We start from the raw sequence: 55,438 nt of genomic DNA on the forward strand, positions 1-55,438 counted from the left end.
TTCTCCAGCGCGTGACTGGCCAGTTCGAACATGCGGGTGCCGAGCGAGTACCGGTGGGCGTTGTCGCGCACGACGAAGCGCTCGGCCTGCATCGTCTGGAGCAGTCGCAGCACCGTGGACTTGTGCACGCCGAGCCGCCCGGCCAGCTCGTCGAGGGACTGTGAGTCCTCGCCGAGGGCGATGAGAATGGACAGGGCCCGCGACACGCTTTGACTCATGGCCTGATCGTCCCATCCAGTGCGTCCGGATAGCGCAGCCCGGCCCACGCCGCCGCCGGCAGCTGCGCGAGTCGCCGAATGTCATGTACCGGAGGAATTTTCGCCGCGTCACCGGTGGCGGTGAGGGCGGCGGCGGCACACAGGTGGCCGTAGCGCAGCCGGGTGCGCAGATCCGCCTCGTGCAGGAGCGCGGCGAGGTAGCCGCCGGCGAAAGCGTCACCGGCGCCGATTCTCTCGGTGATCTCGAGTGCCAGCGCGGGCACCTCGACGACGGCGTCGCCGTCGAATCCGGTGACGGTGTGCTTGTCGTTCTTGACGATCAGCTGGGCCGGTTCGGGAAACAGCGCGCGCAGTGCGCCCGGATCGCCGGTGCCGAAGATCTCCTCGGCCTCGTCGGCGCCGAGCAGCGCCACGTCGGCGCCGCGGACGTGCGCGGCGAGTTCGTCGGCGGCCTCGGCGATCCGCGAACCCCACAGCGCCGGGCGGTAATTCAGGTCGAAGCTCACCAGCCGCCCGCGCCGGGGCAGCGCGATCAACGTGCGGGTCAACTGGTTCGCCGACTCCGACAGCGCCGGGGTGATGCCGGTGAAGTGCACCAGGTCGGTGCTGTCGAGCAGGCCGGCCGCCGCCCGGGTCGCGAGATCGGCGGGGGACAGGGCGCTGGCGGCGGACCCGGCGCGGTAGTAGTGCATCCGGCTGGCGTGGGCGGGCAGGTCGTGGGTGGCGCCCGACCCGCTGCCGCGCTCCTTGACGTAGAGGCCGGTCGGCCGGCCCGGATCGACGGCGACCGCGCCGACATCGACCCCCTGGCCCGCCAGCTGCGCGACCAGATAGCGGCCGAAGCCGTCGTCACCCACGCGCGAGAGCCACGCCGCCGCGACCCCGAGTTGGGTGAGCACGGTGGCCACATTGGCCTCGGCGCCGCCGGCGCTCCGGTCGAAAGACGGGGACTGCTCCAGCGGGCCGGGCCGGGCCACGAGCACGGCCAACCCCTCGCCCACGGTGACCGCCCTGGGTGGCGCTGATGTTGCCTGGGTCACCTTTTCTGCCCTTCCGTGGTTGCGGTCACTGCCTCTGGGATGCACAATAACGAGCGGAAACATTCAGTGCAACCAGCGTTGCGCATTATGCAATGTCTACCCGATATGACCGACCGGCCGGGAAACCCGCGGGCGATCGACGGAAAGGGATGCTGTGACGATCGACAACGCCGTCGTGGACGCGCTCGCCGACGAGGCGATCGGCCCGCGCGACAAGAGCGTGCCGCCCGCGGCCTGGGGCCGGACCGTGCGCGAATACCTCGCGGACGCACCGGAACTGGATCGTTGGGAAACGCCACTGCTCACCCTCGACCGCGGTCTGCTGGCGGACAACATCGCGCTGATGGCGCGCTGGACCGCGGCCGCGGGCGTCGCCCTGGCGCCGCACGGCAAGACCACGATGGCGCCCCAGCTCTGGCGCGCCCAGCTCACAGCGGGGTCCTGGGCGATCACGCTGGCCACCGGCTGGCAGGCTCAGCTCGCGCGCTCGTTCGGGGTCGGGAGGATCATGCTGGCCAACGCGCTCGTCGATCCGGCCGCCCTGACCTGGGTCGCCGCCGAATCCGCGCGCGATGCCGGGTTCGAGTTCTACTGCTGGGCCGACAGTGTCGCCACCGTCGAACTGATGGACAAGCTCCTGCGCGACACCCCGCCCAGCCCGCGGGTCCGGGTGCTGGTCGAACTCGGCGGCCCGCACGGGCGCACCGGCGCGCGGTCACGTGCCGAAGCGCACGCCGTCGCGGCCGCGCTGCGGGCCAGTGACCGGCTCGCGCTCGCCGGCGTCGGGGGATACGAGGGCGCGCTGGCCCACGATCGCAGCAGTGCGGGCATCGCCGCCGTGCGCGGCTATCTCGGCGAACTGGCCGCCCTGCACACCGAACTCGTCGCCGCCGGGGCCTACCCCGGCCCGGCGATCGTGACCGCGGGTGGCAGCGCCTATCCCGAACTCGTCGTCGAGGAACTGGCCGGACTGGCCGACGCGACCACCACGGTCGTCCTGCGCAGCGGCGCCTACCTCGTCCACGACGACGGCTTCTACGCCGGCATCTCCCCGCTGGCCGCGCCCGCCGTCGACCCCGGCCTGCGGGCCGCGATGCACGGCTGGGCCCGCGTGGTCTCCCGGCCGGAACCGGAACTGGCGCTGCTCGACGGCGGCAAACGCGACTTCCCCTTCGACGAGGGCCTGCCGGTCCCGCAGCTGGTGGTCGGCGGGGCGCTGCCCGCGGGCGCGCACGTCAGCGCGCTCAACGATCAGCACACCTTCCTGTGCCTGCCCGGCGCCGATGCCGCCGATCTGCCGGTCGGCAGCATCGTGCGGCTCGGGCTGTCGCATCCGTGCACGGCGTTCGACAAGTGGCGGCTCATCCCGGTGATCGACGACGCCGCGGCGCAGCGCCCGCGTGTGGTCGACCTGATCCGTACCTTTTTCTGACCGATGACCATGACCGACTTGCTGTTTCGCGACATCGACATCGTCGACGGCACCGGCGACCCGCACCGCCGCGGCGACGTCCTGGTCCGGGCCGGGCGCATCGCCGAGGTGGCGGCGCCGGGATCGATCGATGCCACCACCGCGCGAGTGATCGCGGTGCGGCCTGGCTCGGTGCTGAGCCCCGGATTCATCGACATGCACGCGCATTCGGACCTCTACCTGCTGACCCACCCCGAGCACTTCCCGAAGATCACCCAGGGCGTCACCACCGAGGTGATCGGCCAGGACGGCCTGTCCTACGCCCCGATCGACGACGCCGCGCTCGCGGTGGTGCGCAAGCAGATCGCCGGGTGGAACGGCAACCCAGCCGACTTCGATTTCTCCTGGCGCACGGTCGGGGAGTACCTGGACCGGCTCGATCAGGGCATCACGCCCAATGCCGCCTACCTGGTGCCGCAGGGCACGCTGCGCCTGCTCGTCGTCGGCAGCGACCGGCGTCCGGCCACCACCGCCGAGATCGACCGGATGTGCGCGCTGCTGGCCCAGAGCCTCGACGAGGGCGCGGTCGGCATGTCCAGCGGGCTCACCTACACCCCCGGCATGTACGCCGACACCGGCGAACTCGCCGCGCTGTGCGCGGTCGTCGCCTCCTACGGCGGCTTCTACGCCCCGCACACCCGCTCCTACGGCGCCGGCGCGCTGGAGGCCTACGCGGAGATGATGGGACTGGCGAAGGCCACCGGCTGCGCGCTGCACCTGACCCACGCCACGATGAACTTCGGCGTGAACCGCGGCCGCGCACCGGAATTCCTCGCGCTGGTCGCCCGGGCCCGGGCCGACGGCTGCGACGTCACCCTCGACACCTATCCCTACCTGCCCGGCTCGACCACGCTGTCGGCGCTGCTGCCGAGCTGGGCGATGTCGGGCGGGCCGGATGCCGCGCTGGCCCGGCTCGACGACCCCGCCGAACGCGCGAGGATCACCGCGGACGTGAACGTCCACGGGTCCGACGGATGCCACGGCGTCACCGTCGAATGGGAGACCATCCAGATCAGCGGCGTCGGCGACGACGCGCTGTCGGCCTACGTCGGACGCACCGTCGACCGGATCGCCGCCGACGAGAACCGGGCGCCGGTCGAGGTCTTCTTCGATCTGTTGCGCCGCGACCAGCTGGCGACCACGATCCTGCAGCACGTCGGCCACGAGGAGAACGTGCGCGCGATCATGGTCGACGCGGGCCACATGGGCGGCAGCGACGGCCTGCTCGTCGGCGCCCGGCCGCACCCGCGCGCCTGGGGTACCTTCCCGCGCTACCTGTCCCGCTATGTCCGCGAGCTCGGCGTGCTCGGGCTGGAGGAGTGTGTGCACCACCTCACCGGCAGGCCCGCCGCCCGGCTGCGACTGGCCGAACGCGGGCTGATCCGTCCCGGGCACGCCGCCGACCTGGTCGTCTTCGACCCGGCGACGATCCACGACACGGCGACCTTCGACCATCCCCGACAACAGGCACGTGGCATCCAGCATGTGCTGGTCAACGGCGAATTCGCGCTGGAGAACGGCAGCGCGACCGGAGTGCGTGCCGGTCGCGCGCTGCGGATGGACGCCACCCGAGAGGAGACCCGATGAACCCGCTGCAGAGCTCGTCGTCCGAAGCGCTGGCGGTGATCCGCGCCGACCGCGCGCTCACCGTGGTGCGCGCACCGGCCATCCCCGACCCGGTCGCGCTCGCCGAAGCCCTGGCCGGTGCGGGCATCCGCGCGGTCGAGCTCACCTTCACCACCCTCGGTGTGCTCGACGCCGTGCGCAAGGCCTCGGCGGTGAGCGCCGCCGTGATCGGCGTCGGCACCGTGACCACCCGCGATCAGGCCGAGGCCGCGATCGAGGTGGGGGCGAAGTTCCTGGTGACGCCCGCGCTGCGCCCCGAGGTGGCCGAGGTCGCCATCGCGCACGGCATTCCGGTCGTGATGGGTGCGTTCACCCCGTCGGAGGTGCTCGCGGCCGTCGAGATGGGTGCGGCCGCGGTCAAGATCTTCCCGGCACGCGCGCTCGGCCCCGCCTATCTGAAGGATCTGCTCGGTCCGTTCCCGCACGTGTTCCTGATCCCCTCCGGTGGCGTCAACTCCCACAACGCCCGCGATTTCCTGCGGGCGGGAGCGATCGCCGTCACCGCGGGCACCGAAGTGGTCGCCCCGCTGGACGTCGCGAGTTCGCGCTGGTCCCACATCGGCTCCAAGGCCGCTCGCTTCGTCCATTCGCTTGATTGAGAGGTATCCCCATGGGCGCCACTGTCGACTGGTTGCGCACCACCACCCCCGGGTTGCTGGTGCTGTGCGGTCTCGCGATCGCCGTGCTACTCATCGCCATCATCAAGGTCAAACTGGAGCCGTTCGTCGCGCTGCTGCTGACCGGTCTGTTGCTGGCACTGGCCGCCGGACTCCCGGTTTCCCAGATCGTCGGCACACCGCTGAAAGCCGGTGAGTCACTGCTGGAAACCGGCTTCGGCGGCATCCTCGGGCACATCGCCGTCATCATCGGTCTGGGCACCGTGCTCGGCGCGATCCTCGAACGATCCGGTGGCGCCGACGTGCTCACCGACAAGCTGCTGAAGACCTTCGGCGAGAAGGGCGCTCCCGTCGCGATGGGTTTGCTCGGCCTCATCTTCGGCATCCCCGTCTTCTTCGACATCGGCATCTTCGTGCTCGCGCCGCTGGTCTACGTCGCGGCCAAGCGTGGCGGGCGCTCGCTGGTGCTCTACGCCATGCCGATGCTGGCCGGTCTGTCGATGACGCACGCCTTTCTGCCGCCGCACCCCGGTCCGGTCGCGCTGGGCGGTCTGCTCGGGGTGAGTCTGGGCTGGCTGATCGTGATGGGATTCGTCTGTGGCATCCCGGGTTTCCTCGCCGCCGGCATCGTGTGGGGCACCTGGATCGGAAAGCGCGTGCAGGTCGACGTGCCCGCCGAGTTCCTGCCGCTCGAGCCGCCCGGCGCGGGCACCGGCGACGGTGCCGACGGTGCCATCGGCGCCGATTCCGTCGGCGGACCCGGCGGCACGGCCGTGCTGACCAAGTCGCCGCCCTCGGTCGCCCTGATCGGGTCGATCATCGCGATCCCGCTGGTACTGATCCTCGGCGCCACCTTCGGTTACCAACTGCTGGACAAGGATTCGGCGCTGCTGCAGGTCCTCACCTTCTTCGGCACGCCGGCGGTCGCGCTGCTCATCACCGTGCTGGTGGCGTTCTATCTGCTCGGTATCCGGCGCGGCTCGACCGTGCAGGAACTGAGCACCATCACCGCCGAATCGCTCAAGCCGGTGGGCATGGTGCTGCTGGTGGTCGGCGCGGGCGCCTTCTTCGGCAAGGTCATCTCCGCCACCGGTATCGGCACCGCGCTCGCCGACACCATGTCCGCGGCCGGGTTGCCGGTGATCGTGCTGTCCTACCTGATCAGCTGCGGTCTGCGGATCGCCCAGGGGTCGGCGACGGTCGCGATCGTCACCACCGGTGGCATCGTCGCGCCCCTGGTGACCGAGCAGGGCTACTCGCAGATGTCGATCGCGTTGATCGCCATGGCGATCGCGGCGGGCTCGATCATCGCCAGCCACGTCAACGACGGCGGCTTCTGGATCATCTCGAAGTACTTCAACATGACCGTGAAGCAGACGTTGCAGACCTGGACCGTCCTCGAGACCATCCTCTCGGTGGTGAGTTTCGCGGTGGCGGCGGTGCTGTTCGCCGTCGTCAGCTGACGGTCAGGGCGCCGACCAGTCGGCGCAGCGCGGCGCGGGGATCGGTCTCGGTTCCCGCGCCGCCGAGCCGGTGCACGACGACTCCGTCGAGATAGTCGACCAGGATCGACGTGTCCCCGGGGTCGATCCCGACCTGCGCCGCCATCTCGATCGCCCATTCCCGGAGCCGGTGATGCCCGCGCTGCAGTGATGCGTGCAGTGCGGGCATCGTCTGCGCCTCGCCGAACAGTGCGAACCTGGCCAGGGTGCGGGTCCGATCGGGGCCGGTGGCGTGCAGGATGAACAGGGCGAGGCCCTCGACGAGGTGCTCGATCGTGGCGGGGCCGAGCAGGCGGTTCAGCGTCGTCCAGTCGGTGCGGTCGCGTTCCTCGAGCCGTTCGGCGACCCCGACCAGCAGCGCTTCGCGGGTGCGGAAGTAGTTCGACGCCGATCCGCTGGGGACGCCCGCCGCTTCGTCGGCCGCGCGGTGGGTGAGTGCTCGCGGCCCCCGGGTGCCCAGCACCTCGATCGCGGCGTCGAGTATCTGTTCGCGTTTCGTGGCCACCCGGAGAGACTACACCCGTAGTGATGAACACTACATCGGTAGTCGAAGTCACTACGGCGGTAGTACGGTGATCCGGTACCTGCAACGAGGGGAGAAGGCGATGTCCACGGCAATCGTCGTCGGGGGTGGAATCGGGGGACTGGCCACCGCGCTGGCGTTGACGCGGCGGGGCTGGTCGGTGGAGGTGCTGGAACGCGCGCCGGAGATCGCCGAGGTCGGCTCGGGAATCTCGTTGTGGTCCAACGCTTTGCGCGCGCTCGACGCGCTCGGCATCGGGTCGGTCGTGCGGGCGCAGGCGATCGGGGACGTCTCGGCCGGAATTCGCGATGCGCGGGGCCGCCGGCTCTCGCGCACCGACGCGGCGACCCTGCGCGAGCGTTTCGGCGCTCCGGTGATGATCCACCGCGCCGCACTGCTCGACATCCTGCGCGACGCGCTGCCCGGGGACGCCGTGCGGACGGGCGTCTCGGTGTCGGCGGCCGAGCCCGGCGGAACGGTGGTCCACTCCGCGGGGGTGTCGCGCGCGGATCTGGTCGTCGGCGCGGACGGTATCCACAGCGTGGTCCGGCACGCGGTCTGTGGTGAGGTGCGGGCCCGGTACGCCGGGTACACCGCCTGGCGCGCCGTGGTCGACCTGCCGGAGCGGCTGACCGAGTTCGGTGAGACCTGGGGTCGCGGAGCGCGGTTCGGGATGGCTCCGCTCGCCGACGGTCGCGTCTACTGCTTCGCCGTCTACAACGCGCCCGAACACGCGCCGGGCACCTTTGCCGAGGTTCGTGCCCGCTTCGCCGACTGGCATCACCCGATCCCCGCGCTGCTGGCCGCCGCCGACGCGGACACGGTGCTGCACAACGACATCTACGACATCCCCGCACTCCCGGCATTCACCGCGGGTCGCATCGCCCTGATCGGCGACGCGGCCCACGCGATGACGCCGAACCTCGGCCAAGGCGGCTGCCAGGCACTCGAGGACGCGGTGGTGCTGGCCCGTCTGGCCGGCGAACCCGACGGCCTGACCCGCTACGACCGGGAGCGCCGCCCCCGGACCCGGATGATCGCCGCCCGCTCCGCCCGCATCGGCACCGTCGCCCAGCTCTCGGCGGCGCCTGTGGTCGCGCTGCGAGACACCGCGTTGCGGCTCACGCCCGCCTCCGTTTCGCTGCGGGCGATGGGCGAGATTCTCGACTGGACGTGCTGACCGGCCCGACCACCCGTGATCGGCCGCACGGCCGTCGGCCGATCGAGTTCGGACGGCGCTACGTGGACAGTGGGGCGTCGACTGCGCTCGGTCTCGGCGGGCGACGCGCCATGTCGTCGCGCGCACGCTCCTTCTTTGCTCGGGTGCTTCGCGTCAGCGCGATTCGGTGGCCGATGCGGGGGCGACGAGGGTCTCAGATCGATGCTTGGTAGCGCGCGTGCATGGCGGCCGCCGTGGTGGCCAGCGCGGTGCGGAGTTCGGGTGGGGCGAGGACTTCGAGGTGTTCGCCGAGGGGGAGGAGGGCGTGGGCGAGGATGTCGTAGGACTCGCCGGGAATGGTGATGTCGACCCAGCCGGTGTCGTCCGGCGGGCTCGCCGACGCCAGTGCGTCGCGGACTGCGGCTGCGTCGTTCATCAGGCGCAGCAGGCTCAGATGGTCGGCCGAGACGCGGCACCGCGCATGAACGCGCAGGATGGAGCGGGCGAACTCGTCCGCCGCCGCCGCCCAGTGCGCGGTGAGATCGAAATCCGCAGGGCGGGTGAAGGATTCGCGGGTAGGCGTGGCCGAGACGATGCGGCTCGCCCGGTAGGAGCGGATGTCGGTGTCCTCGCGGGCGACCAGGTACCAGGTGCCCGCCTTCATGACCAGGCCGAGCGGATCGACCGTGCGCTCGACGATCTTGTCGCGGCGCCGGTAGCTGATCGCCAGGCGGCGGTCGTGCCACAGCGCGTCCGCGACGTCCGCCAGCGCGGAGGTGTCGTCCGGGCGGTGGAACCAGCCGGGCATGTCGATGTGGACGCGCTCGGCGATGCGGGTGGCGCGACCGCGCAGTTCGGGCGGCAGCGCGGCCAGCATCTTGAGCTGGGCGGTGGCCAGCACGGTGCCGAGACCGAGGTCGGCGGCGGCGCCGGGCAGTCCGGCCAGCAGGACGGCGTCGGCCTCGTCGGAGGTGAGGCCGGTGAGCCGGGTCCGGTATCCGTCGACCAGCCGCACTCCGCCGCCGCGGCCCGGCTCGCTGTACACCGGCACCCCGGCCGCCGAGAGCGCCTCGACATCGCGGTACACGGTGCGCACCGACACCTCCAGCTCCCGCGCCAGCTCGGTCGCGGTCGCCCCGCCCTTGGCCTGCAACAGGAGCAGTAGCTGCACCAACCTGCTCGCTCGCATGTTCTCGACACTAGCCGCAAACCTTGACACAGGATGTCAAGGTTGCGTCGTACTGTTCGACTATGACCACATGGAGCCAGTTCACCGAGGAAGCACCGCGAATCTCCGCCCTGTTCCTGCGCAGGCACCAGGCGACCGGCAATCTGTGCATGCTCGGCACCGTGCGCGCCGACGGGTCGCCCCGGATCAGCCCGATCGAGCCGACCATCTTCGAGGGCATGCTGGTGCTGGCCGGCATGCCCCACACCAGGAAGTTCGACGACCTCGCCCGCGACCCGCGCTTCTGTCTGCACACCGCCACCGTCGACACCAAGGTCACCGACGGTGACGCCAAACTGTTCGGCACGGTCACCGACATCACCGACGAATCCGTGCACGCCCGCTTCGCCCAAAAACTGTTCGACGACAGCGGTTTCGACATCCGCGGCGAGAAGTTCGACCACTTCTTCGTCGCCGACCTCACCGGAGCCTCCACCGTCGAGGTCGACGACGACCACCTCGACATCACCGTGTGGAAGCCCGGCGCGGGCGAACAGGTGGTCCGCAAACACTGACCGCGCTAGTCGGTGTTCGCCGCCGCGAGCAGGGCCTGGATGCGTCGGTAATCGGGTGGGGTCGACGGTTCACTGAGGTCGCCCCTGACCGTGCGGGCCAGCCCGACCGCTGCGCCGAGGGCGGCCCGGTACAGGGCCGACCCGGTGCTGATCCGGCGGACACCCAGTGCCCCGAGGGTATCGATATCGGGGCCGGCCGGTGCGTACAACGTGTTCAGCGGGAGGGTCGTCGCGGCGACGAGCGTGCGCAGCGTGGTCGGGTCGGTGGCACCCGGAACGAACAATCCGTCGGCGCCCGCCGCCGCATACAGCCGTGCCCGATGGGCCGTCGAGTCCTCGTCGATGCCGAACCAGTACGTGTCGACCCGGGCGTTGACGAACAGGTGTGGTGTCCGGTCCTTGATGATGGTGATGAGGTCGGCGTGCTGGTGCGGCGCGGCCAGCCGGGTGTTGTCGCGCCCGTCCTCGATATTGATTCCGGCGACACCGAGGTCGGCCAGCCGGGCGACATAGTCGGCCACCTCCGCGGGATCCTCGGCGAACCCGGCTTCGATATCGACACTCACCAGGACCGGCAACCGCGTCAATCGTGCGGCGAGGGCGAAGGTTTCGTCCGCCGACGCGGCCTTTCCATCGGGCAGGCCCGCGGCCGCGGCTACCCCGAGACTGGTGGTGGCGATCGCCGGGAATCCCGCATCCACGAGCAGAGCACCGGAGGTGAAGTCCCAGGCATTGGGGAGAACGAGGGGGCGCCCATCGCGGTGGAGGGCATGGAAGGCATTCGAAGACACCGTGTTTCGGCCTCGCGATCGGTGTTTCGTCGCCCCGCCGTTTCCTGTGGCGACCGAGGTGTTGCCCGGGCTTGCATTGAGCGAATCGTGTGTGTCGGCGGGATGGTGTGGCTCGGCGGAGTGACTCGGGTCGGCCGGGTGGCGTGCGGTTTCGGATGCGAGGATTCCGCCGGCGAGGGCGACCGCGAGTTCGCTCCCGGGGCACCGGTGCGGTCCCGCGCCGAAGCCCAGGCCTGGGTGCCGCAGATCTAGTTCGGTCACCACGCCGTCGACGAGACGCCGGGTGGCGCGCAGCGGCGGTGTGGTGGCCATGATCAGCGCGGGCCGGTCCGCCGGGGCGCCGAGGTGTGACGCGCGGGCGGCCGCGACCAATTCGCCGGTGGCCGCGCACGCTTGGACCAGGATGCAGATCCGTGCCGCAATTCGCTCGTCCTCGGTCGGGGGCTCGCTCCCGGACTCTTCGTCATCGCCCGGGCCTCGGTCCGCGTGCACCGGACTCGCTGTCCGGTCCGGAAAGGCCATGTCGTCGACCACCGCTGCGCGGGCGGCGACGTGTGCACGGACCGGCTGATGCAGCGCTCCGGCCGGCGATGTGCCGGTGTGTGGGGAGGCATTCGCCGGCTCCGCGCACAACGCCACGAGTTCCCCCACCGCCGCATCCGCCGCCGGGGTGATCGGTTGGTGGGGTTGATAGGCGTCGGCGACGGCGCACACCGCCGTGACCGCACTCTCCGGGATCCCCATCGCGGCGAGCAGCACGCGGACATGGGCCAGTGGCTGCCCGACCCTGGCTGCGGCATCGGCGCGGAGGGCGAGTGGATCGAGTCGATCCAGCTCGCGTTGCACCGCTGCCCGGCGGCGCCGATGGACGGGGCCGTCGCAGAACCGGGGGACGTGCGCCCGCAACCACGCGATGCCCGGACTGGGCGCTGCGGGCACCGGCGGCATCGGCGCGGTGCGGAGAAGTTCGCGGACGAGCTCGGGATCGCTGATCACGCCCTCGACGCTAGGCCCGCGACATTTCGGTGGCCGCCGAACAATCCCCGCCGCATGATGGGGAGATGCCCGCCCGCGCCGCCGCCCTCGCCGACTGGGCCGCCGTCCTCGCTGACCGGACCAGAGCCCACATGTGCCTGGCCCTGCTCGACGGCCGCGCCTGGACCGCGGGCGAACTGGCCCGCCTGACCGGCGTCGCGCCCTCTACCGCCACGGCCCACCTGGACCGCCTGAGTACCGCGGGTTTGATCACCGAACGCAAACAGGGCAGGCACCGCTATGTCGAACTGGCGAGCCCCGCGATCGCCCAACTCCTGGAAACCCTGCTGGCGGAACTCGATCCGACCCCCACCCCGCCGAGGAACCTGCGCGCCGCGACCGCCGACGCGGCGCTGGCCCGCGGCCGAACCTGCTACAACCACCTGGCCGGTCGCCTCGGCGTCACCATCACCGACGCCATGACCCACCGAGGCCTCCTCGACCCGGACAGCGCCCTCACCCTGACCCCCGAGGGCATCACCTGGCTGACCGAAACCCTCGGCATCGACGAGCCCACCCTCACCCGCGCCCGCCGTCCCCTCACCCGCCCCTGCCTGGACTGGACCGAACGCCGCACCCACCTGAGCGGCCCCGCCGCGGTCCTCCTGCGCCGCCGCCTCCTGACCCTCGGCTGGATCGCCCCGTCCGGCACCGGCCGCGCCGTCCGCGTCACCCCCGCCGGAGAAGCCGGCCTGACCGAAACCCTCGGCCTGGACCTCGCCGACCTACGCTGACGCCCCGGACCCGGCTTCTCAGTCGAACACCTGCTGATCGCGGCACGCGGAGACTCACTCGGCCGCCTCCGCCGGTACCTGAACTCCGCGACGCCGAAGAATCAGCGGCACATCCTTGGCCCGAGCAGCACCAAACCTTCGTCCCGGCCTACTTCTCGCAGGGTCTGAGCAAGGGGTCCGTGGAAGCTAGACGAGTTCGATGAACCCGCACCGTACTCGCGATCGAGCGGCTGATCACCGGTGATCACCGAATTCCGGCGAGCCGGGCCGACGACGCGCTCAGGCATCGCGCAGGGAATCTCGTCGGTGGCGGAGGTAGTCGCGTTCGATGTCGTTGGGGGTGAGGGCCAGCGCGGTGTCGTAGGCGGTGATGGCTTCGGCGAAGCGGCCTGCGCGACGGAGGAGGTCGGCGCGGAGAGCGTGGTAGAGGTGGTGGTCGGGGAGGTCGATGGTGGTGAGTTCGGCCAGGGCTGCGGTGGGGCCGTGGACTTCGGCGAGGGCGACGGTGCGGTGCAGGGCGACGACGGGGGTGGGGGTGAGGGTGTACAGGTGGTCGTAGAGGGTGAGGATCTGGGGCCAGTCGGTGGTGGCCGCGGTGGGGGCGTCGGTGTGGACGGCGTTGATGGCGGCTTGGAGCTGGTAGGGGCCTGGGGCATTGCGGCGCAGGCATTCTCGGAGCAGGGCCCGCGCCTCGGCGATGAGATCACCGTCCCAGCGGGTGCGGTCCTGGTCGGGCAGCGGGATCAGGCGCCCACCGTCGGTGCGCGCGGCCCGGCGGGCTTCGGTGAACAGCAGGAGCGCGAGCAAGCCCATGATTTCCGGCTCGCCGGGCAGGAGATCGGTGAGCAGTCGAGCGAGCCGGATCGCTTCGGCGCACAGGTCGGCGCGGATCAGATCGGGGCCCGCGGTCGCCGAATAACCTTCGGTGAACACGAGATACACCACGGCGAGCACGGCGGGGAGCCGCGCGGGCAGTTCGGCGTCGGCGGGCACCCGGTAGGGGATGCGGGCGTCGCGGATCTTGCCCTTGGCGCGGACGAGCCGTTGCGCCATCGTCGATTCCGAGACCAGGAACACGCGCGCGACCTCGGCGGTGGTGAGTCCGCCGAGCAGCCGCAACGTCAACGCGACCCGGGCGGTGGGAGCCAGCGCCGGATGACAGCAGGTGAAGATCAGGCGTAGCCGATCGTCGGGGAATCCGTCGGTGGGTCCGGCCGGGTCCGCGTGCAGCAGAGCGGCTTCGGCGTGCCGGTCGGCCCGGGTCGCCTCGCGGCGGAGCCGGTCGATCGCGCGGTTGCGGGCCGTGGTGATGATCCAGCCCGCCGGGCTCGGCGGCACACCGTCGACGGGCCAGCGCACCACCGCGGCGGCGAACGCTTCCTGCACCGCGTCCTCGGCGACGCCGATGTCGCCGAAGACGCGGATCAGCGACGCGACCGCGCGCCCGTAGTGCTCGGCGAAAACCGCCTCGATGTCCATCTAGCCGCTCGCCACCGGCCGCACCTCGATCGGCAGATTGAGCACCGCGGCCAGCCGGCCCGCCCAGTCCAGGGCCTCGTCCAGGTCGGCGGCCTGGATGACGGTGAAGCCGCCGATATGTTCGGTGCCCTCGGCGAAGGGGCCGTCGGTGATCAGTACCTCGCCCTCCTTCGCTCGTACGACGGTCGCGGTGCTCGCCTCGTGCAGGCCGACCGCGAACACCCAGGCGCCTGCCGCCCGCATCTCCTCGTTCAGCGCGGACAGTTCGTCGAGGATGGCGTCGATGTTCGCGGGCGCCGGTCCGTCGGGCTGGTAGACGCACAGCAGGTATTGCTTCATGATCGTCCTTTCGCGTGGTGGGGGTTCATCTCCTAGACGAACGGGACGACGCCGTTTCGACAGGCGCGGGTGATCCGATTCTCGTCCGGACCTCCAGCGAGGTGTCCCGGTTCGCCCGACTCGCCGTGCCACGATGAGGCGCATGGAGCTGCTCGCCGCCGCCGACGGCCCGTCGCCGATCGTCTCGCTGTTCTGGATCGCGCTCGTCGCGGTGCTGGCGCCGCTGCTGTCGCGGGCGCTGCGCGGGTTCGTGCCGGATGTGGTGATCCTGCTGGTGGCGGGCACGGTCCTCGGGCCGTTCGCGCTCGGCTGGGCCACCGCGGACGGCGGGGTCGACCTGATCAAGGAACTCGGGCTGGGCATGCTGTTCCTGCTCGCGGGCTACGAGCTGGATCCCCGGTTGCTCGGCGGCAAGTCCGGGCGGGTCGCCTGGCTGGTGTGGCTGGCCGGTCTCGTCTTCGCGTTCGGACTGGTCACCGTGCTGGCCGACAGTGAGTCGACGACCGAGCACATCGCGGTCGCCATCGCGATGACCTCCACCGCGCTGGGCACCCTGCTGCCGATCATCAAGCAGGCCGGGCTGCTCGACACCGCGCTGGGCCGGGCGGTGCTCGCGCACGGCGCCGTCGGTGAGCTCGGCCCGATCGTGGCCATGTCGGTGCTGCTGAGCAGCCACGATATCGGCGCCGCGCTGGTGGTGCTCGCCCTGTTCGTGCTGGCGGCGCTGCTGGTCGGGGTGATCCCGGTGCGGCTGTTCGGGCGCATCCCCGACCTCGGGGCGGCACTGGCCAGGATGGACGGCGGCACCTCCCAGCTGCCGGTACGCGGGTCGATCCTGTTGCTGCTGGTGCTCATGGTGGTGGCCGAACGCTTCGACCTCGATGTGGTGCTCGGTGCGTTCGCCGCGGGCATGGTGCTGCGCAGGCTCATCGCCGCGGGCCACCCGCGGGTCGACGAGCAGCTCGAGACCATCGGCTTCGGGCTGCTGATCCCGGTGTTCTTCGTGGTCTCGGGCATGGCGATCGATCTGTCCGCCGTCGCGGACCGGCCGCTGCTGTGGGTGTCGTTCGTGGCGGCCATCGCGGTGGCTCGCGGGTTGCCGGTGTGGTTGAGCGAGCGGTTCGTCCCGCACGGGCGCAATCTGGCATCGCCGCACGAGCGCGCCCAGCTCGCCCTGTTCGCCGCCACCGGCCTGCCGATCATCGTCGCCGTCACCCAGGTGGCGGTGTCGACGGAGCTGATGAGCGCGGATACCGCGTCGGTCCTGGTCGCCGCCGGCGCGACGACAGTGCTGCTGTTTCCCCTGGTCGCGCGGCTGATCGGGGGGAAGGCGCCGCTCGCGACCGCACCTGCCCATGAATGAGCTTGCATAGTCGTGCATAATCATCACATGGTTGATTCGTCGGGAGGACCCGCACTGCGGGTGGCGGTTGCCGGTGCGAGTGGATACGCCGGTGGCGAAGTGTTGCGTCTGCTGCTGGCCCACCCCGAATACCGAACCGGGCGCCTCGAGATCGGGGCGCTGACCGCCGGATCCAACGCGGGCACCGCCCTGGGCGCGCTCCAGCCGCATCTGCTGCCGCTGGCCGACCGCGTCCTGCAGGAAACCACCCCCGACGTCCTGGCCGGGCACGACATCGTGTTCCTCGGCCTGCCGCACGGCCAGTCCGGCGCCATCGCGCAGGCACTGCCCGAGTCCACGGTCGTCATCGATTGCGGCGCCGACTTCCGGCTCACCGATGCCGCCGCCTGGGAGAAGTACTACGGCAGCGCCCACGCGGGCAGCTGGCCCTACGGCCTGCCCGAGCTGCCCGGTGGCCGCGCGCGGCTCACCGGCGCCCGGCGCATCGCCGTGCCCGGCTGCTACCCGACCGTGTCCAGCGTCGCGCTGGCGCCGGCCATCGCCGCGGGCATCATCGAGCCTGCCGTCAACGTCGTCGCCGTCAGCGGCACCTCGGGCGCGGGCCGCAAGCTCGATATCGGCCTGCTCGGTTCCGAGGTGATGGGCAGCGTCCGTGCCTACGGCATCGCCGGCGCGCACCGGCACACCCCCGAGATCGCGCAGAACCTGAAAGCCGCGGGCGGCGTGGATGTCTCGGTGTCGTTCACCCCGGTGCTCGCCCCGATGCCGCGCGGCATCCTGGCCACCTGCACCGCCCCGGTGAAGGTCGACGCCGCGCAAGCGCGGGCCGTCTACGAGAAGGCCTACGCCGACGAACCCTTCGTGCACCTGCTGCCCGAAGGCGTCCTGCCGCAGACCGGTGCGGTCCTGGGCTCCAACGCCATCACCCTGCAGGTCGCCGTCGACACCGACGCGGGCCTGCTCGTGGTGATCGGCGCGATCGACAACTTGACCAAGGGCACCGCGGGCGCCGCGGTGCAATCGATGAATCTGGCCGTCGGATTCGACGAGACCGCAGGACTTTCCACCGTAGGAGTGGCACCGTGACGACCCCTGATCCGCACACGACGGACCACGGCAATTTGATCCACACCCAGGGCGTCACCGCCCCGCTCGGCTTCCGCGCCGCCGGTATCGCGGCGGGCATCAAGGCCAGCGGCAAGCCCGACCTCGCGCTGGTGCTCAACGAGGGCCCCGAGTACGCGGCGGCCGGCGTGTTCACCAGCAATCAGGTCAAGGCCGCGCCGGTGCTGTGGTCGCAGCAGGTGCTGAAGTCGGGTCGCGTGCGCGCGGTCATCCTGAACTCGGGTGGCGCGAACGCGTGCACCGGCCCCGGCGGTTTCCAGGACACCCACCGCACCGCCGAGGAACTCGCCGCGGCACTGAGCAATTGGGGCACCGAGACCGGCGCGGGCGAGATCGCGGTCTGCTCGACCGGCCTGATCGGTGACCGGCTGCCGATGGACAAGCTGATCCCCGCCGTCACCGAGATCGTGCACGAGATGGGCGGCGGCATGTCCGGCGGCTCCGACGCCGCGCACGCCATCATGACCACCGACACCGTGCCGAAGGAATCGGCGTTCCATCACGAGGACAAGTGGAACGTCGGCGGCATGGCCAAGGGCGCGGGCATGCTCGCCCCGTCACTGGCCACCATGCTCGTCGTACTCACCACCGATGCGGCGGCCACTCCCGAGCAGCTCGACCAGGCGCTGCGTAAGGCCACCAAGTACACCTTCGACCGGCTCGACGTCGACGGCTCCTGCTCCACCAACGACACCGTGCTGCTGCTGGCCAACGGTGCCAGCGGCGTCGCCCCGTCCCAGGAGGACCTCGAGGCCGCCGTCTTCACCGTGTGCGACGACCTGGCCGCCCAGCTGATGGCCGACGCCGAGGGCGTCACCAAGCGGGTACGGGTCACCGTCAGCGGCGCGGCCTCCGAGGACGAGGCCCTCACCGTCGCCAGGGCGGTCGCGCGCGACAGCCTGGTCAAGACCGCGCTGTTCGGCTCGGACCCGAACTGGGGCCGGGTGCTCGCGGCCGTCGGCATCGCCCCGGTGACGCTGGACCCGAACCGGATCGCGGTGTCGTTCAACGGCAATCCGGTATGTGTCGACAGCGTCGGCGCGCCCGGCGCGCGCGAGGTCGACCTGTCCGGCGAGGACATCGACGTGCTGATCGAGCTCAATGTCGGCGAGGGCACCGCGATGGTGCGCACCACCGACCTCTCGCACGCCTACGTCGAAGAGAACTCGGCGTACAGCTCATGAGCAGCGGTGTGGTGCAGTCCCTGTCGGCGCTGGACAAGGCGCATGTGCTCGCCGACGCGCTGCCGTGGCTGCAGAAGTTCCGGGACAAGGTCGTCGTCGTGAAGTACGGCGGCAACGCCATGGTCGACGACGAACTCAAGGCCGCCTTCGCCGCCGACATGGCGTTCCTGCGCACCGTCGGCGTGCACCCGGTGGTGGTGCACGGCGGCGGCCCGCAGATCAACGCGATGCTGAAGAAGCTCGGCATGGCGGGGGAGTTCCGCGGCGGCTTCCGCGTCACCACCCCCGAGGTGATGGACGTGGTGCGGATGGTGCTGTTCGGCCAGGTCGGGCGCGAGCTCGTCGGGCTGATCAACGCGCACGGCCCGTACGCGGTCGGCATCTCCGGTGAGGACGCGCACCTGTTCACCGCGACCCGGCGCACCGTGACCGTGGAGGGCGTCGCCACCGACATCGGCCTGGTCGGCGACGTCACCGAGGTCAACCCCGGCGCCGTGCTCGACCTGATCGATGCCGGGCGCATCCCGGTGGTGTCCACCATCGCGCCCGACGCCGACGGCGTGGTGCACAACATCAACGCCGACACCGCCGCCGCCGCGCTGGCGGAGGGGATCGGCGCGGAGAAGCTCGTCGTCCTGACCGATGTCGAGGGCCTCTACACCGACTGGCCCGACCGCTCCTCGCTGACCAGCGAGATCGACGCGACGGCGCTGGCGGAGTTGCTGCCGCGCCTGGATGCGGGCATGGTGCCGAAGATGGAGGCGTGCCTGCGCGCCGTTCAGGGTGGGGTGCCCAGCGCCCATGTGATCGACGGCAGGGTGCCGCATTCGGTACTACTGGAGTTGTTCACCGGAGAAGGAATCGGAACGATGGTGACCGCATGAGTGAAGTAGAGAAGCTGCAGCAGCGGTGGTCGGCCGCGATGATGAACAACTACGGCACCCCGAAGGTCGCGCTGGTCCGCGGCGCGGGCGCGGTGGTCTACGACGCCGACGGCAAGCGCTACGTCGACTTCCTCGGTGGCATCGCGGTGAACAGCCTCGGCCACGCCCATCCCGCCATCCTGGAAGCGGTCACCCAGCAGCTGGGCACGCTCGGCCACGTGTCGAACATCTATGCCAGCGAACCGGTGATCGAGCTGGCCGAGAAGCTGCTCGCGCACTTCGGTGACGGTGAGGGCAAGGCGTTCTTCTGCAACTCCGGCACCGAGGCCAACGAGGCCGCGTTCAAGATCGCCCGGCTGACCGGCCGGTCCAAGATCGTCGCCGCCGAGGAGGCTTTCCACGGCCGGACCATGGGCGCGCTCGCACTCACCGGGCAGCCGTCCAAGCGCGAGCCGTTCGCGCCCATGCCGCCCGGTGTGGTGCACGTGCCCTACGGTGACGCCGCCGCGCTCGAGGCCGTCGTCGACAGCGACACCGCCGCGGTGTTCCTGGAGCCCATGATGGGCGAATCCGGGGTGGTCGTCCCGCCGTTCGACTATCTGGCCCGGGCTCGCGAGATCACCTCGCGGGCGGGCGCGCTGCTGATCCTCGACGAGGTGCAGACCGGAATCGGCCGTACGGGAACGTTTTTCGCGCACCAGGCGGCGGGCATCGTGCCCGACGCGATCACCCTGGCCAAGGGGCTCGGCGGCGGTCTGCCGATCGGTGCCGTGCTGGCGCAGGGTCGGGCCGCCGAGCTGCTCACCCCGGGCATGCACGGCACCACCTTCGGCGGCAACCCGGTGTGCGCCGCGGCGGCGCTGGCCGTCCTGCGCACGATCGATGCCGAAGACCTGCTCTCCCATGTGGAATGGGTCGGCAAGAAGCTCAGCGACGGGATCGCGCTGCTCGAGCATCCCGAGATCGATCACGTCCGTGGCGCGGGTCTGCTGATCGGCATCGTGCTGCGCGACGACATCTCCGCCTTTGTGGACGAGCGGGCGCGGGAGGCGGGCTACCTGATCAACCCCGCCAAGCCGAACGTGATCCGGTTGGCACCGCCCCTGGTGCTCACCGAAACCCAGGCCGACAACTTCGTCGCCGACCTGCCCGAGATCCTCGACAAGGCCGCCGCCGATGCGAAGGGAGCCAGCAAGTGACCCTGCGCCACTTCCTGCGCGACGACGATGTGACCCAGGCCGAACAGGCCGAAATCCTCGCCATCGCCGCGGATCTGAAGAAGAACCCGTTCGCGCACCGGCCGCTCGACGGTCCGCGCGGGGTCGGGGTGATCTTCGAGAAGAACTCCACCCGCACCCGGTTCTCGTTCGAGCTGGGCATCGCCCAGCTCGGCGGGCACGCGGTCGTCGTCGACGGCCGCGACACCCAGCTGGGCCGGGAGGAGACCCTCGGCGACACCGGCAGCGTGCTCTCGCGCTATGTCGAGGCCATCGTCTGGCGGACCTTCGAACAGTCGCGCCTCGACGAGATGTCGTCCACCGCGACGGTTCCCGTGGTGAACGCGCTGTCCAACGAGTTCCATCCCTGCCAGGTGCTCGCCGATCTGCAGACGATCAGCGAGCGCAAGGGAGCCCTCGCCGGGCTTCGTCTCACCTACTTCGGCGACGGTGCCAACAATATGGCGCACTCGCTGCTGCTGGGCGGGGTCACCGCGGGCATGCACGTGACCGTCGCCGCGCCCGCCGGTTTCGAGCCGTTGCCGTGGATCCTCGAGGCCGCCGCCAAGCGGGCCGCGGAGACCGGCGCGACGGTGAGCGTCACCGACGATCCGGTGGCGGGCGCGACCGGCGCGGACGTGCTCGTCACCGACACCTGGACCTCGATGGGCCAGGAGAACGACGGCCTCGACCGGGTCGGCCCGTTCCGTCCGTTCCAGGTCAACGACGCCTTGCTCGCCGCCGCCGATCCGGAAGCCATTGTGATGCACTGCCTTCCGGCGCACCGCGGTGAGGAGATCACCGACGAGGTGCTCGACGGCCCGCACAGCGTGGTCTGGGACGAGGCCGAGAACCGGCTGCACGCCCAGAAGGCGCTGCTGGTCTGGCTGCTCGCGAAAGCCGCCGCATGAGACCGCGAACCGGGGCCGGCGTGGGGGTCGGTCGATGAGCGCGCCCGAGAAGGGGTCGCCCGCCATCGCCCGCACCCGCGCCGGCCGCCAATCGCGCATCGTGGAGCTGCTGTCCGCGCATTCGGTCCGCAGCCAGACCGAACTGGCGACGCTGCTGGCCGCCGAGGGCATCGAGACCACCCAGGCGACCCTGTCGCGTGACCTCGACGAACTCGGCGCGGTCAAGCTGCGTGCCGCCGACGGTGGCGCGGGTGTCTACGTCGTGCCCGAGGACGGCAGCCCCGTCCGCGGCGTCACCGGCGGCACCGGCCGCCTCTCCAAGCTCCTCGGCGACCTGCTGGTCTCCACCGACGCCAGCGGCAATCTCGCCGTCCTGCGCACCCCACCCGGCGCCGCCCACTTCCTGGCCAGCGCCCTCGACCGCGCCGCCCTGCCCTTCATCGTCGGCACCATCGCCGGCGACGACACCATCGCCGTCATCGCCCGCGAGCCTCTCACCGGCGCCGAACTCGCCGCCCGCATAGAAGAATTGGCCTGATCCTTCTCGCCCCCGCGCGATCGACTGCTCGCGCACGCGCTGGCCGTCGGCCTGGCCCGTTGCCCAGGCGGTCCGCGCAGATGCCGAACCGGTTGCCCGGATAAGCCGGCTATTGCCTGGATGCGCCGTCCGGCCAGACGACGTCCACCGGGATGCCGTGGGCGCGGGCGGAGGCGACGACGGTGGCGGTGCCGCCGCGTTCGCCATCGTCGCCGTCCCAGACCGCGAGGAGGCGATCGCAGTCGGCGACGAGGATCTGGTTGGCGGCTTCGTAGGCGCTCTTGCCCGCCGTGTCGAAGTCCATCACCCGCACCGTGCTCGCACGGTCGATCAGGGCGTCGAACTGGGACGCGTGGTCGGGCTTCACCTCGGCCGAGCGGTAGTCGCGCGAGGGCAGGACAACTTCCAGGCGGCCGCCGGCAGCCAGCACGGCCTCGGCGAAGATCGAGTCCGCGCCGCGGGCCAGGCAGGTGATCCCGGTCAGGTCGGGGCAGTCGGTGAGCAGGGCCGAGATCGCTTCGCGCACCAGGGTTTCGGTGGTGGGCGTGAGGTTCATGTGGCCGGTGACGCTGATCCGCATCAGGTCATCCTGCCGGCGCAGCCGGGGCGCGCAGGCCGGCCAGGGCGATCTCGGTGAGCAGGGGAGCCGACTCGGGGGCGGCCTGGCAACCGGCGCCGATGCCGTGGCCGAGCCGCAGGATGTCGCGCGGGCCGACGTCACGGCGCACGAGCCCGGCCTCCTGGACGGGGACCAGGACGGATTCGGCGGACTCGGCCAGCAGGGTCGAGCAGGCGGTGAAGACGTCGGAGGTGCGGTCGATCGCGGCCTTGAGGGTGGCCGCCAGGCCGTGCCGGTGCAGGATGTAGGAGACCAGCTCGCCGAACCACTCGGTGAAAGCGTCCGGGGGAGTGCGGGTTTCGCGCAATTCGGCGGCGCGGGCGGCCAGCGCCTCGATATTGGCGCGGTAGACCGCCTCCATCAGCGCCGTGCGGCTCGGGAAGTGGCGGTACAGCGTGCCGGGGCCGACGCGGGCGCGACGGGCGATGTCGTCGAGGGGCGCCTCGATGCCGTGCTCGGCGAAGGCGTCGCGCGCGCATTCGACGATGCGTTCGTAGTTGCGGCGCGCGTCGGCGCGCATCGGCCGCGACGGTGCGTCCACTCGATCCTCCACTGGAAACGGATGAAGTCTCCGTTTAGGCTTGCGGAAGCGGAGACTTTCTCCCTATGCTAGCTCTGTCATAAACGGAGACTCTCTCCGTTTAGCTTCCCCTTCGATGGAGCTCACTTGACCACCACCACACTTGCGGCGAACGCCCAGGTCGCGCGTGCCCGGCCGGGCATCGTCCTGGCCACCCTGCTGACCTGCCAGCTCATGATCATTCTCGACGTCACCGTGATGAACGTGGCCCTGCCGCGCATCCGCACCGACCTGGAGTTCAGCGCCACCGGCCTGTCCTGGGTGATGAACTCCTACACCCTCGTCTTCGGCGGTCTGCTGCTGCTCGGCGGCCGCGCGGGCGACCTGTTCGGCAGGCGCAGGCTGTTCATCGTGGGCACGACGCTGTTCACCCTCGCCTCGCTGGCGGGTGGGCTCGCACCCTCGGCGGGCTGGCTGCTCGCGGCCCGGGTCCTGCAGGGCATCGGCGGCGCGATGGCCGCGCCCAATACCCTTGCGCTGCTGACGACTACGTTCACCGAGCCCAAAGCACGCATCCGCGTCCTCGCGTTGTTCTCCGGCATGTCCAGCGCCGGATTCGCCATCGGGCTCATCGTCGGCGGGCTGCTCACCGAATGGGTCGGCTGGCGCTCGGTGCTGTTCATCAATGTGCCGTTCGGACTGCTCATCGTGCTGCTCGCGCTGCGCTATCTGCCCGACGCGCCGCGGCGAGCCGCCCAGCTCGACCTGCCCGGCGCGGTGACCGCGACGGCCGGTGTCGCCGCGCTGGTCTACGGGTTCATCAGCGCGGCCGCGGAGGGCTGGGGCGCGCCGGGCACCGACATCTCCCTGGCGGTCGGCGCGGCACTGCTGGCGGCGTTCGTGGCGATCGAACTCCGTGCGCCGCAGCCCTTGCTGCCGCTGCACCTGTTCGCCGACCGCAACCGGGCCGCCGCCTATCTCAACATGTTCCTCGGGCCGATGGCGGGCATGTCGATGTTCTTCTTCCTGACCCAGTATCTGCAGGATGTGCGCGGGATGAGCGCGCTGGCAACGGGATTCGCCTTCCTGCCGACGGCGGGACTGATGTTCGCGATGATCCGGCTGATTCCCCGGTTACTGGCCCGCTTCGGCCCGAAACCGGTGACCGTGACGGGCACCATCGCGATGACGACCGGGCTCGTACTGCTGACCCGGCTGTCGGCCGACAGCGGCTACTTCCCGCTGCTGTTCGTCGCGATGCTCGCCATGGGCTGCGGTATCGGGCTGGCCTTCTCGCCGCTGAACGTGATCATCATGTCCACGGTGTCACCGGAGGAGGCGGGCGCGGCAGGCGGTGCGTTGCAGACCATGCAGCAGACCGGCGGCGCGCTGGGTCTGGCCGTCCTGGTGACGGTCTTCGGCACCGCGGCCCGCGAGGCGGGCGGTTCACCGACGCACGCCCTCGTCGGCGGGATGACCGCCGCGTTCGGCGCCGCCGCCGTGATCGCGGCCCTGACCTTCGTGGTCGCCCTCACCTTCCGCGGTATCCGATCATCGCAGTAGACCGAAAGCCTTGATCCACCTCGACGAGCGGGACGCGCGACAGGTGACCAGTGCTCGACCACGAAACCGGCTGTCTGCGTGCGGGAGTCCTAGTCGAGGTGGGTGAGCGCGCCGAGGAAGAGGGCGACGAGCGGGCCCCGCGGCCGACGCGCCCTACCGGGTGGTGGCCCGCCCGTCGTCGAGGTCGTGCGCGGGGAGTGTCAGAGCCGTCGCCAGGTCCAGGCCACGTGGACATCCAGCGGCGTGTCCGGCGTGACCATCCGGGGATCGGTATTCAGGCCGTTGGGCGGACCCGACTGGGCCTCCACCGACAGCGACTCCGTCGGCAGGGTCCACACGACGACATCGGTGACGGGCGCGGCGATCGTGAATTCCAGGAAGCCGGGCCAGGTGAGGCGCGCGAGGACACCGTCGGGCATCCCGAAGCAGTCGTCCCACGGCGGGGGAGACGGCGGGAGGCGGCGGCCCGTGGGCAGATAGTCCGGCCCACGCTCGTATTGCCACCCCGGCTGGAACTCGAGGACCAGCGGCCCGGACGCCGCGGCGACCTCGCGCAGGAACCACGGATGCCAACCGCCCTGGGCGGGAAAGGGATCGGCGTCGGTGGTGATGCGCAACTCGAGGGTGAGGCCGGTGTCGGTGAGGGCGAACCGCTGGGTGACGGTACCCGCGAACGGCCACGGATCGGTCAGCCGGTGCCGCAGCGTCGCCTCGGTCGCCGAGGCGGACACGACATCCCACGCGCCCTCGCGCGCGGTGCCGTGAATGCTGTGCGGCGGATTGTTGATCGGCATCCGATAGGTCCGGTCGCCGACGGTGAAGGTCCCGTAGCCGAGCCTGCCCGCCCAGGGCGCCATGACGAAACACCCGGTCCCTGGGTCCTGGCGGAGCAGCTCGGTCCCGTCGACGGTGAGGCTGTGCAGCGCGCCGCCGTCTCCCGGGGCGATGGTCAGTCCAGCGGTGCCCGCGTGGAGACGCACGTCGTCGGCGGCCATGCCGGGGAGGTTAGCGGCGCGCTCCGCTCAGCGGCGGGAGCCCACGCCGGGTCAGTTGAACGGATACTGCCCGCCGCCCGCGCCGCCGCCCGGAGAGTCCGGAGTGGCGACGTCGATGATGTCCTGGACCAGGGCGACGAGGGCACGGCCGACATCGAGCACACCGTTGCCGAGAGTGGAGAATTCCTGTGCGACGTAATGGAGCATCTTGTTCGTCCTCACGTTGGCGAGCCGAATAGTGCTCTCCCAGAGTGCCACACACCGCCGGCAGGGGCACTACATTGCACACGTGCCCGAGAGTTCCGCGACCGTCCGATTCCAGCCCGTGCCCGATCCCCGGCCCGACGACAAGCCCTGGCCGGACATGGTGTGGCCGGTGCCCGACGGCGCCCGGTTGCGCGGCGAGACGGTGCGGCTGACCACGGTCGATCCGTCGGCGGACGCCGGTGAGCTCTTCGCCGCCCTCGACGCGGACGCGGTCTGGGCGCACCTGCCCTGGCGCCCACGCGCGGCGAGCGAATTCGCCGATCATCTCCGGGAATTGAACGCCCACCCCGACTGGCATGTCTGGATCGTCCGCGCGCGCACCGAGATCGGCGATCGAGCGGCGGGCGCGGTGCTCGGCGTCACGTCCTACCTGGATGTCCGCCCGCGGGACGCGGCGCTGGAAATCGGGTTCACCGCCTACACGCCGTCGGTCTGGGGCGGTCCGGTCAACCCGGAAGCCAAACTGCTGCTGCTGGAATACGCGTTCGACGAGCTCCACGTGGGTCGGGTGCAGCTGAAGACCGATGTGCGCAATCATCGTTCGCAGCAGGCGATCGCGCGGCTCGGGGCGCAGTACGAGGGCACGCTGCGGCGTCAGTTCCGGCGCGAGGACGGGACCGTGCGCGACAGCGTGCTGTTCTCGATCACCGCCGAGGACTGGCCGCGGGTGCGGGCCGGGCTCACCGAGCGCCTGCGCGCGACCGGGCGCTGACCGCCCGGCCCGGTCAGGAGGCGAGGAAGTTCAGGATGGCGAGCGCCAGCGGGGCGCTCAGGTCGAACAGCACGCGGCCGACGTGCAGGCCCGCGGTGGCACCCGCTTCGTAGTTGTCGGACAGGAACTGCAGGATGGTGTCGACCATGGATGCTCCCGGGGTGGTGAGGGCGGGGATCAGGCGAAGAAGCCCTGGAGGATCGGCGTTCCGAGGTCGATCACCGTCTTGGCGACCGTCAACCCCAGATTGCCCAACCCGATGACGACGGCCCCGATGAGGTCGTAGTTCGCCTGGGCGAAATCACGTAGCTGCTGCATGTCCACTCCTCGACCCCGACCGATGGGTAGTTGGTGTGACCAGCGTCTCACAGTTGATGCTTGCTGCCAAGTTGCTGACGCGATGTCACCGCAGGTAGTAGGCGATTTCGTGGGAATCGGACGAGGTCGGGCGCGACGTCACTACCCCCGGGTATGAATGAGATTGCATCATCGTGCATAATCATTTGCAGCAGCGGCGCGAGCCGACCGGCGGCCGGAGCATTCATACTGCTCCAGGCAGCCCGTGCAGCGGAACGACCACACACTTCGAGGAGCACAACAGACATGTCCGATCGCGTCGTACTCGCCTACTCCGGTGGGCTTGACACCTCCGTCGCCATCAGCTGGATCGCGAAGGAGACCGGTGCCGAGGTGGTGGCCGTGGCCATCGACCTGGGCCAGGGCGGCGAGGACATGAACGTGGTGCGCCAGCGCGCCCTGGACTGCGGCGCCGTCGAGGCCATCGTGGTCGACGCGCGCGACGAGTTCGCCGACGAGTACTGCCTGCCCACCATCCAGGCCAACGCGATGTACATGGGCCAGTACCCGCTCGTGTCGGCCATCAGCCGCCCGCTGATCGTCAAGCACCTGGTCGAGGCCGCGAAGTTCCACAACGCGACCACCGTCTCGCACGGCTGCACCGGCAAGGGCAACGACCAGGTCCGCTTCGAGGTCGGCATCGGCGCGCTCGCGCCCGATCTGGAAGTCATCGCCCCGGTCCGCGACTACGCCTGGACCCGCGAGAAGGCCATCGCCTTCGCCGAGCAGAACAACCTGCCGATCAACGTCACCAAGAAGTCGCCGTTCTCCATCGACCAGAACGTGTGGGGCCGCGCGGTCGAGACCGGCTTCCTCGAGGACCTGTGGAACGCGCCGACCAAGGACGTCTACGACTACACCGCCGATCCGACGGTGAACTTCGAGGCGCCCGACGAGGTCATCATCACCTTCGACAAGGGTGTGCCGGTCGCCATCGACGGCCGCCCCGTCACCGTGCTGCAGGCCATCGAGGAGATGAACACCCGCGCCGGACGCCAGGGTGTCGGCCGCCTCGACATGGTCGAGGACCGGCTCGTCGGCATCAAGAGCCGCGAGATCTACGAGGCCCCGGGCGCCATCGCGCTGATCACCGCGCACCAGGCCCTGGAGAACGTCACCATCGAGCGCGAGCTGGGCCGCTACAAGCGCCAGGTCGAGCAGCGCTGGGGCGAGCTGGCCTACGACGGCCTGTGGTTCTCCCCGCTCAAGCGCGCGCTGGACGCCTTCGTGCAGGACAGCCAGCAGCACGTCACCGGCGACATCCGGATGGTGCTGCACGGTGGTTCGGCCGTGGTCAACGGCCGCCGCTCCGAGCAGTCGCTCTACGACTTCAACCTGGCCACCTACGACGAGGGCGACACCTTCGACCAGTCGCTGGCCAAGGGCTTCGTGCAGATCCACGGCCTGTCCTCGAAGGTCGCCGCCCGCCGCGACCTCAACCAGAAGTAGTACGAGAGCACGTCGTAGTCTCGACACCGGCCGGTCCACGCGGACCGGCCGGTGCCGTGCCCAGCCATGCCCGCCAGCCGACCGGAGGAAACCGCGACCATGACCCATAGTGGAACCAACGAAGGTGCGCTCTGGGGTGGGCGATTCGCGTCCGGCCCGGCCGAGGCGATGGCGGCGCTGAGCAAGTCGACCCATTTCGACTGGGCGCTGGCTCCCTATGACATCCGCGCCTCCAAGGCGCACGCCCGCGTCCTGCACAAGGCCGGGCTGCTCTCCGACGACGACCTGACCGGCATGCTGGCCGGCCTGGACGCCCTCGCCGCCGACGTCGCCTCGGGCGCCTTCGGGCCCGCCGAGTCCGACGAGGACGTGCACGGCGCGCTCGAGCGCGGCCTGATCGAGCGGGTCGGCACCGAACTCGGTGGCCGGTTGCGCGCGGGCCGCTCGCGCAACGACCAGGTCGCGACCCTGTTCCGGATGTGGCTGCGTGACGGTGTGCGCCGCGTCGCCGCCGGCGTGCTCGATGTGGTCGATGCCCTGGTCGCCCAGGCCGCCGCGCACCCGGACGCCGTGATGCCCGGCAAGACCCACCTGCAGGCCGCGCAGCCGGTGCTGCTCGCCCACCATCTGCTCGCGCACGCCCATCCGCTGCTGCGTGATCTGGAGCGCCTGCGCGACTTCGACAAGCGCGCCGCGATCTCCCCGTACGGTTCGGGCGCGCTGGCGGGTTCCTCGCTGGGCCTCGACCCCGAGCAGATCGCCGCCGAACTCGATTTCACCGCCTCGGCCGCCAACTCGATCGATGCGACCTCCTCCCGGGACTTCGCGGCCGAGGCCGCGTTCGTGCTGGCCATGATCGGCGTCGACCTGAGCCGGATGGCCGAAGAGATCATCATCTGGAGCACGCCGGAATTCGGGTACGTCACCCTCGCCGACGCGTGGTCGACCGGCTCGTCGATCATGCCGCAGAAGAAGAACCCGGACGTCTCCGAGCTGACCCGCGGCAAGGCGGGCCGCCTGATCGGCAACCTGACCGGTCTGCTGGCCACCCTGAAGGCCCAGCCGCTGGCTTACAACCGCGACCTGCAGGAGGACAAGGAACCCCTGTTCGACTCGGTCGCCCAGCTCGAACTGCTGCTGCCCGCCATCGCGGGCCTGGTCGCCACCCTCACCTTCCACACCGACCGGATGGCCGAGCTCGCCCCCGCCGGCTTCACCCTCGCCACCGACATCGCGGAATGGATGGTGCGCCGAGGTGTTCCGTTCCGGGTCGCGCACGAGGCCGCGGGCGCCTGCGTGCGGGCCGCCGAGGCGCGCGGCGTCGGTCTCGACGAACTGACCGATGAGGAATTCGCCGCCGTCGACGCGTCGCTGACCGCGGGGGTGCGCGACGTGCTCACCGTCCAGGGCTCGATCGCCTCCCGCAACGCCCGCGGCGGCACCGCCGGTGTCCGCGTCGCCGAACAGCTCGACGAGGTCCGCAAGAACGCCGAAGACGCCCGCGCCTGGCTGAACTGACCGCGGGCGCGTCACCGCCGCGCGGCGGTTACCCTGCGGCCATGACCCTGGTCCTGCTGGCACTGGCCATCGCCTCCGAAGTCACCGCGACGGTGTCGCTGAAGCTCTCGGACGGTTTCACCAAGCTCGTTCCCTCGATCGTCGTGGTGATCGGCTACGCCACCGCGTTCTACTTCCTGTCCCAGGCGCTGAAGCGGGGCATGGCGATCGGGGTGGCGTACGGGATCTGGTCGGCGGTGGGTGTCGCGGCGATCGCGCTGATCGGGGTGCTGTTGCTGGGGGAGCGGCTGACCCTGGTGCAGGTCGGCGGGATCGGGCTGGTGATTCTCGGTGTGCTCGCGCTGGAACTCGGTGGCGCGCACTGACGTCGGTGCGCTACAGCTCCGCGCGGACCCGGAATCCCGCGTCGCGCAACGCCTCCAGGACGTCGTCGCGGTGGGCGGGGCCGCGCGTCTCGACGGTGAGCGAGACCTCCACCTCGTCGACCTCGAGCCACATCCCGGTGCGTGAGTGGACGATGTCGACCACGCTCGCCCCGGCGCGCCCGACCACCCCGAGCAATGCCGACAGCGCGCCCGGCCGATCGGCGATGGTCACTCGCATCGCCAGGTAGCGGCCCGCCGCGCTGAGGCCGTGCCCGATCACCCGGGTGAGCAGCAGCGGATCGATATTGCCGCCGGACAGGATGGTCACCACCGGGCCGGGCAGCGCGCGGTCGCGCAGCGGGGACAGCAGCGCGGCCACACCCGCCGCGCCCGCCGGTTCGACGATGAGCTTGGCCCGTTCCAGGCACAGCAGCAGCGCCTTCGACAGCGCGTCCTCGTCGACGGTCACGATTTCGCCAACCAGCTCCGCGACGTGCGCGAACGGCACCGCGCCGGGCAAGCCGACCGCGATGCCGTCGGCCATCGTCGCCATGCGCGGCACCCGGACCGGCTTGCCCGCCGCCAGGGAATCGGGCCAGGCCGCGGCCTCTGCCGCCTGCACCCCGATCACCGTGACCCGCGGCGCGAGCGCGTGCAGCGCCACCACCACACCGGCGAGCAGGCCGCCACCGCCGGTCGGTACGACGACGGTGCCGACGTCGGGCACCTGCTCGAGGATCTCCAGCGCCACCGTCGCCTGACCGGCCACGATATCGGGATGATCGAACGGGTGGATCAGCGTCGCACCCGTCCGCTCGGCGAATTCCTGTGCGGCGAGCAGGGATTCGTCGATGGTGTCGCCCACCTGATGCACCTCGGCGCCGTAGGCGCGGGTCGCCACCAGTTTGGGCAGTGACGCGCCGATCGGCATGAACACCGTCGAGGTGATGCCGAGCTCGGCGGCCGACCACGCGACACCCTGCGCGTGATTGCCCGCGCTGGCCGCCACCACCCCGCGCGCCCGCTCGGCCGCCGGGAGATTCGCGATCCGGTTGTAGGCGCCACGCGGCTTGAACGAGCCGGTGCGCTGCAGGTTCTCGCATTTGAGCAGCACCTGCGCACCGACCCGTTCCGACAGCACCCGCGACCCCACGGTCGGCGTGCGCCGGATCACCGGCGCCAACAGCCGCGCGGCCGCCTCGATCCGCTCGAGTCCGACGGTCTCCATGGCCACATCGTGCCAGCCGGGCGTGGGGACCGGTGATCACCACGCGCCGGTGGCGATGGCGATGACGGCTAGGCGGCCTTGGCGATGTTGTGGGCCATGGTGCCGAGGCGGGTGAGCCGGGCGTCGCCGAGGGGCGTGAGTTTGCCGCCGAGCCGGTTGGTGACGAAGGCCAGCGACATCCCGGTCTCGGGGTCGGCGAAGGCGCCGGAGCCGCCGAGGCCGAAGTGGCCGAAGGCCGAGATCGGTTCGGCCTTGGACGGTTTCATCGGGACTCCGTGGAATCCGAGGGCCCACGGAATGCGGAAGGCCAGCACGTAATCGGGAGTGAAGACCTGGCGGGTGGCGAAGCGGCGGATCGACCCCGGTTCCAGGATGCGGGTGCCGTCGAGTTCGCCGTCGTGCGCCAGCGCCGCGTAGACCCGGGCCAGCGCGCGCGCCGAGAACACACCGTTGACCCCGGGCATGACCGAGTCGTGCACGCGCGGATCGACGATGAGGTCGGCGAACCCGCGCGGGGTGGTCTCCGCGGCCGCCGCGTATCTGGTGCGGGTGAGCAGATCCGAACCCCGGTCCCAGTCCATGCCCGCGGCCCGCAAGCGCGGAAAGGTGGTGGCGATGCGGTGACGCTGCTCCGTCGGTACCCGGAACCAGAGTTCCTCGGCGCCGAGGGGTTCGGCGAGTTCGGTCCGGACCACGTCGACGAATTCGCGTCCGGTCACCCGGCGCACCAGTTCGGCGGCCAGATGTCCGTAGCTGATCCCGTGATAGCCGCTGGTGACCCGGTGCCGGGGATCGGGAGTGGCTGCGGCCAGCGCGACGGTGACGGCCTCGTCGTCGAGGAAGCGTTCCACGGGCCCGGGCAGCAGGCCGCGCAGCCGATGCAGGCCGGCGCGGTGGGTGAGCACGTCGCGCACCGTGATGTGGCCCTTGCCCGCCGCCGCGAACTCGGGCCAGTACTCGGCCACCGCGGTGTCGTAGCCGAGGTGGCCGCGCTCGGCGAGCTGATGGATCACGGTGGAGGCGACGCCTTTTCCGGTGGAGAAGGCCAGCGCGACCGTGTCCGACGCCCACGGCACCCCGGGACTCGCGTACCCCGCCCAGACGTCGACGACCGGCTCGCCGTGCAGGTACACGCACAGCGCGCCGCCACCGTGCGACGGTTTGCGGAAGAGGCGGTCGAACATCGCGACCAGGCTGACGAAACGGCGATCCACCGACTGCGTTGTCGAAACTCCCATCGTTCGAGCATGCCACCCCGCACACAGGACCGGTCGGTACGGTGATCGTTTCCTGACCGTCACATAGCGGACAGCGCTCGCAATACATCGTCCATAGCATGTGGGTATGCCCCCGAGAAGACGATCGGCGCTGCTCGCGAGGCTCGTGGTGGACGAGCCCGGCCGCCCCCAGGTGATCCTCGGCGAACTGCGCCGGGTGATCCTCGACGGCGCCGTGCCACCGACCACCGTGATTCCGCTGCGTGAGGTGGCCGTGCTGTTCGGCGTGAGCCACATCCCCGTGCGCGAGGCGCTCAAGACGCTGATCGGGGAGGGGCTGGTCACCCATCGCCCGCAGCGCGGCTATCAAGTGGCCCAGCTCACGCCCCGGGAATTGCGTGAGATGTACATCGTGCGCGACACCTTGGAAACCGCCTCGCTCGCGGCCGCGGCGACCAACGCCGGCGAGGCCGAACGCGCGCATCTGCTCGCGGTGAACGAACTCCTCGAGCGCGCGATCCTCGACGACGACCCGGAGACCTATCAGCGCCAGTCGCGCAGCTTTCATGTCGCGCTGACCCGCCCGTCGCGGATGTTCCGGCTGCTGCACATGCTCGAAGCCGCCTGGAACGTCACCGAACCCGTGCAATCCATGGTCCACATCGATCGGTGTGACCGGGAGCGATTGCACTCCGACCACATCGCGATGCTCGACGCGTTCCTGGCCCGCGATGTCGAGCGGCTGCTCGCGGTCGCCGACGAACACCATCGGCGCCTGGAATCGGTGATCGCGACTCTGCCCACCGATACCGGATTGCTCGCGCCCGAAGATATATCTTCCGTGCAATAGCCGGGAAATTGTCGGGAAACCGAAGGGCAACTGCTGATACTTACCGTCAGCGAAGCAGATTCACCCTTCGGATGGGAACGACCATGACCGATACCATCACCTCCTCGGCGGGCGTACCCGCCGGTGATCCACCCGCCTACGATCCCCGGCTGACCAACGAGGATCTGGCGCCGCTGCGCACGCAGAGCTGGGGCACCTACAACATCTTCGCGTTCTGGATGTCGGATGTGCACAGCGTCGGCGGATATGTCACGGCCGGTAGCCTTTTCGCGCTCGGCCTGGCCAGCTGGCAGGTGCTGGCGGCCTTGCTCATCGGTATCACCATCGTCTATTTCTTCTGCAATCTGGTGGCCAAGCCGAGTCAGGTGACCGGCGTGCCCTATCCGGTGATCTGCCGCAGCGCTTTCGGGGTGCTCGGCGCGAATATCCCGGCCATCATCCGCGGGTTGATCGCGGTCGCCTGGTACGGGATCCAGACCTTCCTCGCTTCGGCGGCGCTGGATGTCGTGCTGGTGAAACTGTTTCCGGGATTGGCGCCGTACGCCGTCACCGCCGACTACGGGTTCCTGGGCTTGTCGCTGCTCGGCTGGGGTAGCTACCTGCTGCTCTGGGTGGTGCAGGCGTGCGTGTTCTGGCGCGGCATGGATGCGATCCGCAAGTTCATCGACTTCTGTGGTCCTGCTGTGTATGTCGTGATGTTCGTGCTGTGCGGATATCTCATCGCGAAAGCCGGCTGGGGCGCGATCGACCTGAACCTGGGCGAGGTGACCTACACGGGCTGGGCATCGGTGCCGGTGATGCTCGGCGCGATCGCGCTGGTGGTGTCCTACTTCTCCGGGCCGATGCTGAATTTCGGTGACTTCTCCCGCTACGGCAAGAGTTTCCAGGCCGTGAAGACCGGCAATCTGCTCGGCCTGCCGGTGAATTTCCTGGTGTTCTCGTTGCTGGTCGTGATCACCGCGTCGCTGACGGTGCCGGTCTACGGTGAATTGATCACCGATCCCGTCGCCACCGTCGCCAAGATCGACTCCACCTTCGCGATCGTGCTCGGTGCGCTCACCTTCACCATCGCCACCATCGGCATCAATATCGTCGCGAACTTCATCTCGCCCGCGTTCGATTTCTCGAATGTGAGCCCGCAGCGGATCAGCTGGCGCGCGGGCGGCATGATCGCCGCGGTCGGTTCGGTGCTCATCACGCCATGGAATCTGTACAACAATCCCGATGTCATCCATTACACGCTCGAAGTGCTCGGCGCTTTCATCGGCCCGCTGTTCGGCGTGCTGATCTGCGACTACTACCTGGTGCGCAAGCAGAAGGTGATCGTCGACGATCTGTTCACCATGTCCGAGCAGGGGACCTACTGGTATCACAAGGGCTATCACCCGGCCGCGGTCGTCGCGACCGCCGTCGGCGCCCTTGTCGCGGTGTTCCCGGTGCTGGCCAACAGCCTGCCCGGCATGCACACCGCCGCCCAGTACAGCTGGTTCATCGGCTGCGGTCTCGGCTTCCTCACCTACTACGCGCTGACCGCGGGCAAGCGCGCGGCGGCCGCCCAGGAGGTCGGTGCCTGATGCGGATCCGGGTCGTCAACCCGAACACCACACGAGCGATGACCGAGACGATCGAGCAGTGCGCCCTGGCCGTCGTGGGCCCGGGCACGCTGCTCGACGCGGTCACCTCCGAGACCGGTCCGGCCTCCATCGAGAGTCACTACGACGAGGCGATGAGCGTGCCCGGGCTCCTCGCGGCGATCCGGCGCGGCGAAGCCGACGGCGTGGACGGCTACGTCATCGCCTGCTTCGGTGATCCGGGGCTGGACGCGGCCAGGGAACTGGCGGCGGGCCCCGTGATCGGGATCGCGGAGGCGGCGATGCACACCGCGAGCCACCTCGGCCGCGGGTTCAGTGTGGTGACGACCCTCGGCCGCACCCTCGGCCGGGCCGCGGATCTGGCCGAACGCTATGGCATGCAGCGGTTCTGCCTCGGCATCCACGCCTGCGAGCTCCCCGTGCTCGCGCTCGACACCGACCCGGACGCCCGCAAGATCGTGACCGAGGCGTGCCGGACCGCCGTGTCCGCCGACGGATCCGACGCGGTCGTGCTCGGTTGCGCGGGGATGGCCGACCTGTGCGCGCACATCAGCGCCGAGATCGGCGTCCCGGTGATCGACGGCGTGGCGGCGGCGACCCTGACCGTGCAGTCACTGGTGACGCTCGGCCTGCGCAAGTCGGGCAGGGGAGAGTTCGCCACGCCGCCGCCGAAGACCTACACCGGGCTGCTGGAGTCGTTCGGCTCCTGAGCGCCGGGTCAGACCCCGATGGCTTCGGGGGTGAGCTCCGCCAGCACGGCATCGAGATCGTCGACGTCGACGACCAGGCGGGTGAAGTCGGGTCCGTCCAGGTCGATGCGGACGGCGCTGCCGCCGAAAGTGGTGTCCCAGAACTCTTTTCGGCCCTTGCCACGATAGACGCCGGCCGCGATCACCCCGGGGATGAAGGTGCCGGGGGCGCGGACCCACGGCGGGCGCAGGTCGACCTCGGCGGGGCGGATGCCGGTGATGGCGGCGCGGTCGATCACGACCTGCTGGCGCAGGGCGAGCAGGCGATGCCCGCCGAGTACATGGACCGTCACCGTGTCGTCGTTGATCTCGACCTCGACCATCGCTACCTCACTCGCCGTCGGTGGAACCGTTCCCTGTTCAGAGTCCCCGTCCGGCCTGGTCGGCGACTGTGGCGAGCCTGTGATTTCACCAAGAACATAAAACATCGGCAGATATAGATATGCGCATCTAACTTTTGGATACCTCCTGGGAGTAGGCGGACAGCGTCCTGGCCGGACAAGCCGCAAGGAGGGGAGGGGTTAGGCCTGGCCGGCGGCGTGCGCCCGGTCGGCGATCTCGAGCACCTCGGCCAGCCACGGCGTGTACCGGCCCGGATGTTCGGCGAGGTCGGCCCGCAGGCTGCCCGGGGCGATCCACGCCCAGGTGGCGACCTCGGCCGGGTCGGGCTGCGGCGGCACCTCACCGGCCACGCCGATCAGGACGTGGTCGTACTCGTGCTCGACCCGGCCGGTGGTCTCGTCGCCGGCGCGATAGCGGAAGGCGCCGACCTCGGTGAGTTCGGCGGCCATGCCGAATTCCTCGCGCAACCGGATGGCGGCGGCTTCGAGCACCGGCTGACCGGGCGCGGGGTGCCCGCAGCAGGTGTTGGCCCACTGCAGCGGGAAGCGGGTCTTGACCGCGGCGCGCTGCTGGATCAGCACGTTGCCGTGGCGATCGAACAGCAGCACCGAGAAGGCGCGGTGGAGCGTGCCCGGTGGCCGATGAGCATCGGCCACCGAGCACGCTCCGATCGCCACACCCGCGTCGTCGACCAGCTCCACGGGCAGGGCTTCGCGGTCGGTCGACGGTTCGGCGAGCTGTTCGGTCACCTGGCCACCTTATCGGCGACGATCATCAGGTACTGGAAGCTCCCCTCGCGGTAGGCGGTGAGGAAGGGCTGCTCGACGCCGGTGGCGAGCTCGGAATGAGTGCGCAGCTCCCAGTAGGGGATGGTGTCGGGCGTGAGGTCGACCACGGTGGTGGGGACCAGACCGTTGTCGGACAGGGCGCGGAAATACTCGCTGCGCGGATGGATCATGCAGCCGTAGTGCGCGTCGATCCAGCTGACCGAGGCTGAGCGGCCGCCGGTCACGTCGTTGGAGCAGCCGGTGATGCACACGTACCGGCCACCGGGTTCCAGCAGCCGGCTGAACTCGTCGTACAGATCGAACAGGTCGACGTACATGGTGGTCTCGTTGGTCCAGATGCCGCGCACCGATTCGTCGGCGAAGCCGGTGTCGAGCATGTTGCGGAAGTGGAACCGGACCCGGTCGCCGACGCCGCGGGACGCCGCCTGGTCGTTGGCGAAGCCCACCTGGTACTCGGAGATGGAGACCCCGTCGACCTGGCAGCCGAAGCGATCCGCCGCCATGAAACTGGTGCCGCCGCGGCCCGAGCCGCCGTCGACGAGGCGGTCCGCGGTCTGGATCGGACCGAGATGGTCGAGCAGGTAGTCGGCCTGGGCGGTCTCGAGCCGGTGCAGTTCCCGCACGATGCGGTCCTGCCTGGTCGACTCCGGTCCCTCGATGACCGACCAGTCGGGGGCGCCGATGCCGTAGTGGTGGTGGTAGAGACCATCGACCTCGCCCAGTTTGGTGTTGACCCGGTCGTCGTTGGGATTGTTGTTCCAATACGCCGCGACGGAGCGCTGGTAGGTGGTGCGCAGGACAGTGCTGTCGGTGCGGGGGTTCGCGATGGTCATCGGTCGTCCTCTCCTGGTGCGATGTCGTGGTATCGGCGGCTGCCGGCGTGCCAGGCGCGGTTGCCACCCATCCAGGCCCACAGGCCGGCCAGAAAGCGGCGCAGCTGGGGTGAGCCCGCGGCGGCGAGCGGGGCCGCTTCCCGTTCGAAGCGGTGCATGAGCTCGTCGTGGATCTGTGCGGTCCGCAGGACCGCCTCGGCGCGGCTACAGCCCTCCTCGGCGGCCAGGACCGTCGGCAGATTGAACTCCCTGCCGCCCGAAAGGTCCTCGCGCGCCATCGAATACAGGTCGTTCACCATCTGGGCGGCCAGCGCCGCGGTGGTGGTGACCCGTCGGACGGCCGGATCGGTGTACTCGGGGGCACCGAGCTCGTAACCCCCGACGACGTCGATCGGCGCCATACACGGCAGGAAGCTGTGCGGCTGCCGGTTGGTCAGGTACTCCCAGACCGGGGGCATCCGGTCCGCGGCGCGCCAGCCGGCCTCGGCGCCGAGCGCGATGAACCAACCCGCGATCTCGGTGCGTAACCTGGCCAGCTGCGCCGGGCTCGCGTACCCCGCCAGGCACGCGAAGGAGGTGCGGAAGGCGCGCAGGATCGGGTCGGCCTGCATGGCCTGTTCGAGCCGGGGCGCGTACCGCGCGGGCAGGTGCGCCGGGTCCATCGCGGCCGCGGCGAGCTCGAGCCGGGGTCCGAGTTCGGCGGCGGCGCTGGACGGGGTGCCGTCGGGTGCGGTGTCGCCAGGGGCGTCCTCCTCGCAGTAGTAGTCGTCGACCGACCATTCCGCGACCGCGCAGCGGGCGGCCCCGAGGAGCAGATCGGGGTCGTCGCAATCGGGATGGGCGAGCATGATCAGCCGGCCGAAGTCGGCCTTGCCGAGTTCGTCGAGTCGTCCTTCGTAGAGGCCGATCTCGGCGGCCCAGGCGAGCAGGCCGACATTGACGGCCTCGGCCAGGGCGGGGTCGTCACGTTCGGGTGGTGGACAGTAGAGAGCCGGAATCTGCTGTGGTGCGGTGGGTGTCGTCTCGACGGCGGCACTGCGCCAGAGACTGGTGGTGCCGATTCCGGTCGGGCCGGGTAGCCGGCGCGGACCTGCCGATGGACGCACCGTCGGTGGAACACGCTGCGGGAGAACGGCGGCCGAGGTGCCGAGCCGGGCGAACAGGACCGCGGGTGCGGTCGCGTCGTGGAGCAGGGCGGCCACCGTGCCCGCGAGCTCGGTACTCGCGTGGGGCGCCGCCGCCCTGGTGAGGATCGACACGGCGCGCGCCGCTCAGTCGGCCCGGCGCGCGACGAGGACGTCGTCGAGAACGCCGAGCGCGTCGGGGACCAGCACAGCGGCCGAGTAGTAGCAGCTCACCAGGTACGACATGATCGACTGGTCGTCGATCTGCTTGAACCGGACGTTCAGGCTCGGCTCGTACTCGTCGGGGATACCGGTCTGGTGCAGCCCGACCACACCCTGGTCCTTCTCCCCGATGCGCATCGCCATGATGGAGGTGGTCTGGGTGCCGCTGACGGGGATCTTGCCGCAGGGCAGGATCGGCACGCCGCGCCAGCCGGGTACGCGATGGCCCTGGAACTCCACCGGGTCGGGATACAGTCCGCGGCGCGAACATTCGCGACCGAAGGCCGCGATCGCCTTCGGGTGCGCGAGGAAGAACTTGGTGCCGCGGCGCATGCTCAGCAGCTCGTCCATGTCGTCGGGGGTCGGCGGTCCGGACTCGGTCGTGATGCGCTGCTTGAGATCGCAATTGTTCAGCAGGCCGAACTCCGGGTTGTTCACCAAGTCGTGCTCGCGGCGTTCGTAGAGTGCTTCGACAGTCAGCCGCAGCTGCTGGTCGACCTGGTTCATCGGGTCGTTGAACAGATCCGCGACGCGGGTGTGGATGCGCAGCACGCTCTGCGCCAGGCTGAGCTCGTACTCCCGGGGACTGGCGTCGTAGTCGACGAAGGTGCCCTCGAGCAGGGGCTCCCCGGAATGGCCCGAGGAGATCTCGATATCGGCCTCGCCCTTGGAATTCTGTGTCCGCTGCGGCGTCCGCGCGGCATCGGTGCGAATGCGGGCGAGGTCGGGATTCGTTTCCAGGAATTGTTCGAACGATTGTCTGGGCAGACACAGAATCGTCGTTCTGGTCACCGTTTTCACGGTGTCGGGCCAGATCGCCGACGGGTCGGTGAGCATGTCCTCGCCGTAGTAGTCGCCGCCCGACAGCATGCCGAGTTTGGTGGCCTCGCCGTATTCGCCGGAGCCGATCCTGGCGAGTTTTCCGTGGACGACCAGAATCACCTGATCCATCGGATTGCCGAATTCGGCCACCACGGCGCCGGGATCGAGATCGTATTGGACGAAATTGTCGGCCAGCGGGCGCAGCAATTGATCGTCGTCGACATCGCGCAGCGGGGGCAGTTCGCGCAATTCCTGGGGGATCACCCTGGCGCGCGCACCGTCGACGATGAACTCGACCTCGCCGTTGCCGACGGTATGGGTGAGCCGGCGATTGACGCGGTAGATACCGCCCGCGACCTGCACCCACGGCAGGGCGCGGGACAACCACCGGGAGCTGATGCCCTGCATCTGCGGCTCGGATTTGGTGGTGTGCGCCAGCTGATGCGCCGCGGTGGTGCTGAGGCTCTTACGGACGGAATTGTCTGTGGGCAGCGGCATTTCGATGGTCATGGAGATCCTCACCTCGGGACGGAAATCGGCACGGCCGATCGGCCTGTGCGGCGCGACGGTGCGCGACAGGCTGGGGGTGGGCAACGATGCGAATCGAATGGTCCTGCGCGGATGAAACCGGGCTTGTGAAACGGTGTTACACGAAATGAGAAGCGTGTCAGTGCGTTCCGGACGAGATCGATGGTAGGTGGTCGGTGGCGCGGTTCGCGAGTTATTCGCGAAAACATGGCTGTGACCGGGAGATCCGTTGCGGGGGAGGCGATTGCGGCGCACCAGATGTCCTGGGATGAATCGCGGATCGATGCCGGGATCGGATTCGGAGTAGTTATCGTCGGACCATGTTCACCTGGACATACGAGCTACCGATCTGGCTGGACTTCCTGCTCATCACCGGCACGGCCGTGGGGCTCACCGTGACCGCGATTCTGCTCAGCAGACAGGCGGTGCGGCGCGCGTTCGGGCCCGAGACCGGCTGGAACGAGACCGTCACCATGGTGCTCACCGTCGGTGGGGTGTTCTACGGGTTGCTGCTCGGGCTCATCGCGGCGGCGACCTACGAGTCCTACGACGTGGCGCAGAGCCGCGTCGCCGACGAGGCCGCCGCGGTCGGCACCCTGTATCGGGAGGTGAGTGCCTACCCGGAGCCGTATCGGGAGTTGCTGCGCGACGATCTCGCCGACTACACCCGCGACGTGCTCGACGTCGTCTGGCCCGCGCTGCGGGAGGGCGAGGAGCCGATGGGCGGCACCGCGCTGGTGACCAGGTTCCAAGGTCACCTGCTCGAGTTCCGGCCGGCGAGCAGTGCCGAGGAAATCCTGCACGCCGCCACCATCGACCAGTTCGCTCGCTTCGATTCCGACCGCAGGCACCGGATCAATGCCACCAAAGGCGGCATTCCGGACGTGCTCTGGTGGACGATCCTGGTCGGCGGCGCGGTGAACCTGGTGCTGCTGTGCCTGTTCTGCCTGGGGAAACACGCCCATCTGGTGCTCGGTGGTCTGTTCGCGTTCTTCCTCGGTGCGATGATCTTTCTGATCGCCGCGCTGGATTATCCGTTCCGCGGTGATCTCAGTGTGAGCAGCGAGCCGTTCGACAGCGTCTACGTGAACGTGATGGGCCGCTGAACCGCCACGGTGTGACCCGAATCGCCGCAACATGCGGCCTGTCACAGCCGACACATAATGGAGGTCCGGTGTGGTTAGCTCATATGAGCACATCGGGGTGTGTGAGGTGTGTCACTTTCAGCAGGTAGGCCAGGTGGGAACGGTGGATATCAGTCCAAAAGGTGTGGTCGGTTCTATGCAGCGGTTGCTGGCTACCGCGCAGAACGGGCTGGAGGTGATCCGCTTCGGCGGATTGGCACACGACGTCGAGTCCTCGCCCTTCGAGGTCGTCGAGCGCCGACGCATGTACCGGTTGCGCCATTACTTCCCCGACGACATGACGCCCGGCCGTCCGGTGGCGCTGCTGGTGCCGCCGTTGATGGTGAACGCCGACATCTGGGACGTCAACGCCGCGGGCGGCGCGGTCGGCATTCTGCACGCCAGCGGAATCGACTGCTGGGTCATCGATTTCGGCTCGCCGGCCACCGAGGAGGGTGGCTGGGAGCGTGACCTGGCCGACCATGTGCTCGCGGTGGACTCGGCCATCGACACCGTGTGCGGGGCCACCGGCGCGCAGCTGCACCTGATGGGCTACTCGCAGGGCGGCATGTTCGCCTACCAGACCGCCGCCTACCGGTACGGCAAGGGCGTGGCCTCCATCGTCACCTTCGGCAGCCCGGTCGACATCGTCGCGGGCATGCCGTTCGGGCTGCCCTACGGCGTGGTCTCCGAGGTCGCCGACTTCCTGGCCGACCACGTGATGCACCGGCTGCCGATCACCGAGTCGATGGTGCGCATCGGCTTCCAGATGCTCGACCCGGTCAAGACCGCCAAGTCGCGGATCGACTTCCTGCTGCAACTGCACGACCGGGAAGCGTTGCTGCCCAAGGAACGTCAGCGCCGCTTCCTCAACAGCGATGGCTGGGTGGGGTATTCGGGCCCCGCGGTCGCCGATCTGCTCAAGCAGTTCGTCGCGCACAACCGGATGATGCTGGGCGGCTTCGTGATCCGCGATCACCCGATCTCGCTGGCCGAGCTGCGCTGCCCGATCCTGGCCTTCGTCGGCGAGGTCGACGACATCGGCCAGCCGGGCGCTGTGCGTGGCATCGTGCGGGCCGCGCCCAACGCCGAGGTCTACGAAGCCAGTTTGGTGGCAGGGCATTTCGGTCTCGTCGCCGGTTCGACGGCGACCAATCACACCTGGCCGATGGTGCGTGACTGGATCGCCTGGATGGACGGCAACGGTTCGCTGCCCGAGCAGATCGTGCCCATGCGCGAGCACGTCGCGAGCAACGCCCCGCGCACCGCCGCGACGCGGGTGGTGCACACCGCGGCGTCGCTGGCCGAGGCGGGCGCCGGCGTCGGCAAGGCACTGGAAGGCATCGCCGGCAACACCATTCGTGGTTCGCTCGAGATGGCGGGCGAGGCCGCGCGGGCGCTGCCACGCCTGACCCGGCTCGGCATGATCCAGCCGCACACCCGCATCTCGCTGGGCAAGCTGCTGCACGAGCACGCCAAGCGGGCGCCGCAGAAGGACCTGTTCCTCTTCGACGACCGGGTGCACACCAATGCCGCGGTCGAGGTGCGCATCGACAATGTGGTGCGCGGTTTGATCTCGGTCGGTATCCGGCCCGCCACCCGGGTCGGCGTCGTCATGGAGACCAGGCCGAGCGCGCTGGCCGCCGTCGCCGCGCTCTCGCGCCTCGGCGCCGTCGCGGTCCTGCTGGCCCCCGGCGCCGAGCTGGACCGGGCCATGGAGCTGACCGGCGTGCAGACGCTGATCACCGACCCGGAGAACCTGCGCACCACCGCCGCGACCGGGGCCAGGGTGCTGGTGCTCGGCGGTGGTGACGCCCGGCGGCTCGCGCTGCCGACCACCGACCGGGTGATCGATCTCGAGCAGGTCGACCCGTCCACGGTGCGGGTGCCCGCGTGGTACCGCCCCAACCCGGGCCTGGCGCGCGAGCTCGCGTTCATCCTCGTCATCGGCACCGGTGACCGGCTGGAGGCGAAATACATCACCAACCATCGCTGGGCGCTGTCGGCGTTCGGCACCGCGAGCGCGGCCGACCTCGACCGCCGCGACACCGTGTACTGCCTCGCGCCGCTGCATCACTCGTCGGGGCTGCTGGTGAGCCTCGGCGGCGCGATCGCGGGCGGTAGCCGGATCGCGCTGGCCAGGCCGATGGACCTGGAGCCGGGCCGTTTCGCCGAGGAAGTGCATCGCTACGGCGTCACCGTCGTCACCTACACCTGGACGATGCTGCGCGACCTGCTCGACGCGCAGGTCTTCCCGGCCGGGCACAACCACCCGATCCGGCTGTTCATCGGCTCCGGTATGCCCGCTGGGCTGTGGCGGCGCACCGTGGAGCAGTTCGCCCCGGCCCGGGTGCTGGAGTTCTACGCCTCCATCGACGGCGACGTGGTGCTGGCCAATGTGCCGGGCGCCAAGATCGGCTCCAAGGGCAGGCCGGTGCCGGGCACCGCGCATGTCGAGCTGGTCGCCTACGACCCGGTCACCGAGCAGATTCTCGTCGGCGACGACGGTTTCGCGCGGCGCTGCGCCGACAACGAGCCGGGTCTGCTGCTCGGCAAGTCGGTCGACGGCGGTGACCTGTCCGACGGTGGGTTGCGTGGGGTGTTCCGCGCCGGGGACGCCTGGTGGCCGACGGAGAACCTGTTCCGGCGCGACAGCGACGGTGACTACTGGTTGGTCGACCGCCGCGACACGGTGATCCGCACCCCGCGCGGACCGGTGTTCACCCAGCCGATCGTGGACGTGCTCAACGACATCACCCCGGTCGACATGGAGGTCGCCTACGGGCTGCCGACGCCGTCGGGCGTCCTGGCCGCGGCCGCGCTGAGCGTGCGCAAGGGCTTCCGGATCGAACCGGGTGACGTCACCGAGGCGATGCGTGCGCTGGCCCCCGATCAGCGACCCGATCTGGTCTACGTCGTCGACGAGATCCCGCGCAGCACCAGCTTCCGGCCCTCGGCCACGGCGGTGCAGGCCGCGGGTCTGCCGAAGGCGGGGCCGAACACCTGGATCTACCACCGGGAGACCGACACGTACGAGGTGCTCACCGACGCGGCGGCCGCCACCCTGTTCGGCGGCCACTGACTCGGGTATCCGGGCCGATCGGTCGACTCGGGTAGATTGCCCGCGGCACTGATCGGCATCCCCGCGTTCCGGCGTGGGCGGACTCGGAGGTTCGGTAGTGATCGGTTCACGGACGCTCTCGGCACGACTGGCGGCCCCGGTGGCCGTGCTCGCCGCCATGTTCGCGGTCGGTGCGCCGGTCGCGGTCGCCCAGGACGGGCAGGCCGGGCCCGAGTTCTTCACGCCCGCGGCGGATCTGGTGCCGGGCGAGCACGGCTCGGTGATCCGGTCGCGTCCGCTCACCGGCGATCCCGGGGTGCCGGGTGCGCGCAACCACCTGGTGCTGTACCGCTCGGTGGACATGCAGGGCAACCCCGTCGCGGTCTCGGGCACCCTCGCGGTGCCCCAGGGCGAACCGCCCGCAGGCGGTTGGCCGCTGATTTCGTGGGCGCACGGCACCACCGGCACCGCCGACGTGTGCGCGCCGTCCCGTGACACCGGCGCGACGTTCCCCGCGCACGACTACACCGCCCTGGCCCGCGAGGTCCAGGCGCGGTGGGTGGCCGCCGGTTACGCGGTGGCCCAGACCGACTACCAGGGGCTCGGCACGCCGGGCCCGCACGGCTATCTGATCGGGGAGGCCGAGCAGCGCGCCGTCGCCGATATGGCCATGGCGGCACGGGTGATCGCGCCCGAGATCGGCAGCGGGTGGGTGGCGATGGGGCACTCGCAGGGCGGACAGGCCGCGGTGTTCGCGAACGCGCGGTCCCAGGAGTGGGCGCCGGGGATGCGGCTGCTCGGTGCGGTGGCGATGGCGCCCGCGTCGCACCTGGGGCCGGTGGTGCGTGGGCTGGGGCTGATCGGCCGGGCCGGTGCCGCGGCGGACGTGGTCCCGGCCGGGGCGGTGGCGTTCCTGCCGCTGTTCCTCCGTGGCGCCGAGACCGTCGCCGCGATCGATCCGGCGACTTTCCTTGCGCCGCAGGCCTTGTCGATGCTCGGACAAGCCGACGACCGCTGCATCGGGCAACTGCGGGCGGCCGATTCCTGGGGCGGACTCGACCCGGGCACGGTGTTCACCGAGGATCCGCGGGTCGACGCGCTCGCCGGGGTACTCGACGCCAACGACCCCAGCTCGCTGCCGCTGACCACCCCGCTGCTGGTGCAGCAGGGTTCCGGCGACACCGTGGTGCTGCCGCTCGCGACCGATGCCATGGTCGCCCGGCAGCGGGCGGCCGGTCACGCGGTGGACTATCACACCTACCCCGGCGTCGATCATCGCGGCCTGCTCGCCGCGGGCTACGGCGCCGCGCTGGCCTGGGTGAACGCGCGCTTCGGCCGCTGAGACCCGGCTGGTGCCGGGCGACTACACCTGGAACTCGGTGACCGCGTCGATGACGCGAGCCTGCTGCGCCTGCGACAGCAGCGGCCACAGCGGTAGCCGCACGATCGTCGCCGAGAAGTTCGCCGATCGGGTGCACGGCACCGGCGTGCGGCCGTACTTGAGCCCGGCCGGGCTGGAATCCAGGGGAATGTAGTGGAACGGCGCGACGATGCCGCGCTCGGCGAGGTGGCCGATGATGCGGTCGCGGCTCTCCTCAGTCGGCATCCGCAGGTAGAACAGGTGCGCGGTGTGGCCGCGGTCGGCGGGCACCGTCATGGGGCGCACATCGTTGCGGGCCGCCCACTCCGGCAGCGCCGCCGCGTAGGTGTCCCACACCCGGTGCCGCTGCCGCTGGATGGTGTCGAACTCGGCCAGCTGGGCGTCGAGGACCGCCGCGTTGAGCTCGCTGGGCAGGTAGCTGGAGCCGATGTCCTGCCAGGAGTACTTGTCGACCTGACCACGCAGGAAGCGGGCGCGGTCGGTGCCCTTCTCGCGCATGATCTCGGCGCGACCCATCAGGATCTCGTCCGAGAGCAGCAGCGCGCCGCCCTCGCCGCAGTGCACGTTCTTGGTGTCGTGGAAGCTCTGGGTACCCAGCGTGCCGATGGTGCCGAGCTGCCTGCCGCGCCAGGTGCCGCCGAGACCGTGCGCGTTGTCCTCGATGATCGCCAAGCCGTGCTGGGCGGCCAGCGCGAGCAGCGGCTCCATGTCGGCGGCCACCCCGCCGTAGTGCATGACGACGATCGCCTTGGTGCGGTCGGTGATCGCGGCCGCCGCGGCCGCCGGATCGATGTTGCCGGTCGAATCGTCGATGTCGACGAACACACATGTCGACCCGCGCAGCGCCATCGCCGTGGCCGCCGAGGTGAACGCGAAACTCGGGACGATCACCTCGTCCTCGGGGCCCAGTTCCAGCAGCAGCGCGCCGAGTTCGAGAGCGTGCGTGCACGAGGTGGTGAGCAGCGCGTGCCCGGCGCCGGTGATGGCCTTGATCTTCGCCGTCGCCGACTTGGTGAACGTGCCGTCACCGTGACTGTGATCGGAGTCGAGCACGGCCAGCAGATTGGCGCGCTCGGCGGCGGCGCGGAACGGCCTGCTGAAGATGATGCGCTCGTTCACTCGTGGTGACCCTTCTCCGCCGCGGCTGCCGGCGCCACGGCGTCGACTCGATGAGGCACAGCCGGCGCATGCATCGTATCCGGGCGCGGAGTCGGGGTCTCGACGGTCAGGTACAGCGGCTTGCCGACCAGGATGTGCAGCGCCACACCGAGATACTCGGCGATCAGGCCCAGCGAGAACAGGGTCGCACCCGAGCACAGCAGCAGCACGACGATGATCGACGCCCAACCCTCGGGATCGTGGTTGTCCTGGGTCAGCGCCTGCACGATGACCACGGCGGCCATGATCACTCCGGCCAGCGCCAGGGTCACCCCGAGCATGCTGACCAGGCGCAGACCACGGGTGCCGCTGCACAGCACCATCTTCCAGAACAGCGAGAACAGGCGGCGGTAGTTGTAGCCGGACTCCTCGCGGCCTTCGGCACGCAAGACCACCGGCACCTGCACGGCGTTGCCGACCACCCAGGTCAGCGCCACGTCCAGGTACACACCGTTGGCGGCGACCTCGGCCAGCTGACGGCCGATGTCACCGCGGATCAGCCGGAAGCTCTCGAAGCGCGTCGAATCCGGGAACGCGAACACCGTCGCGAGCACGATCTTGGCCCCACGCGAGGTGAGGTTGCGCAGGAAACCGTGCGGGCGGGTGTTGGTCGGCTTGGAGTAGACCAGGTCCGCGCGCGAGGCCAGCGCCGCGTCGAGGAAATCGGCGATGAACGCCGGGTCGTGCTGACCGTCCTCGTCCATGGTGACGATCCAGTCGCCGCGCGCGGCCGCCATCCCCGCGATCGTGGCGGCGTCCTGGCCGAAGTTGCGGCTCAACCAGACCGGGCGCACCTGCGGGTACGTGCGGGCCAGCTCCTGCAGCACCACGTCCGACCGGTCGGGGCCGTTGTCGTGCACGAGGATGATCTCCTCGACCGCGAACCGGGCGCCGGCGGCGGACGTCGACGGACCGGTCAGCCGATCCAGCTCGGCGACCAGGGCAGCGATCGTCTCCTCGCCGCGATACACCGGCACGACCACCGACACCGAATGCACCGGGCGCGATCCGTCGCGGTCGGGCGCACCGGCACGCAGGACGGCGCCGGGGCGGGACGAGGGTGCGGGAGGAAGCGGCATCGTCGACTTTCGTGTGTTTTGGCGGCGGGCGCCGAGGACAGCAGAGACTCCTGCGGTGGTGCGCACTTTAACACCGGAATGCGACACCTCGTGGTGTGGCCAGGGGCGATCGGGGACACCCGGTCCAAGCCCCGTGCGACGGTGCCGATGTGGTCGCTTGCCTGTAGGGTCTGGTCCTCGTGGTGGAAAGTAGAACCCCTCCCCGTCGTGCCGTGTACCTGTGGGGCTTGATCACCTCCCTCGGAGTGATCGCGGGCTTCGGCGCGGTTCTGCTGGCCAACGCCAGACACTTCTACACCGACGACACCGAATCCCAGTACGTGCCGCTGTGGGTGATGCTCGGCAGGCGGCTGCGCGACGGCGATCTGCCGGTGATGGTGCCCGAGCACTGGATGGCCGGAAACTACGCGATCGAGGAAGCGGGACTGCTGAATCCGCCGCAGTTGCTGATCGATCTGATCGCGCCCTCGGTGGACAATCTCGTGCTGTACGCGACCGTGGTGAAGCTGATCTTCGCGATCATCCTCGGCCTCGGCGTCTACCGGATCTGCCTGGCCTACGGCGCGAAGGTGCAGTGGGCCGCGCTGGCCGGCGTCTCGATCCCGTTCACCGGGTGGCTGCTGTTCTTCGACGAGGCCAGCTGGATGACCGCGTTCACCGGCACCGCCTGGATGGTGCACGCGTGGGCCTCGGGCGTGCGCTACGCGCGGGGCCGGGGCGGGCCGATCCCGGTGTTCGTCTACCTGTACCTGGCGATCTCGGTGCAGTACATCTTCCCCGCGGTCGAGGCCGGTCTGATGATCGGCGCTGTCGCGGTGGGCGAGCTGATCTACCAGAAGGCCTGGCGGCCCCCGCTGAAGCTGCTGATGGTCTCCGGACTGGCCGCGCTCGCCGGGCTGGCGACGTATCTGCCGTCCATGCTGTCGGCGAAGGTGACCTGGCGCGGTACCGCCCAGATCAACAACGACCAGTTCCTCACCGTGCCGTGGTCGGAATCGCTGAACGCGAGCCTGCCTTCGACGCTGCCCGCCTTCACCTCGTGGTGGGGCTATGTGCAGCCGCTGCCGGTGGTCTACATCGCCTGGTTCCTGATCCCGGCGCTGGCGTTCATCGACTGGAGCCGGGCGCGGGCCGCCTGGCGCGAGCTCAGCGGTATCGCGCTGTTCGCGATCGCGGCGCTGATGTGGACCGCCGGCCCCGGCACGATCGGCCCGCTGCGCTGGCCGGCGCGCGTGCTGCCGATGGTGGCGCTGGGTCTGCTGCTGCTGGTCTGCGTGCTGCTCGGACGGTTCGCGACCTTCAAGGACTGGCGTTCGCGCGGCATCGCCGCGGCGGTGCTGATCGGGCTGCTGTGGGTGCGCTCGTTCTCGGCCGACCCGCACAACTGGCTGGTCCACATCGGCGCCGCGCTGGTGCTGGCCGCGCTCGGCGCGGGCGTGGTGTGGCTGGCGGTGAACAGGGGCACCTCGGCGGCGGTCGCGCTGGCGATCGTCGCGGTCTTCCCGATCGCCTACTTCCAGGTCGACCGGGCGCAACCGACGCCGATGAGCTGGAACCTGCCCAGCGACCGCGCCGCGGCCATGGCGGCGTTCCCCGACTTCGCGGGCACCACCCTGCAGTTGGGTGATCGCGCGCTGATCCAGCCGGGGGAACGCACGCTCGACGGCGCCTACGGCTCGCTGGTGTTCGGCAACTACGCCAAGGATCTCGAGCTCACCTACGTCAGCGGCTACACCCCCAACGGGCACTACTGGTTCGGCGACATGCTCTGCATGCGCTGGGACACCAGCGTCTGCCCCGACGCGTACCGGCGCGCGTTCGCGGTCGAGCCGTCGACCGGCAAGACCATCGTCGACCTGATGAACGTCGACCGTGTCGTCCTGCAGCGCGCGCTCTACCCGGACGCGCGCGCCCAGGAAGCTCCCACGGGCTGGAAGTGGGTCGACTACCCGGGCCACGAGAAGTACATCGCGGTGCTCGAACGCGAGAACGGTCTGATCTCCACCCGCAACGGCCGCGTCTCCGCGGTCGAGGGCGGTACCGCGGTCTCGGTGTCGGAGACCGACACCACCAGCCGGGTCCGGGTCAGTTCCGACAACGGCGGCCGGGTGGTGTTCGCCCGGCTGGGCTGGCCGGGCTACCGGGTGAGCATCGACGGCAAGGACGTGCCGTTCAAGGTCGTCGCCAAGAGCTTCGTCGCGGTCGACATCCCGGCAGGCACCCGTAACGGCGACCTCGAGCTGACCTGGCGTCCGCCGGGCTGGAAGATCGGCGGCGCCGCCATCGTGCTCGGGTTGCTCGGCCTCGGGCTGTTCCAGTGGCTCTACGTGCGCGGACGCAAGCCCGAGGACGAACCGGACGCGCCCACGGCCGAGTCGATCCCGACCGAGGACGCTGAGCTCGCGGACGCGGTGCGATGACCACCGAGGCGGCGTCGGCCGGCGGCGTGCTCGAGACGCCGGGCCCGCTGCTGCGGATCGTCAAGCGTCAGGAGCTGGCGTTCGCGATCGTCGGCGGGTTCAACACCCTGCTCGGCATGGCGCTGGCCGTGTTCTGGCTGGGCGTGCTCGGCGACGGCAGGCCGGGTCTGGCGGTCGTCGCCGCGTACGCGGTGAGCACGGTCGTCGCCTTCGTGCTGCACCGGACGCTGGTGTTCCGGGTGCGCGGGCACCTGCTGCGTGACTTCGTCGCCTTCTGCGGGGTGAACGCGGGCGGATTGGTCCTCAACGTGATCCTGGTCGAGGTGGCCGTGACGGCCTTGGGGTTCCCGGCCGCGCCCGCCTCGGTGATCGTGATGGGTCTGGTTGCGGTGCTCAGCTTCTTCGGGCACCGCTACATCTCGTTCCGGCGGGCGCGGTAGGTTAGGGACATGGCGCACGAATCCACCCTCGACGCAACCCTGCTCGGCCTGCTGGCCTGCCCTCAGGACAAGGGCCCGCTGCAGCTGGTGCGCACCGAAGCGGACGCGAGCGTGCTCTACAACCCGCGCCTGCGCCGCGCCTACCCGATCGACAACGGCATCCCGGTACTGCTGATCGACGAGGCGCGCGACGTGAGCGACGCCGAACACGAGTTCTTCACCGCTCAGTCCTGAGCGGAACGGCGAACAGCGCCGCGGCCCCGGCGATCAGCGCGATCCCGGTCAGCAGCAGCGCCGCTCGCCCACCCCACACCTGCGCGAGTACCCCGATCGCCACCGTCGACAGGGCGACGACCGCGCTGTTGGTGACGGTCCAGGCGGTCAGCACGCGGGTGGTGACCCCCGGTGCGATCCGTTCGAGCCGGTAGGTCGCGAACACCGGGGTGAACACCGCCATCGCCGCCACGATCCAGGTCTGGATCACCAGCACGACGACCATCCCCGCCACGCCGGGCGGTGTCCACGCCAGAAAGATCGACGCGCCGACCCGCGCGATCCCCGCACCGCGCAGGACCGCGGCCGCGCCGACCCGGCGCACCAGCGGCCCGGTCAGCCGGGTCGCCGCGAGACCGCCGAGACACGGCAGCCCCAAGACGATGCCGTACTGCCAGGTCGCGAAGCCGAGATCGCGGATGAGCAGCACCGTCAGCACGGGCGCGCTGCCCATGATCAACCCGCTGACCAGGCAGGTGTGCACGCACAGCCGGCGCAGCGCCGGATCCGCGCGGATGATCCGCAGGCCCGCCCCGGTCCCGCCGACGACCGCCGACCCGGCCGCGACCGACTCGCGGGCCCGGATCCCGGCCAGCGCCCAGGCCGACCCGAGATAGCTGACCGCGTCGATCACCACCGCGATCACCGGCCCGAAGATTCCGAACAGCACCCCGCCGACGGGCGGCCCGGTCGCGGTGACCGCCCACTGTGTCGCCTCGAGCCTGCTGTTGGCCGACAGCAGCAGCTCCGGCGGCGCCACCGCGCGCAGCAGCGCACCACGCGCGGCGGTGAACACGATCGTCGCCGCGGCGGTGACAGCCGCGACCACCACCAGCAGCCCGTACCCGAGCATCCCCAGCCACCACGCCACGGCCACGCTCGCCAGCACCGCGCACCGCACCAGATCGGCGCCGATCAGCACCGCGCGCTTGGGCGCGCGTTCGGCCCAGCCACCCAGCGGCGCCGCCAGCACCGCGCCCGCCGCGGGCCCGATCGCGGCCAGCGCGGCCACCGCGAAAGCCCCGGCCCGCAGCTGCGTCACCGCGAGCAGGGCGAACGAATCCATCGCGATCCGGCTGCCGAGGGCACTGACCCCGAACGAGGTCCACAGCCGGGTGAAATCGCGGCCGAGTCGAGGCGCCCAGACGGCGGTGCTACGCATGCCCGACACCGAATCACCGCGCACCCCAGCCGATCAAACAACCGCAGCGCGCGATGCGCACAACCCGCGGTTGTCCGCCGAAGTCCGCGCGCCTGTCTAGGGTGGGTGCCTTGGATTTCCGAGCCGTCGCCACCTTCGTCGCCGTCGTCGACACCGGGCAGTTCCAGGAGGCCGCGGCCGATCTCGGCATCAGTCAGCAGGCGGTGTCCAAGCGCATCGCGGGCCTCGAGGCCGAGTACGGCACCCAGCTGTTCCGCCGCACTCCGCACGGCGCCGAGCTGACCGCGACCGGCCGGATGCTGCTGCCGCACGCCCGCGAAATCCTGCTGGCCTGCCGCCGCGCGGAGGCAGCGCTGCGGCCGCCGACGCGACCGCTGCGCGTCGACGTCATCGCCACCCGGGTCGGTTCGGCCGCCCTGTTGCGGCGTTTTCATCACGCCCATCCCGCCGTGCAACTCGACGTGCTGACCCTGCGCGGGGACGCCGCCCTGCGGGCGGTCGCGGACGGCGAGATCGACGCGGCGCTGCTGGCGGTCGCGACGCCGCTACCGGAGTCCGTCCTCGCCCGCCGGGTCTACGACGAACCGCTGCAGCTGCTCGTCGGCTCGGAACATCCTCTGGCCGAACGGCATTCGATCCGGCTGGCCGAACTGCGCGAGGTGCGCCTGTGGATGCCGGGTTTGGCGCCCGGCACCGAATGGGACGCCTACTACCGCGACCTGACCGCCGACTTCGCCCTCGACATCGACTGCGCCGGACCAAATTTCGGGATGGAGCACCTCCTCGACACGATCGGCGACGACCCACGGACCGCGACTCTGATCGGCGTCGACACCCGCATCGACGCCGGATCGCGCCGCACCCTGCGCCGCATCGAGCTGACCGACCCGACCCCCTGCTACCCCTGGTCGGTCTGCGTGCGCGCCGACGACCAGCATCCGGCCGTGTCCACCCTGCTCGACCATCTCGCCCGCGACCGCCCCGCCGAACCGGCCGACCGCTGGCTACCGCCGTGGGCGCCCGCCGAAAGCCTGCCTCACCGGATCTCGCCGGTCAGGTAGCGCTGCACCGTGGGACCGACCGCGGCGACGACCTCGTCGATCGGCATCGAGGCCAGCGGCTCGATGTCGACGATCTTGCGGGCGGTGAGCAATCCGACCATCTGCGACGCCGCCAGCGCCACCCGCGCGCGGCCGTCGTCGGTGGGGGTGGCGATCCGCACGCGCACCCGCTCGAGCACCACCTGGAGCAGGAACGTTCGGGCCAGATTCGTCTCGCCGCCGCCGAAGATGCTGCGCACCATGGCCACGATGCCCGGCCCGGCGGGGGAGTCCCACACCCCGACCACCGCGCGCACGATCGTCGGCCCGAGCTCGTCCAGCGGCGCGCGATCGACCGCGGCCAACGTCGCCTCCGGGTCGGCAGGGAACGCCACGACGGCGGCGAACAACTGCTGCTTGGTGCCGAAATAGTGGTGCACCAGGGCGGGATCGACATCGGCGTCGCCGGCGATCGCCCGGATCGAGGTCTTGTCGAAACCGGTGTCGGCGAACCGGATCCGGGCCGCGTCGAGAATCGCCGCGCGGGTATCGGTATTGCCGGGCCTGCGCCCGGTCCGACCGGAGCGCGCTGGGCCCGTACCGGATTCGCCGTCACTCATGGATCCGTGTCTCCTCGTCCGTCAGGGGGTCCGTCGACGCAGGGTAGCCGCGCCCAGGCACAGGGCGACCACCGCGAACCCGGCGACGATCGCGATGTCCACCCACATGGTCGCGGTCGGCTCCGGATGCAGCGATACCTGCTGCAGCGCGTCCACCGCATAGCTCAACGGCATCACATTGCTGATCGCCTCCAGCCAGTCGGGCAGCCGATCGCGCGGAACGAGCAAGCCGCACAGGAAGATCTGCGGGGCCACGACCACCGGCATGAACTGCACGGCCTGGAACTCGGTGCGCGCGAATGCGCTGGCCAGCAGGCCCAGCGCCACCCCGCAGACCGCGTCGACCATGGCGATGAGCATGACCCAGCCGGGATTGCCCGCCGCGTTCATCCCGAGCAGCCAGAACGCGACCAGGCAGGCGACGGCGGCCTGCGCGGCGGCGGCCAGCGAGAAGGCACTGCCGTAGCCCGCCAGCAGGTCGAGCTTGCGCAACGGGGTGGTGAGCAGACGCTCGAGCGTGCCCGAGGTGCGTTCGCGCTGCATCGCGATGGCGGTGATCAGGAACATGACGATGAACGGCAGGATCCCGAGCATGGTGATGCCGACCCGGTCGAAGATCGTCAGCGGGGCGTGCGGCGGGCCCGGGGCGTCCTGATAGATGAAGTACAGCAACGTCATCAGCAGCGCCGGGACCACCAGGATCATCGCCACGGTGCGGTGATCGTTGCGCAGCTGCCGCAGGATCCGGCCGGTGGTGGCGGTGTAGGGGCGCAGGGTGGTACTCATGCGCGCTCTCCCATCGTGATCAGGGTGAGGAAGGCGGTCTCGAGGTTCTGTTCCTCGGTGCGTTCACGCAGTTCGTCGGGGCTGAGCTGGGCGAGCAGGTGGCCGTCGCGCATCAGCAGTAGCCGATCGCAGTGGTCGGCCTCGTCCATCACGTGACTCGAGACGAGCAGGGTCGTTCCCGCCGCGGCCAATTCGCGGAACTGCTTCCACAGCTCCACCCGCAGCACCGGGTCGAGCCCGACGGTCGGTTCGTCCAGGACCAGCAGCTCCGGTCTGCCGACCAGCGCGCAGGCCAGCGACGCCCTGGTCTGCTGCCCGCCCGAGAGCTGGTCGCCGAGCTGATCGGCGTACTCGCCCAAACCGACTGCGGTGAGCGCGGATTCGACGTCGTCGCGGTCGCGGCCGTAGAGCGCGGCGTAATAGCCGACGTTCTCGCGGACGCTGATGTCGGCGTAGATGCTCGGCGCCTGGGTGACGTAGCCGACCCGGCGCCGCAGCCCGGCGCTGCCCGCCGGTTCGCCGAGCACGGTGACGCTGCCCGATTCGATGATCTGCGTGCCGACGACGCTGCGCATCAGGGTGGTCTTGCCGCAGCCGGACGGGCCGAGCAGGCCGGTGATCGAGCCGCGCGGGATGTCAAGGGTGAGCCCGTGCAGGACGGTGCGTTTTCCGCGAGTGACGGTGAGTCCGTCGACCCGGATCGCGGTCGGTGGCGGAGCGGGGTGCGACATGGTC

55 protein-coding genes (1 of these 55 cut by a window edge) are annotated in these 55,438 nt (G+C 70.2%); 29 read left to right on the top strand and 26 right to left on the bottom strand.

Annotated elements, in window-relative coordinates; all coding sequences use genetic code 11:
* Together Q7X29_RS12240 and Q7X29_RS12245 are read right to left on the bottom strand one after the other, a co-directional pair.
* On the bottom strand, positions 1-218 hold the 5' portion of the coding sequence (locus Q7X29_RS12240) for an IclR family transcriptional regulator (protein WP_218718184.1). Its footprint begins 553 nt before the window's first position; only the first 218 of its 771 coding nucleotides appear in the window; its start codon is at positions 216-218; its stop codon lies off the left edge, out of view.
* The gene (locus Q7X29_RS12245; protein ID WP_316574101.1) at positions 215-1,219 is read right to left on the bottom strand and encodes a sugar kinase; all 1,005 of its coding nucleotides are present in this window, start codon (positions 1,217-1,219) and stop codon (positions 215-217) included. The genes Q7X29_RS12240 and Q7X29_RS12245 overlap by 4 nt, the downstream gene beginning before the upstream one ends.
* 193 nt (positions 1,220-1,412) lie before the next feature.
* On the opposite strand from Q7X29_RS12245, the gene Q7X29_RS12250 reads away from it, so the two are divergent.
* From Q7X29_RS12250 to Q7X29_RS12265, 4 genes are read left to right on the top strand one after another with little or no spacing between them, the layout of a single operon-like run.
* Positions 1,413-2,690, top strand: coding sequence for a type III PLP-dependent enzyme domain-containing protein (locus tag Q7X29_RS12250; protein ID WP_316574102.1), 1,278 nt, complete (start codon positions 1,413-1,415; stop codon positions 2,688-2,690).
* A gap of 9 nt (positions 2,691-2,699) precedes the next feature.
* Positions 2,700-4,316: an N-acyl-D-amino-acid deacylase family protein gene (locus Q7X29_RS12255; RefSeq protein WP_218718201.1), complete on the top strand. Its 1,617-nt coding sequence runs from the start codon at positions 2,700-2,702 to the stop codon at positions 4,314-4,316.
* Positions 4,313-4,954 (top strand): bifunctional 4-hydroxy-2-oxoglutarate aldolase/2-dehydro-3-deoxy-phosphogluconate aldolase, encoded by a 642-nt coding sequence (locus tag Q7X29_RS12260; RefSeq protein ID WP_218718181.1) that lies wholly within the window; start codon positions 4,313-4,315, stop codon positions 4,952-4,954. The genes Q7X29_RS12255 and Q7X29_RS12260 overlap by 4 nt, the downstream gene beginning before the upstream one ends.
* An 11-nt stretch (positions 4,955-4,965) precedes the next feature.
* The gene (locus Q7X29_RS12265) at positions 4,966-6,435 is read left to right on the top strand and encodes a GntP family permease (protein WP_316574103.1); all 1,470 of its coding nucleotides are present in this window, start codon (positions 4,966-4,968) and stop codon (positions 6,433-6,435) included.
* Here the strand turns inward: Q7X29_RS12265 and Q7X29_RS12270 are convergent.
* On the bottom strand, positions 6,428-6,979 hold the full coding sequence (locus tag Q7X29_RS12270) for a TetR/AcrR family transcriptional regulator (protein ID WP_316574104.1): 552 nt from the start codon (positions 6,977-6,979) through the stop codon (positions 6,428-6,430). The two genes, Q7X29_RS12265 and Q7X29_RS12270, sit on opposite strands and share 8 nt — an antisense overlap.
* A 100-nt stretch (positions 6,980-7,079) precedes the next feature.
* Here Q7X29_RS12270 and Q7X29_RS12275 point away from each other — a divergent pair, with 100 nt between their 5' ends.
* Positions 7,080-8,177, top strand: a complete 1,098-nt coding sequence (locus Q7X29_RS12275; protein ID WP_316574105.1) for an FAD-dependent oxidoreductase — start codon at positions 7,080-7,082, stop codon at positions 8,175-8,177.
* 193 nt (positions 8,178-8,370) lie between these two features.
* Here the strand turns inward: Q7X29_RS12275 and Q7X29_RS12280 are convergent, their stop codons facing one another.
* Positions 8,371-9,345: a helix-turn-helix transcriptional regulator gene (locus Q7X29_RS12280; protein WP_316574106.1), complete on the bottom strand. Its 975-nt coding sequence runs from the start codon at positions 9,343-9,345 to the stop codon at positions 8,371-8,373.
* A gap of 62 nt (positions 9,346-9,407) precedes the next feature.
* On the opposite strand from Q7X29_RS12280, the gene Q7X29_RS12285 reads away from it, so the two are divergent.
* A complete protein-coding gene (locus Q7X29_RS12285; protein ID WP_218718176.1) occupies positions 9,408-9,899 on the top strand; it encodes a pyridoxamine 5'-phosphate oxidase family protein in 492 nt (163 codons plus the stop codon).
* Positions 9,900-9,904: 5 nt separating this feature from the next.
* Here Q7X29_RS12285 and Q7X29_RS12290 read toward each other — a convergent pair whose 3' ends face one another.
* The gene (locus Q7X29_RS12290) at positions 9,905-11,686 is read right to left on the bottom strand and encodes an isocitrate lyase/PEP mutase family protein (protein WP_316574107.1); all 1,782 of its coding nucleotides are present in this window, start codon (positions 11,684-11,686) and stop codon (positions 9,905-9,907) included.
* A gap of 65 nt (positions 11,687-11,751) precedes the next feature.
* Here Q7X29_RS12290 and Q7X29_RS12295 point away from each other — a divergent pair, with 65 nt between their 5' ends.
* A complete protein-coding gene (locus Q7X29_RS12295; protein ID WP_316574108.1) occupies positions 11,752-12,459 on the top strand; it encodes an ArsR/SmtB family transcription factor in 708 nt (235 codons plus the stop codon).
* A gap of 279 nt (positions 12,460-12,738) precedes the next feature.
* Here Q7X29_RS12295 and Q7X29_RS12300 read toward each other — a convergent pair whose 3' ends face one another.
* Positions 12,739-13,938 (bottom strand): RNA polymerase sigma factor, encoded by a 1,200-nt coding sequence (locus tag Q7X29_RS12300; protein WP_218718174.1) that lies wholly within the window; start codon positions 13,936-13,938, stop codon positions 12,739-12,741.
* Positions 13,939-14,277, bottom strand: a complete 339-nt coding sequence (locus Q7X29_RS12305) for a YciI family protein (protein WP_316574109.1) — start codon at positions 14,275-14,277, stop codon at positions 13,939-13,941.
* A gap of 142 nt (positions 14,278-14,419) precedes the next feature.
* Here Q7X29_RS12305 and Q7X29_RS12310 point away from each other — a divergent pair, with 142 nt between their 5' ends.
* From Q7X29_RS12310 to Q7X29_RS12340, 7 genes are read left to right on the top strand one after another with little or no spacing between them, the layout of a single operon-like run.
* Positions 14,420-15,640 carry a cation:proton antiporter gene (locus tag Q7X29_RS12310; protein WP_218718172.1) on the top strand — a complete coding sequence of 407 codons (1,221 nt, stop codon included), beginning with the start codon at positions 14,420-14,422 and terminating at the stop codon, positions 15,638-15,640.
* A gap of 27 nt (positions 15,641-15,667) precedes the next feature.
* Entirely contained in the window at positions 15,668-16,726 is a 1,059-nt protein-coding gene (gene argC / locus Q7X29_RS12315; RefSeq protein ID WP_218718171.1) for an N-acetyl-gamma-glutamyl-phosphate reductase, read from the top strand.
* Complete coding sequence (gene argJ / locus Q7X29_RS12320; protein WP_308248458.1) at positions 16,723-17,949, top strand: bifunctional glutamate N-acetyltransferase/amino-acid acetyltransferase ArgJ; 1,227 nt, start codon at positions 16,723-16,725, stop codon at positions 17,947-17,949. The genes argC and argJ overlap by 4 nt, the downstream gene beginning before the upstream one ends.
* Positions 17,946-18,833 carry an acetylglutamate kinase gene (gene argB, locus Q7X29_RS12325; protein ID WP_218718170.1) on the top strand — a complete coding sequence of 296 codons (888 nt, stop codon included), beginning with the start codon at positions 17,946-17,948 and terminating at the stop codon, positions 18,831-18,833. Before argJ ends, argB begins: the two co-directional genes overlap by 4 nt.
* Positions 18,830-20,032 carry an acetylornithine transaminase gene (locus Q7X29_RS12330; RefSeq protein ID WP_218718169.1) on the top strand — a complete coding sequence of 401 codons (1,203 nt, stop codon included), beginning with the start codon at positions 18,830-18,832 and terminating at the stop codon, positions 20,030-20,032. The genes argB and Q7X29_RS12330 overlap by 4 nt, the downstream gene beginning before the upstream one ends.
* A complete protein-coding gene (gene argF, locus Q7X29_RS12335) occupies positions 20,029-20,961 on the top strand; it encodes an ornithine carbamoyltransferase (RefSeq protein ID WP_316574110.1) in 933 nt (310 codons plus the stop codon). Before Q7X29_RS12330 ends, argF begins: the two co-directional genes overlap by 4 nt.
* 34 nt (positions 20,962-20,995) lie before the next feature.
* Positions 20,996-21,499 (top strand): arginine repressor, encoded by a 504-nt coding sequence (locus Q7X29_RS12340; RefSeq protein WP_218718167.1) that lies wholly within the window; start codon positions 20,996-20,998, stop codon positions 21,497-21,499.
* Between the two features lie 109 nt (positions 21,500-21,608).
* Here Q7X29_RS12340 and Q7X29_RS12345 read toward each other — a convergent pair whose 3' ends face one another.
* On the bottom strand, positions 21,609-22,079 hold the full coding sequence (locus Q7X29_RS12345) for a hypothetical protein (RefSeq protein WP_316574111.1): 471 nt from the start codon (positions 22,077-22,079) through the stop codon (positions 21,609-21,611).
* A gap of 4 nt (positions 22,080-22,083) precedes the next feature.
* Entirely contained in the window at positions 22,084-22,659 is a 576-nt protein-coding gene (locus Q7X29_RS12350) for a TetR/AcrR family transcriptional regulator (RefSeq protein ID WP_308248457.1), read from the bottom strand.
* A 126-nt stretch (positions 22,660-22,785) separates the two neighbouring features.
* On the opposite strand from Q7X29_RS12350, the gene Q7X29_RS12355 reads away from it, so the two are divergent.
* Positions 22,786-24,201 carry an MFS transporter gene (locus Q7X29_RS12355; protein WP_316574112.1) on the top strand — a complete coding sequence of 472 codons (1,416 nt, stop codon included), beginning with the start codon at positions 22,786-22,788 and terminating at the stop codon, positions 24,199-24,201.
* Between the two features lie 200 nt (positions 24,202-24,401).
* On the opposite strand, the gene Q7X29_RS12360 is transcribed toward Q7X29_RS12355, so the two are convergent.
* On the bottom strand, positions 24,402-25,196 hold the full coding sequence (locus Q7X29_RS12360; protein WP_218718164.1) for an aldose epimerase family protein: 795 nt from the start codon (positions 25,194-25,196) through the stop codon (positions 24,402-24,404).
* Positions 25,197-25,247: 51 nt separating this feature from the next.
* On the bottom strand, positions 25,248-25,403 hold the full coding sequence (locus Q7X29_RS12365; RefSeq protein WP_218718163.1) for a hypothetical protein: 156 nt from the start codon (positions 25,401-25,403) through the stop codon (positions 25,248-25,250).
* An 82-nt stretch (positions 25,404-25,485) separates the two neighbouring features.
* On the opposite strand from Q7X29_RS12365, the gene Q7X29_RS12370 reads away from it, so the two are divergent.
* Entirely contained in the window at positions 25,486-26,175 is a 690-nt protein-coding gene (locus Q7X29_RS12370) for a GNAT family N-acetyltransferase (protein ID WP_316574113.1), read from the top strand.
* A gap of 13 nt (positions 26,176-26,188) precedes the next feature.
* Here Q7X29_RS12370 and Q7X29_RS12375 read toward each other — a convergent pair whose 3' ends face one another.
* Together Q7X29_RS12375 and Q7X29_RS12380 are read right to left on the bottom strand one after the other, a co-directional pair.
* Positions 26,189-26,323 (bottom strand): hypothetical protein, encoded by a 135-nt coding sequence (locus tag Q7X29_RS12375; protein WP_255587635.1) that lies wholly within the window; start codon positions 26,321-26,323, stop codon positions 26,189-26,191.
* Between the two features lie 29 nt (positions 26,324-26,352).
* Positions 26,353-26,493, bottom strand: a complete 141-nt coding sequence (locus Q7X29_RS12380) for a hypothetical protein (RefSeq protein ID WP_218718162.1) — start codon at positions 26,491-26,493, stop codon at positions 26,353-26,355.
* A 285-nt stretch (positions 26,494-26,778) separates the two neighbouring features.
* Here Q7X29_RS12380 and Q7X29_RS12385 point away from each other — a divergent pair, with 285 nt between their 5' ends.
* The 3 genes from Q7X29_RS12385 to Q7X29_RS12395 all read left to right on the top strand — a co-directional run bounded on the left by Q7X29_RS12385 (position 26,779) and on the right by Q7X29_RS12395 (position 29,864).
* Positions 26,779-27,981 (top strand): argininosuccinate synthase, encoded by a 1,203-nt coding sequence (locus tag Q7X29_RS12385; RefSeq protein WP_218718161.1) that lies wholly within the window; start codon positions 26,779-26,781, stop codon positions 27,979-27,981.
* Between the two features lie 99 nt (positions 27,982-28,080).
* Positions 28,081-29,499 carry an argininosuccinate lyase gene (gene argH, locus Q7X29_RS12390; protein ID WP_316574114.1) on the top strand — a complete coding sequence of 473 codons (1,419 nt, stop codon included), beginning with the start codon at positions 28,081-28,083 and terminating at the stop codon, positions 29,497-29,499.
* 41 nt (positions 29,500-29,540) lie between these two features.
* Positions 29,541-29,864 carry a DMT family transporter gene (locus Q7X29_RS12395; RefSeq protein WP_316574115.1) on the top strand — a complete coding sequence of 108 codons (324 nt, stop codon included), beginning with the start codon at positions 29,541-29,543 and terminating at the stop codon, positions 29,862-29,864.
* A 10-nt stretch (positions 29,865-29,874) separates the two neighbouring features.
* On the opposite strand, the gene ilvA is transcribed toward Q7X29_RS12395, so the two are convergent.
* Complete coding sequence (ilvA, locus tag Q7X29_RS12400; protein WP_218718158.1) at positions 29,875-31,092, bottom strand: threonine ammonia-lyase; 1,218 nt, start codon at positions 31,090-31,092, stop codon at positions 29,875-29,877.
* 68 nt (positions 31,093-31,160) lie between these two features.
* The gene (locus Q7X29_RS12405) at positions 31,161-32,330 is read right to left on the bottom strand and encodes a serine hydrolase domain-containing protein (RefSeq protein WP_316574116.1); all 1,170 of its coding nucleotides are present in this window, start codon (positions 32,328-32,330) and stop codon (positions 31,161-31,163) included.
* Between the two features lie 106 nt (positions 32,331-32,436).
* Between Q7X29_RS12405 and Q7X29_RS12410 the strand changes: the two genes are divergently transcribed.
* The 3 genes from Q7X29_RS12410 (at position 32,437) to Q7X29_RS12420 (ending at position 35,461) form a co-directional block, all read left to right on the top strand.
* Entirely contained in the window at positions 32,437-33,159 is a 723-nt protein-coding gene (locus Q7X29_RS12410) for a GntR family transcriptional regulator (RefSeq protein WP_218718156.1), read from the top strand.
* A gap of 83 nt (positions 33,160-33,242) precedes the next feature.
* The gene (locus tag Q7X29_RS12415) at positions 33,243-34,733 is read left to right on the top strand and encodes an NCS1 family nucleobase:cation symporter-1 (RefSeq protein ID WP_218718155.1); all 1,491 of its coding nucleotides are present in this window, start codon (positions 33,243-33,245) and stop codon (positions 34,731-34,733) included.
* A complete protein-coding gene (locus tag Q7X29_RS12420; protein ID WP_218718154.1) occupies positions 34,733-35,461 on the top strand; it encodes an aspartate/glutamate racemase family protein in 729 nt (242 codons plus the stop codon). The genes Q7X29_RS12415 and Q7X29_RS12420 overlap by 1 nt, the downstream gene beginning before the upstream one ends.
* Positions 35,462-35,469: 8 nt before the next feature.
* On the opposite strand, the gene Q7X29_RS12425 is transcribed toward Q7X29_RS12420, so the two are convergent.
* The 5 genes from Q7X29_RS12425 to Q7X29_RS12445 form a co-directional block, all read right to left on the bottom strand.
* Complete coding sequence (locus Q7X29_RS12425; RefSeq protein WP_218718153.1) at positions 35,470-35,823, bottom strand: hypothetical protein; 354 nt, start codon at positions 35,821-35,823, stop codon at positions 35,470-35,472.
* 198 nt (positions 35,824-36,021) lie between these two features.
* Positions 36,022-36,591, bottom strand: a complete 570-nt coding sequence (gene idi / locus Q7X29_RS12430; protein WP_316574117.1) for an isopentenyl-diphosphate Delta-isomerase — start codon at positions 36,589-36,591, stop codon at positions 36,022-36,024.
* Positions 36,588-37,463 (bottom strand): geranyl diphosphate 2-C-methyltransferase, encoded by an 876-nt coding sequence (locus Q7X29_RS12435; RefSeq protein WP_218718151.1) that lies wholly within the window; start codon positions 37,461-37,463, stop codon positions 36,588-36,590. The genes idi and Q7X29_RS12435 overlap by 4 nt, the downstream gene beginning before the upstream one ends.
* On the bottom strand, positions 37,460-38,722 hold the full coding sequence (locus tag Q7X29_RS12440) for a family 2 encapsulin nanocompartment cargo protein terpene cyclase (RefSeq protein ID WP_316574118.1): 1,263 nt from the start codon (positions 38,720-38,722) through the stop codon (positions 37,460-37,462). Before Q7X29_RS12440 ends, Q7X29_RS12435 begins: the two co-directional genes overlap by 4 nt.
* 12 nt (positions 38,723-38,734) lie before the next feature.
* Positions 38,735-40,141: a family 2B encapsulin nanocompartment shell protein gene (locus Q7X29_RS12445; protein ID WP_218718149.1), complete on the bottom strand. Its 1,407-nt coding sequence runs from the start codon at positions 40,139-40,141 to the stop codon at positions 38,735-38,737.
* Between the two features lie 338 nt (positions 40,142-40,479).
* Here Q7X29_RS12445 and Q7X29_RS12450 point away from each other — a divergent pair, with 338 nt between their 5' ends.
* From Q7X29_RS12450 to Q7X29_RS12460, 3 genes are all read left to right on the top strand, one after another.
* Complete coding sequence (locus tag Q7X29_RS12450; RefSeq protein WP_316574119.1) at positions 40,480-41,265, top strand: bestrophin-like domain; 786 nt, start codon at positions 40,480-40,482, stop codon at positions 41,263-41,265.
* 142 nt (positions 41,266-41,407) lie between these two features.
* Positions 41,408-44,365: an AMP-binding protein gene (locus Q7X29_RS12455; RefSeq protein WP_316574120.1), complete on the top strand. Its 2,958-nt coding sequence runs from the start codon at positions 41,408-41,410 to the stop codon at positions 44,363-44,365.
* Between the two features lie 97 nt (positions 44,366-44,462).
* Entirely contained in the window at positions 44,463-45,686 is a 1,224-nt protein-coding gene (locus Q7X29_RS12460; RefSeq protein WP_316574121.1) for an alpha/beta hydrolase family protein, read from the top strand.
* Positions 45,687-45,707: 21 nt separating this feature from the next.
* On the opposite strand, the gene rffA is transcribed toward Q7X29_RS12460, so the two are convergent.
* Together rffA and Q7X29_RS12470 are read right to left on the bottom strand one after the other, a co-directional pair.
* On the bottom strand, positions 45,708-46,844 hold the full coding sequence (gene rffA / locus Q7X29_RS12465) for a dTDP-4-amino-4,6-dideoxygalactose transaminase (protein ID WP_218718145.1): 1,137 nt from the start codon (positions 46,842-46,844) through the stop codon (positions 45,708-45,710).
* The gene (locus Q7X29_RS12470; RefSeq protein ID WP_218718196.1) at positions 46,841-47,881 is read right to left on the bottom strand and encodes a glycosyltransferase; all 1,041 of its coding nucleotides are present in this window, start codon (positions 47,879-47,881) and stop codon (positions 46,841-46,843) included. Before Q7X29_RS12470 ends, rffA begins: the two co-directional genes overlap by 4 nt.
* 293 nt (positions 47,882-48,174) lie before the next feature.
* Between Q7X29_RS12470 and Q7X29_RS12475 the strand changes: the two genes are divergently transcribed.
* Genes Q7X29_RS12475 through Q7X29_RS12485 form a run of 3 tightly spaced genes read left to right on the top strand, consistent with a single transcriptional unit; the run spans position 48,175 to position 51,056 of the window.
* The gene (locus tag Q7X29_RS12475; RefSeq protein ID WP_316574131.1) at positions 48,175-50,382 is read left to right on the top strand and encodes a hypothetical protein; all 2,208 of its coding nucleotides are present in this window, start codon (positions 48,175-48,177) and stop codon (positions 50,380-50,382) included.
* Positions 50,379-50,822, top strand: coding sequence for a GtrA family protein (locus tag Q7X29_RS12480; protein ID WP_218718143.1), 444 nt, complete (start codon positions 50,379-50,381; stop codon positions 50,820-50,822). Before Q7X29_RS12475 ends, Q7X29_RS12480 begins: the two co-directional genes overlap by 4 nt.
* A gap of 9 nt (positions 50,823-50,831) precedes the next feature.
* Positions 50,832-51,056: a Trm112 family protein gene (locus Q7X29_RS12485; protein ID WP_218718142.1), complete on the top strand. Its 225-nt coding sequence runs from the start codon at positions 50,832-50,834 to the stop codon at positions 51,054-51,056.
* Here Q7X29_RS12485 and Q7X29_RS12490 read toward each other — a convergent pair.
* Positions 51,040-52,257 (bottom strand): MFS transporter, encoded by a 1,218-nt coding sequence (locus Q7X29_RS12490; RefSeq protein WP_218718141.1) that lies wholly within the window; start codon positions 52,255-52,257, stop codon positions 51,040-51,042. The genes Q7X29_RS12485 and Q7X29_RS12490 overlap by 17 nt on opposite strands.
* Positions 52,258-52,367: 110 nt before the next feature.
* On the opposite strand from Q7X29_RS12490, the gene Q7X29_RS12495 reads away from it, so the two are divergent.
* Positions 52,368-53,318, top strand: a complete 951-nt coding sequence (locus Q7X29_RS12495; RefSeq protein WP_218718140.1) for a LysR family transcriptional regulator — start codon at positions 52,368-52,370, stop codon at positions 53,316-53,318.
* On the opposite strand, the gene Q7X29_RS12500 is transcribed toward Q7X29_RS12495, so the two are convergent.
* Genes Q7X29_RS12500 through Q7X29_RS12510 form a run of 3 tightly spaced genes read right to left on the bottom strand, consistent with a single transcriptional unit; the run spans position 53,294 to position 55,434 of the window.
* Complete coding sequence (locus Q7X29_RS12500) at positions 53,294-53,917, bottom strand: TetR/AcrR family transcriptional regulator (RefSeq protein ID WP_218718139.1); 624 nt, start codon at positions 53,915-53,917, stop codon at positions 53,294-53,296. The two genes, Q7X29_RS12495 and Q7X29_RS12500, sit on opposite strands and share 25 nt — an antisense overlap.
* A gap of 21 nt (positions 53,918-53,938) precedes the next feature.
* Positions 53,939-54,703 (bottom strand): ABC transporter permease, encoded by a 765-nt coding sequence (locus Q7X29_RS12505; RefSeq protein WP_218718138.1) that lies wholly within the window; start codon positions 54,701-54,703, stop codon positions 53,939-53,941.
* Entirely contained in the window at positions 54,700-55,434 is a 735-nt protein-coding gene (locus Q7X29_RS12510) for an ABC transporter ATP-binding protein (RefSeq protein ID WP_218718137.1), read from the bottom strand. The genes Q7X29_RS12505 and Q7X29_RS12510 overlap by 4 nt, the downstream gene beginning before the upstream one ends.
* Positions 55,435-55,438: the final 4 nt, after the last annotated feature.

This window comes from Nocardia canadensis, from assembly GCF_032656385.1.
GTDB lineage: Bacteria > Actinomycetota > Actinomycetes > Mycobacteriales > Mycobacteriaceae > Nocardia > Nocardia canadensis.

What these genes read in the sequence shown, in the direction of transcription:
- Q7X29_RS12285 (WP_218718176.1), top strand. Translation starts at nt 9,408, where the DNA reads ATGACCACATGGAGCCAGTTCACCGAGGAAGCACCGCGAATCTCCGCC.
- Q7X29_RS12490 (WP_218718141.1), bottom strand. Translation starts at nt 52,257, where the DNA reads ATGCGTAGCACCGCCGTCTGGGCGCCTCGACTCGGCCGCGATTTCACC.
- argB (WP_218718170.1), top strand. Translation starts at nt 17,946, where the DNA reads ATGAGCAGCGGTGTGGTGCAGTCCCTGTCGGCGCTGGACAAGGCGCAT.
- Q7X29_RS12365 (WP_218718163.1), bottom strand. Translation starts at nt 25,403, where the DNA reads ATGCTCCATTACGTCGCACAGGAATTCTCCACTCTCGGCAACGGTGTG.
- Q7X29_RS12405 (WP_316574116.1), bottom strand. Translation starts at nt 32,330, where the DNA reads ATGGGAGTTTCGACAACGCAGTCGGTGGATCGCCGTTTCGTCAGCCTG.
- Q7X29_RS12435 (WP_218718151.1), bottom strand. Translation starts at nt 37,463, where the DNA reads ATGACCATCGCGAACCCCCGCACCGACAGCACTGTCCTGCGCACCACC.
- Q7X29_RS12295 (WP_316574108.1), top strand. Translation starts at nt 11,752, where the DNA reads ATGCCCGCCCGCGCCGCCGCCCTCGCCGACTGGGCCGCCGTCCTCGCT.
- Q7X29_RS12410 (WP_218718156.1), top strand. Translation starts at nt 32,437, where the DNA reads ATGCCCCCGAGAAGACGATCGGCGCTGCTCGCGAGGCTCGTGGTGGAC.
- Q7X29_RS12265 (WP_316574103.1), top strand. Translation starts at nt 4,966, where the DNA reads ATGGGCGCCACTGTCGACTGGTTGCGCACCACCACCCCCGGGTTGCTG.
- Q7X29_RS12300 (WP_218718174.1), bottom strand. Translation starts at nt 13,938, where the DNA reads ATGGACATCGAGGCGGTTTTCGCCGAGCACTACGGGCGCGCGGTCGCG.
- Q7X29_RS12375 (WP_255587635.1), bottom strand. Translation starts at nt 26,323, where the DNA reads ATGGTCGACACCATCCTGCAGTTCCTGTCCGACAACTACGAAGCGGGT.
- Q7X29_RS12305 (WP_316574109.1), bottom strand. Translation starts at nt 14,277, where the DNA reads ATGAAGCAATACCTGCTGTGCGTCTACCAGCCCGACGGACCGGCGCCC.
- Q7X29_RS12445 (WP_218718149.1), bottom strand. Translation starts at nt 40,141, where the DNA reads ATGACCATCGAAATGCCGCTGCCCACAGACAATTCCGTCCGTAAGAGC.
- Q7X29_RS12280 (WP_316574106.1), bottom strand. Translation starts at nt 9,345, where the DNA reads ATGCGAGCGAGCAGGTTGGTGCAGCTACTGCTCCTGTTGCAGGCCAAG.
- Q7X29_RS12420 (WP_218718154.1), top strand. Translation starts at nt 34,733, where the DNA reads ATGCGGATCCGGGTCGTCAACCCGAACACCACACGAGCGATGACCGAG.
- Q7X29_RS12330 (WP_218718169.1), top strand. Translation starts at nt 18,830, where the DNA reads ATGAGTGAAGTAGAGAAGCTGCAGCAGCGGTGGTCGGCCGCGATGATG.
- Q7X29_RS12275 (WP_316574105.1), top strand. Translation starts at nt 7,080, where the DNA reads ATGTCCACGGCAATCGTCGTCGGGGGTGGAATCGGGGGACTGGCCACC.
- Q7X29_RS12255 (WP_218718201.1), top strand. Translation starts at nt 2,700, where the DNA reads ATGACCGACTTGCTGTTTCGCGACATCGACATCGTCGACGGCACCGGC.
- ilvA (WP_218718158.1), bottom strand. Translation starts at nt 31,092, where the DNA reads ATGGAGACCGTCGGACTCGAGCGGATCGAGGCGGCCGCGCGGCTGTTG.
- Q7X29_RS12345 (WP_316574111.1), bottom strand. Translation starts at nt 22,079, where the DNA reads ATGCGGATCAGCGTCACCGGCCACATGAACCTCACGCCCACCACCGAA.
- argH (WP_316574114.1), top strand. Translation starts at nt 28,081, where the DNA reads ATGACCCATAGTGGAACCAACGAAGGTGCGCTCTGGGGTGGGCGATTC.
- Q7X29_RS12505 (WP_218718138.1), bottom strand. Translation starts at nt 54,703, where the DNA reads ATGAGTACCACCCTGCGCCCCTACACCGCCACCACCGGCCGGATCCTG.
- Q7X29_RS12485 (WP_218718142.1), top strand. Translation starts at nt 50,832, where the DNA reads ATGGCGCACGAATCCACCCTCGACGCAACCCTGCTCGGCCTGCTGGCC.
- Q7X29_RS12385 (WP_218718161.1), top strand. Translation starts at nt 26,779, where the DNA reads ATGTCCGATCGCGTCGTACTCGCCTACTCCGGTGGGCTTGACACCTCC.
- Q7X29_RS12380 (WP_218718162.1), bottom strand. Translation starts at nt 26,493, where the DNA reads ATGCAGCAGCTACGTGATTTCGCCCAGGCGAACTACGACCTCATCGGG.
- Q7X29_RS12480 (WP_218718143.1), top strand. Translation starts at nt 50,379, where the DNA reads ATGACCACCGAGGCGGCGTCGGCCGGCGGCGTGCTCGAGACGCCGGGC.
- Q7X29_RS12510 (WP_218718137.1), bottom strand. Translation starts at nt 55,434, where the DNA reads ATGTCGCACCCCGCTCCGCCACCGACCGCGATCCGGGTCGACGGACTC.
- Q7X29_RS12310 (WP_218718172.1), top strand. Translation starts at nt 14,420, where the DNA reads ATGGAGCTGCTCGCCGCCGCCGACGGCCCGTCGCCGATCGTCTCGCTG.
- Q7X29_RS12395 (WP_316574115.1), top strand. Translation starts at nt 29,541, where the DNA reads ATGACCCTGGTCCTGCTGGCACTGGCCATCGCCTCCGAAGTCACCGCG.
- Q7X29_RS12340 (WP_218718167.1), top strand. Translation starts at nt 20,996, where the DNA reads ATGAGCGCGCCCGAGAAGGGGTCGCCCGCCATCGCCCGCACCCGCGCC.
- Q7X29_RS12450 (WP_316574119.1), top strand. Translation starts at nt 40,480, where the DNA reads ATGTTCACCTGGACATACGAGCTACCGATCTGGCTGGACTTCCTGCTC.
- Q7X29_RS12415 (WP_218718155.1), top strand. Translation starts at nt 33,243, where the DNA reads ATGACCGATACCATCACCTCCTCGGCGGGCGTACCCGCCGGTGATCCA.
- Q7X29_RS12360 (WP_218718164.1), bottom strand. Translation starts at nt 25,196, where the DNA reads ATGGCCGCCGACGACGTGCGTCTCCACGCGGGCACCGCTGGACTGACC.
- Q7X29_RS12260 (WP_218718181.1), top strand. Translation starts at nt 4,313, where the DNA reads ATGAACCCGCTGCAGAGCTCGTCGTCCGAAGCGCTGGCGGTGATCCGC.
- argC (WP_218718171.1), top strand. Translation starts at nt 15,668, where the DNA reads ATGGTTGATTCGTCGGGAGGACCCGCACTGCGGGTGGCGGTTGCCGGT.
- Q7X29_RS12425 (WP_218718153.1), bottom strand. Translation starts at nt 35,823, where the DNA reads ATGGTCGAGGTCGAGATCAACGACGACACGGTGACGGTCCATGTACTC.
- Q7X29_RS12500 (WP_218718139.1), bottom strand. Translation starts at nt 53,917, where the DNA reads ATGAGTGACGGCGAATCCGGTACGGGCCCAGCGCGCTCCGGTCGGACC.